Origin of the sequence: Nonomuraea sp. NPDC049649, from assembly GCF_040675175.1 — a bacterium.
In the GTDB taxonomy this organism is placed as follows: domain Bacteria; phylum Actinomycetota; class Actinomycetes; order Streptosporangiales; family Streptosporangiaceae; genus Nonomuraea.
Genome location: NZ_JBFAOH010000001.1, coordinates 620,972 through 675,732 on the forward strand (window position 1 = coordinate 620,972; position 54,761 = coordinate 675,732).

Below are 54,761 nucleotides of genomic sequence, written 5' to 3' on the forward strand. Positions count from 1 at the left end.
TGCGGCTGCCGAGCAGCCAGCGGGCGAGCACGGCCTTCTGCTGGTTGCCGCCCGACAGGGTCTTGACGGCGCGTTCGGGGTCGGGCGGGCGGATGTCGAGCGCCTTCACCAGCCGCTCGGCCTCGGCTCTTTCGCGCGTACGGTCCAGCCAGCCGAGTCTGGCGAAGGCGGGGAGGCTGCCGAGGGAGATGTTGGCCGTGACGCTCTGGTCGAGCAGCAGCGCCTGGGCCTTGCGCTCTTCGGGTGCCAGGCCCATGCCCCGGCGCACGTTGCCGACGACGCTCTTCCGTACCGGTTTGCCGGAGAGCACCACCTTGCCGGTGGACGGGCGGGCCCCGTACACGGCTTCGAGGATCTCCGAGCGGCCGGAGCCGACGAGGCCGGCCAGCCCGAGGATCTCGCCGGCCCGTACCGAGAACGACACGTCGCGGAACGCGCCCGGGGAGGTGAGCCCCTCGACCCGCAGCACCTCCTCGCCGGGCGGCTCGGTCGGCCGGGGCGGGAAGACGTACTCGACGTCCCGGCCGGTCATGAGCGAGACGATCTGGGAGGTGGGGGTGTCGCTCGCGGGCAGGCCGACCGCGACGGTGCGGCCGTCCTTCAGTACGGTGACGCGGTCGCCGATCTCGCGGATCTCCTCCAGCCGGTGGGAGATGTAGACCACGGCGACGCCCTGGGCGGTCACCTCGCGGATGATGCGGAAGAGGTTGGCGACCTCGTCGTGGGCGAGCGCGGCCGACGGCTCGTCCATGATGATCAGGCGGGCGTCGTGGGAGAGCGCCCGGGCCATCGAGACGACCTGCTTGGCGGCCGGGGACAGCCGGCCGACCTCGGTGGTGGGGCGGATCTCCGGGTGGCCGAGCCGTTCCAGCACCTGGCGGGCGGCCCGGTTGCCCGCGGCGCGGTTGACGAAGCCGAGCTTGGCGTGCTCGTGGCCGAGGTAGATGTTGTCGGTGACGCTGAGCCCGTCGACGAGGTCGAGCTCCTGGTAGATGGTGGCGAAGCCGAGCCGGATGGCGTCGTTCGGGCCGGATGGGCGGATCCGCTTCCCGTTGAACTCGACCGTGCCTTCGTCCGGCTGGTGGACGCCCGCCAGGACCTTGATGAGCGTGGACTTGCCGGCGCCGTTCTGGCCCAGCAGGCAGTGCACCTCGCCCGCTCGCACGTCGAGATCGACCCCGTCCAGCGCGCGTACCCCGGGGAACTGCTTGACGATCCCCCTCATGACGAGCATGGGGCTCCCTTTCAGGCGTTGACGATCTTGTTGATGTTGTCCGGGGACAGGTAGTGCTCGATCGCCAGGATTCCGGCGCCCACGGCGGCGGCGTCGACTCCCATGCGGGTCGGCACGATCGACAGGTGGTTGGTGGCCAGCGGCAGCGAGCGGCGGTAGATCGTCTCCCTGATGCCGGCGAGCAGGTGCTCGTGGACCCGGGAGAGCGCGCCTCCTATGACGATGGCCTCGGGGTTGAAGAAGTTGACCAGGCCGGCCAGCACCCCGCCGATGAGCCGTCCGGCCTCGCGGACCAGCCGCAGCGCCTGGGTGTTGCCGGCCTGGACGAGGGCGACGACGTCGGCGCCGGTCTCCGCGGGGATGCCCAGCTCGGTGAGCCGCCGCGCCACTGCCGCGCCGCCGGCCACGGCCTCCAGGCAGGCGCTGTTGCCGCAGCGGCAGCCGGACTCCTCGTAGCCGCTGACGCGGATGTGGCCGATGTCGCCGGCCGAGCCCTGGGCTCCCCTGTGGAGCTTGCCGTTGGCCACGATGCCGCAGCCGATGCCGGTGCCGACCTTGACGAACAGCAGGTGGCGGGCGTCGGGGAAGACGTCGCGGTGCTCGCCGAGCGCCATGACGTTGACGTCGTTGTCGACGAGGACGTCGACGCCGGGAAAGTAGTCGGGGATCGGGTAGTCGTTCCAGCCGGGCATGATCGGCGGGTTGTTGGGCCGGCCGGTGGCGAACTCGACCGGTCCCGGCACGCCCATGCCGATCACGCGCAGCGCCGCCCTGGGCCGTCCCGCCGCGGCGAGCAGCCGGTCGATCCGCTCGTCGACGTGGGCCAGGATCCGCTCCGGCCCTTCGGCGATGAGCAGCGGGTCCTCGCACTGGGCGAGCACCACGCCGGTCATGTCCATGAGCGCGATACGGCAGTGGGTGGCCCCCAGGTCGACGCCGGCGAACGCGTGCTCCTCGGTGTGCAGACGGAGCTGGCGGGGCGGCCGGCCGCCGGTCGACTCGCCGCTCTCGGTCTCCTCGACCAGCCCGCGCTCGATCAGCGCGTCGACGCGCTGGGAGATCGTGGAGCGGGCCAGCCCGGTGAGCCGGGCGAGATCGGAACGGGTCGTGGCCGAGCCTGCGCTAATGAGCGTCAGGACGTCGCCCGGCGAGCCCGGGGCGGGGGTCATGCCGAGACAATAAGATCACGCAAGTCGTAATTCAAGAGTGTGAGCGACATAACTCCCGACACTTACGCCGATCATCGAACAAAGTCGAATTTGTCAGGACACAGAGAAGGCCGGACGGGGGCTCCCCATCCGGCCTTGACCTGCGCGTTCGTGGTCAGAGCATGCGCTGCATGGACTCCGTGGCCGTCTGGACGTACGGCTGCTCGGCCATGATCTGGTCCCAGTTCTCCGCGATGGCCTCGGGGGTGAGGTCGTCGTCCTTCCAGCCGGGGCCCTCGGCGACGAACACCCTCGCCACCCGGCCGGCACCCACGCTGAACACCTCCCCGCTCACCTCGCACGACTCGTGGACCAGGTAGGCCACCAGGGCGCTGATCCGCTCGGGAGTGAACTTGGCCTCGAACTCGGCGGGCAGCAGCGACTCGGTCATCCGGGTCCACGCTATGGGGGCGATGGCGTTGGCCTTGATGCCGTTGCGCGCCCCCTCGATGCCGACGGTCTTGGTCAGGCCGACCAGTCCCATCTTGGCGGTGGAGTAGTTGGCCTGGCCGAAGTTGCCGAACAGCCCGGCCGGGCTGGAGGTGTTGACGACGCGGCCGTAGCCGGCCTCCTTCATGTGCGGGTAGGCGGCCTGGGTGACCAGGAAGGAGCCGCGCACGTGCACGGCGATCACGTTGTCGAAGTCCTCGACCGACATCTTGCCCAGGGACTTGTCCCGCAGGATGCCCGCGTTGTTGATCACGATGTCGACCTTGCCGAAGGCCTCGACCGCGGCGGCGACGATCGCGCGGGCGCCCTCGGGGGTGGCGACGTTGTCGGTGCTGGCTATCGCCTGCCCGCCGTTCTTGTTGATCAGCTCCGCCACGTCGGCGGCGGGACCGGCCGAGGCGCCGGTGCCGTCGAGCGCGCCGCCGAGGTCGTTGACGACCACCTTGGCGCCCCGCTCGGCCAGCAGCAGCGCGTGTGAGCGGCCGAGGCCGTGACCGGCCCCCGTGACGATCGCGACCCTGTCATCGAACCGCAGCATCGAACCTCCAGCGCAGGAGAATAAAATTCTGTCAGCTGCACGATAACTCAGGGTCCGCGATCAGTCCCGGGTCCAGAGCTCCGGCTCTCCCGGCACCCGGCGGGCCCGGCCGCGCGACTCCAGCCACACCAGGTGGGCCAGCGTCTCGTTGCAGGCCGCGCGGCGCATGAACGGCTCGATCGACTCCCAGGGCCGCGACCAGGTCAGCTTGGTTGTCACGTCCCAGCAGGTGACCCCGTCGCCGACGATGACCCGCTCGATCTCCTCCAGCCGCTCCCGGTGGTGCGCCATCACGTAGTCGACCCGCCCGGCCAGCTCCAGGAACCGGTACTCGTGCGCGGGCAGCACCTCGTCCACGTCGAAGGCGCGCACGGCGTCCAGCGCGTCCAGGTAGTCGGCCAGCGGGTTCGGCGACGACTGCGGGTGCACGGCCACGGCGGAGGTGATCCGGGGCAGCACGTGGTCACCGGTGAACAGCACCTTCCTGGACGGTTCGGCGAAGCACAGGTGGCCGGGCGAGTGCCCGGGGGTCCAGACGGCGCGCAGGTCCCAGCCGGGCAGGTCGAGCCGGTCGCCGTCCTCGACGAGCCGGTCGGGCGGGGCCATCGTGACGAAGTCGCGGATCATCATGGAGGCGCCCGCCAGCTCGTCCACCACGGAGCCGGGCACGCCGCAGCGCAGGAGCTGGGCGCGCTCCTTGGCGACGAGCCCGTCGATGTACGGGTCGTCGTAGCGCTCGCGCAGCAGCCCGGCGTCGGCGGGGTGCAGGCCGATCCACGCGCCCGACGCCTCCCGGACCCGCCCGGCGAGCCCGTAGTGGTCGGGGTGGATGTGGGTGACGAGCACGGCCTTGACGTCGCCGATCGTGTAACCGGCCACGCCGAGCCCGGCCGAGAGCGCCTCGAACGCCTCGTCGGTGTCCCACCCGGCATCGATGATCGCCACGCCGTCGGCCAGTTCCAGCGCGTAGACGAGCACGTACCGCAGCGGGTTGATAGGAATGGGCACCGGAATCGACCAGAGACCCGGCCGGACCCGCTCGACCTCGGGGATGCCCCCGCCGGTCCACGCCGCACGCTGTCTCTCACTGGAGGGAGTCACCACGAACTTCGCCATGTCCCCGATTCTGCCCGCACCTCCCGAATCATGTTCTACTGGGGTCATGGACGCGGTACGAGATGGACGCTGGATCAGGCAGCCGAACGCCTTCACCGAGCCGCTGGGCCCGCCGGAGCCGGGCCGCTACCGGCTCTACGCCTCCTACGCCTGCCCGTGGGCGCAGCGGGTGCTGATCGTCCGCGAGCTCCTCGGCATCCAGGACCTGCTGGAGGCCATGATCGTCGACCCGATCCGCGACGAGCGGGGCTGGCGGGTGCCCGGCGGCGCGTTCCTGTCGGAGCTGTACCTGGCCACCGACCCCGATTTCCGGGGCCGCTACACCGTGCCGTGCGTCTGGGACGTCAAGGAAGAGCGCATCGTCACCAACGACTTCCCGCGGATCACCCTCGACCTGGAGACGCGCTGGGGCGGCGCCCTCGACCTCTACCCCGAGGAGCTGCGCGGCGAGATCGACGCCCTGAACGACCGCCTCTACCACGGCCTCAACAACGCGGTCTACGAGGCGGGCTTCGCCCGGAGCCAGGAGGCGTACGAGGAGGCGGTGCGGAAGGTCTTCGCCACGCTGGACTTCCTGGAGGAGCGGCTGTCGGGGCGGGAGTTCCTGTTCGACCGGCTGACCGAGAGCGACGTGCGCGCGTACACCACGCTGGTCCGCTTCGACACGGTGTACCACATCCACTTCAAGTGCTCGCTCCGGCGGCTGACGGACTATCCGGCGCTCTGGTCGTACACCAGGAGGTTGTACGCGATCCCGGCCTTCCGCGAGACCACGGACTTCGACCACATCAAGCGCCACTACTACCTGACCCAGACGAACCTCAACCCGAGCCGGCTCGTACCGCTGGGTCCGGAGCTCGACTGGAGCCTGTGACCGGCATCCGGACGAACAGCAGCGCCGAGGCCAGCACCACGACGGCGCTCAGCCCCCAGGCGGCGGCCACCCCGGCCTGCGCCGCCAGCGCGCCGAGCGTCAGGTTGGCCAGGATGCCGCCCGACTGCAGGGAGAGTGAGGACACGGAGGCGACGGTCGTGCGTTCGGCGGCGGTGACGGCGTTGTGGGTCATCTCCAGGCAGAGCAGCCCGGTCACCGAGACCCCGGCGAACAGCGTGACGTAGACCGCGCCCGCCGTCGCGAGCCCCGCCGCGCCGCCCAGCCCCGCGGTGGCGGCCAGCGTCCCGACCGAGACCGCGGCCAGCACGACACCGGCGATCGCCCCGCGGGCCGAGCTCCCGGCCAGCCGCGCCGCGCGGGGCGCGAGCGCGCTGCCCGCCGCGCTCCCGGCGAACCCCAGCGCGGCCACCACCGCGTACGCGGCGCTGCCCTGCTCGGCCGTCCCCGCGAGCCCGGCCAGGCGTCCCGGGGTGAGCAGCTCGATCGACACCAGCAGTACGCCCGAGCAGGCGGCGGCGAGCATCAGGCGGCGCAGCACGGGCCCGCCGGCCGTCAGCCGTATCCCGGAGACGACCGTGGCGGGCACGTCGCGCAGCACCCCGCCGGGCGACACGCGGGCGCGGGGCGGCTCGGGCAGCGCGAGCAGCACGACCACCAGCAGGACCGCCGCCGCCACCGCCCCCGCCAGGCTCGGCGCGGCCAGCGGGAAGACAGCCCCCGGCGGCACGACCAGCGGCAGGACGCCCCCGGCCAGCACGCCGAGGCAGAGCGCCGCGGACTCCACGGCGGCGCCCCGGGACAGCCCCGGCTTGAGATCGGCGCCGCGCCCTTCGATGCGGTGCAGCGTGTCGACGTACCAGGAGGTGGCCGGCCCGCTGGACAGCGCCCGGGCCACGCCCTTGAGCGCGTAACCCGCCAGGAACATCCAGAACGTGGCCGACACGGCGGTCAGCACGAGCGCCACGGTCAGGATCGCGGCGGAGACGGCCGCCATGACGCGCCGCCCCAGCACGTCGGACAGGCCGCCGGTGGGCAGCTCCAGAGTGAGGGTGACGACCGAGAAGACCGTGAGCACCAGGCCGGCCTGGGCCAGGCCGAGACCTCTCTCGGTCATCAGGAGCACCATCGAGGGCATCGCCAGGCCGATGGGCAGCCAGGTCAGGAAGCAGACGAGGGTGTAGCGGCGTAACGCGGAACGGCTGGTCACGACTCCTCCTCCTGGGCCGCGCGGGGGACCGCGCCCAGCCAGACGTGCACCTTCCGGGCGGCGGGGTCGCCGGCGTGGCGGGCGGCGAGGTCGCGCAGCAGCTCCCCCGCCTTCTCCTTGAACTCGCGGAGCGCGGCGGGCGGCAGCGTCAGGAGGTGGTCGCTCATCCCGGCGGCCTCCGCCCACTCCTCGGGCCAGGCGGCCTGGTCGTACTCCGCCATCACCCGGCCGACCATCTCCGCCTGCCGCAGGTGGATGATCCGCAGCGCCTCGCGGCCCTGCTCGCTGCCCGACAGCGCGGCGGCGTCCCAGGAGGTGTAGCGGTGGCGGGCCCGCCAGCGGCGCTCGCGGCCGTCGCGCCGCTCGTCGTCCTCCTCGATGAAGCCGTACTTGAACAGCTCGCGCAGGTGGTAGCTGGTCGAGCCCGAGCTCTCGCCGACCTTGCGGGCCAGCTCGCTGGCGGTGGCCGGGCCGTCGCCGCGGAGCAGGCCGAGCAGGCGCACCCGCAGCGGATGGGCGACGGCCTTGAGCACCCGGGGATCGCTGATCTTGTACTGCTCTTCCATACGTCGAGGGTAAATCGCAAAGGCTTTTTTGCAAAGAGAATTCTGCGGTCCGCCGGGATCGATAGACTGCCCGCATGCTGGACGACATCTGGGTGGACAACGAGGTCCACACGCTCCGTCCCGACTTCGCGCTGCTGGCGATCACCGCCAGGGGCCTGCGCAACGGGCCCACCGACGACCGCACGCGGGCCTGGCTCACCGAGGCGGCCGAGGCCGCCCGACCGGTCCAGACCGAGAAGATCGACGCCTGGAAGGACGCCTACCGCGCCTTCGGCGCCAAGCCGCAGCGCACCCGGCCCTCCGTCGACGCGCTCTCCCGCCGGCTCCCCCTGCCCGAGATCAACCTGGTCGTCGACGCCTACAACTCCGTCAGCGTCAAGCACGCGCTGCCCATCGGCGGCGAGGACCTCGACCGCTATCAGGGCCCGCCGCGCCTGGTACGGGCGAGCGGCGACGAGGCGTCGGAGGAGGCGCTCGGGCAGCCCGCGCCCGGCGAGGTGATCTGGCGCGACGACGCCGGCGTGACCTGCCGCAGATGGAACTGGCGCCAGGTGGTCCGCACCCGGCTCACCGAGGAGACCACCAACGCGATCTTCCTGCTGGAGCGGCTGGAGCCGATGACGATGGAAGAACTCAAGGAGGCCGGAGAGGAGCTGGCGGACCTGCTGACCCGGCTCTCCCCGGAGGTCCGGATCGACACCCGGCTCCTACCAGCGAGGAAGTAAACCCCCGGCCCCAAAGTTGATACCAAACGGTAATATAGTCGGCACCGCCTGGACTGGACGGGGGAGTCATGACCTCTAAGAACATGCTGAGAGGATCGGCCGTGGCGCCACAGCCTCGGTTGCGCGCTCTCCCGGTCCGGGCGAGTAGCCTTGGACAGGTTCTCCATCATCAACGCCGATCTGCGGAAGAGGGCGATTTCCGCCGTGTCGTCTGAGTCGTCGCGGACAAACCCGCTGGCAAGCTTTGGTCAGAACGAATGGCTTGTCGACGAGCTGTACCAGAAGTACCTCCAGGATCCCGAGTCCGTAGACAAGGCCTGGTGGAACTTCTTCGCTGACTACAACCCTGACTACGGATCCGGGCGAGCCCCGGCCAGGGAGGCGGCGAACGGCACAGCTACCGCGCCCGCCTCCGCACCAGCACCGACCACCAAGCCGCCGAAGGCGGCGCCACCAGCCGAGAAGCCGAAGCAGGCCAAGCAACCCGGCCCCGCGGTGCCCAAGGGCGCCGAGGAGGTCAGGCTGCGCGGTGCGGCGGCGCGCACGGCGCTCAACATGGAATCCTCGCTGTCCCTGCCCACCGCGACCAGTGTGCGGGCCATCCCGGCCAAGCTCATGGTCGACAACCGCATCGTGATAAACAATCACCTGAAGCGGGGCCGCGGCGGCAAGGTCTCCTTCACCCACCTGATCGGCTACGCCGTGGTCAAGGCCCTGGCGGCCCTGCCGGAGATGAACTACTCCTACGCCGAGGTCGACGGCAAGCCGACCCTGGTGAAGCCCGAACACGTCAACCTCGGCCTCGCCATCGACGTGCAGAAGAGCAACGGCGAACGCCAGCTGCTCGTGCCGTCGATCAAGGCCGCGGAGACGATGGACTTCCGGCAGTTCTGGTCGGCGTACGAGGAGATCGTCCGCAAGGCGCGGGCCGGCAAGCTCGGCGTCGACGACTTCACCGGCACCACGATCTCGCTGACCAACCCCGGCACGATCGGCACCGTCCACTCCGTTCCGCGCCTGATGCCCGGCCAGGGCACGATCATCGGCGTGGGCGCGATGGAGTACCCGGCCGAATACCAGGGCGCCTCCCCGGAGACGCTCTCCCGGCTGGCCGTCTCCAAGGTCATGACCCTGACCAGCACCTACGACCACCGGATCATCCAGGGCGCGCAGTCGGGCGACTTCCTGCGCCGGATCCACCAGCTGCTGCTGGGCGCCGACGGCTTCTACGACGAGATCTTCGAGGCCCTGCGCATCCCGTACGAGCCGGTCCGCTGGGTGCAGGACGTGTCGGCCTCGCACGACGACGACGTGTCCAAGTCCGCCCGGGTGCTGGAGCTGATCCACGCCTACCGGGTGCGCGGCCACCTGATGGCCGAGACCGACCCGCTCGAATACAAGCAGCGCAAGCACCCCGACCTCGACATCCAGTCCCATGGCCTTACCCTGTGGGACCTGGAGCGCGAGTTCGCCACCGGCGGTTTCGGCGGCCGCCCGCTGATGAAGCTCCGCGAGATCCTGGGCGTGCTGCGCGACTCGTACTGCCGCACCGTCGGCATCGAGTACATGCACATCCAGAACCCCGAGGAGCGGGCCTGGATCCAGGAGCGGGTGGAGAAGCCGCACATCTCCCCCGCCCGCGACGAGCAGCTCAACATCCTGAGCCGGCTCAACACCGCCGAGGCGTTCGAGACCTTCCTGCAGACCAAGTACGTCGGCCAGAAGCGGTTCTCGCTGGAGGGCGGCGAGTCCCTGATCCCGCTGCTCGACTCGGTGATCAGCGACGCCGCCGACGAGGAGCTCGACGAGGTCGTCATCGGCATGGCCCACCGCGGCCGGCTCAACGTGCTGGCCAACATCGTGGGCAAGTCGTACGCGCAGATCTTCGGCGAGTTCGAGGGCAACATCGACCCGCGCACCGCCCACGGCTCCGGCGACGTGAAGTACCACCTGGGCGCCACCGGCGAGTTCACCGCGCCGAGCGGCAAGACCATCACCACCTCCGTGGTGGCCAACCCCTCCCACCTGGAGGCGGTCAACCCGGTCCTGGAAGGCGTCGTCCGGGCCAAGCAGGACCTGCTGGAGCGCGGCGAGGAGGGCTTCACCGTCCTGCCGGTGCTCGTCCACGGCGACGCGGCCTTCGCCGGCCAGGGCGTCGTGGCCGAGACGCTCAACCTGTCGCAGCTGCGCGGCTACCGCACCGGCGGCACCGTGCACATCGTGGTCAACAACCAGGTCGGCTTCACCACCTCGCCCGCCTCGTCGCGGTCCTCGGTCTACGCGACCGACGTGGCGCGGATGATCCAGGCGCCGATCTTCCACGTCAACGGCGACGACCCCGAGGCCGTGGTGCGCGTGGGCAAGCTCGCCTACGAGTACCGCCAGGCGTTCCGCAAGGACGTCGTGATCGACCTCATCTGCTACCGCCGCCGCGGCCACAACGAGGGCGACAACCCGGCCTTCACCCAGCCGCTGATGTACGACCTCATCGACGCCAAGCGCTCGACCCGGAAGCTCTACACCGAGGCGCTGATCGGCCGGGGCGACATAACGGTCGAGGAGGCCGAGTCGGCGCTCCGCGACTACCAGGCCAAGCTGGAGCAGGCCTTCACCGAGACCCGCGAGGCGGCCAAGCGGCCGCTGGAGGCGGGGTCGATGCGGGTGCCGCCCACCGAGGTGGTCAAGTGGTCGCACGCCGACACGCCGACCGCGATCACCGACGAGACGCTCAAGCGCATCGTCGACACCCAGCTCAACCTGCCGGAGGGCTTCACGGTCCACCCCCGGCTGGCGCCGGTGCTGCAGCGCCGCGGCCAGATGGTCGAGCAGGACTCGATCGACTGGAGCATGGGCGAGACGCTGGCGTTCGGCGCGCTGCTCATCGACGGCCACCCGGTCCGCCTGGTCGGCCAGGACTCGCGGCGCGGCACGTTCACCCAGCGCCACGCGGTGCTGGTCGACCGCGTCACGGGCGCCGAGCACACCCCGCTGAAGGCGTTCAACCAGGGCACGACCAAGTTCTACGTCTACGACTCGCTGCTGAGCGAGTTCGCGGCGCTGGGCTTCGAGTACGGCTACAGCCTGGAGCGCAAGGACGCGCTGGTGGCGTGGGAGGCGCAGTTCGGCGACTTCGTCAACGGCGCCCAGACGATCATCGACGAGTTCATCTCGTCCGGTGAGCAGAAGTGGGGCCAGCGCTCGGGCGTGGTGCTGCTGCTGCCGCACGGCTACGAGGGCCAGGGTCCCGACCACTCCTCGGCCCGCATCGAGCGCTTCCTGCAGATCTGCGCGCTCGACAACATGACGGTGGCGCAGCCGACCACCCCGGCCAACTACTTCCACCTGCTGCGCTGGCAGGTGAAGTCGGGCCGGCACAAGCCGCTGGTCGTCTTCACGCCGAAGTGGCTGCTGCGCCACAAGCGGGCCACGTCGAAGGCGTCCGACTTCACCTCGGGCACCTTCCAGCCGGTCCTCGGCGACACGCTGGTCGACCCGGCGAAGGTCACCAAGGTGGCCATGTGCTCCGGCAAGGTCTACTACGACCTGCTGGCCAAGCGCGAGGCCGAGGGCCGCGACGACGTCGCCCTGGTCCGCCTGGAGCGGCTCTACCCGTACCCGAAGGAGGAGGTCGACGCCGAGCTGGCCCGCTACAGCTCCGACGCCGAGCTGCTCTGGGTGCAGGACGAGCCGGTCAACATGGGCCCGTGGCCGTACCTGTCGCTCAAGCTGGCGGAGGACCCGCAGCTCTGGGGTGGCCGCCGTCCGCGGCGCGTCTCCCGTACTCCGAACAGCTCGCCCGCGGTCGGCTCGCACGCCGCCCACGACGCGGAGCAGGAGGAGCTGATGCGTCAGGTCTTCGGCTGACCTGATCGACGCTGAAACGCCATGTCAGCCCCCGCCGCCCGGCGGGGGCTGACGTGCTTTCGGGAGGGCGCGCGGGGCGGAATACACTGTCGCCGCGATGGGGCCGCCGGCCCTGTGGGACGCGGGGCGCCCGGGCGTCCCGCCTGGGAGATCGAGGAGACGGAGCGCGATGTACTTCACGGATCGGGGGATCGAGGAACTCGTCGACCGGCGGGGCGAGGAGGAGGTCACCCTGCTCTGGCTCGGCGAGCGGCTGCGCGAGTTCGTCGACCTCAACCCCGAGTTCGAGACTCCGGTCGACCGGCTGGCCACCTGGCTGGCCAGGCTCGACGACGACGAGGACGACTGATCCTGCTCTCCGCATAAACGCGATACATCTTGAGATTTGCCCGGACGCGACATATCGTGTCCGGATAAGAGGTGCGCGTCGCCAGAGAGGGCGGGACTATGCGGCAGTGGACGATCGAGAGCCCGGAGCAGCTCACGTTCGGGCAGGTTGACGCCCTCGACGTGCGCGTCGTCGCGGGCCGGCTTGCCGTGCTGGCGAGCGACGGGCCGCCCGCGCTCGACGTGGCCGAGTTCGACTCCGCCTCACCGCTGCTGGTCGCCTACGACGAGGACACCCGCCGGCTGAGCGTCACGTTCAAGGATCTGACCTGGGACGGCCTGTCCGGCTGGCTGCGCCGCGACCGCCGCAGGACCGTCGCGACGCTCACCGTCCCGCGCCGCTGCGCGGTCAACGCCGGGGTCGTGTCGGCCTCCGCCCTCGTCGCCGGGTTCGAAGGGGCGACGCAGGTCAAGAGCGTGTCCGGGGAGATCGTGCTCGACGGGGTGAGCGGCGAGATCAGCGCCACCACCGCGTCCGGCGACGTGGAGAGCCGGGGGATGTCGGGCGACCTGTCGTTCCACAGCGTCTCCGGCGACCTCACCGTCGCCGGCGGCACCCCGCGCAGGCTGCGCGCCAACACCGCCTCCGGCCGCGTCACCGCCGACCTCACGCTCCGGCCCACCGCCTACGTCACGCTCAACACGGTCTCCGGCGCCATCATGATCCGGCTGCCCAAGAACGCGGAGGCGGACATCACGCTCCGGTCGGCGTCCGGCCGGCTGGCCAGCGCCTTCGACGAGGTGTCCGACGCGAGCAACCCGGGCGGCCGGTCGATGTCGGGCCGGCTCGGCGGCGGCATGGCCTCCCTGTCGGCCACGACCGTCTCCGGCGACGTCACGCTGCTCAAGGGAGAGAAGGAATGAGCGCCGTCTTCGGCCACGGCCGGCTCCGGCTGTATCTGCTCAAGCTGCTGGAGGAGAGCCCGCGGCACGGGTACGAAGTGATCCGGCTGCTGCAGGACCGCTTCCTCGGCGTCTACTCGCCCTCCCCCGGCACCATCTACCCGCGGCTGGCCCGCCTGGAGACCGAGGGGCTGGTCACCCACGAGGTGGTCGGCGGCAAGAAGGTCTTCTCCATCACCGACAAGGGCCGCGCCGAGCTGAACGCCCGCCTCGACGAGCTGGAGGAGCTGGAGCAGGAGATCTCGGCCTCGGTGCGCGACATCGCCCGCGAGGTCAAGGAGGACGTCCGCGACACGGTCAAGTCACTGCGCGAGGAGCTGGCGCGGATGGCCAAGGACGTGCGCTCCGGCGTACGCGACGACGCCCGCCGGACGCAGGAGCGGCAGCAGCGCGAGTTCACCCGGCTCGCGGAGGAGCAGAAGCGCCAGTGGAGCGAGCACGCCCAGCGCTGGCAGGGCGAGGGCGAGCGGCTGGCCGGCGAGTGGCGGCGCATCTGGTCGGAGGTGTGGCGCACGGTCGGCGGCGCGCCGGAGAGCCGGGCCGCCCTCGACAGTGAGCTGGGCGAGGCGCTGGCCGACTTCGTGGCCCAGGTGCGCGAGGAGGCGTCGGAGTCCCGCATCACCCGCGAGAAGCTCGACGACCTGCGGCGCACGCTCGACGAGACGGCCGCCCAGGTCCGCGAGACCCTCCGGTCGTAAGGAACACCCCTCCCCCGGCGCGGAGAGGGGTGCCCGAACCCGTCAGACGGTGGGCGTGAGCACCCCTCCCCTGGCGCGGGGACGTCAGACGGTGAAGACGATCTTCCCGAAGAGGTCGCCCTCGTGCATGGCCGCGAACCCGTCCCTGGCCTCGGCCAGCGGCATGGTCCGGTCGATGACCGGCCGGAGCCCGGTCTGCTCAAGGAAGACGGCCAGCCGCTGAAGCTGGTCGCGGGTGCCCATCGTGGACCCGATCACCGACAGCTGCAGGAAGAAGACCCGGTTCAGGTCGGCGGGCGGCACGGCGCCGCTGGTGGCGCCGCTGACCACGATCCGGCCGCCCGGCTTGAGCGACTTGAGCGAGTGGTCCCAGGTGGCCTGGCCGACCGTCTCCATGACGGCGTCCACCCGCTCGGGCAGCCGCGCGCCCGGCTCGAAGACCTGGTCCGCGCCGAGCTCCCGGGCCCGCTCACGCTTGGCCTCCGAGCGGCTGGTCGCCCAGACGCGGAACCCGGCGGCCCTGCCGAGCGCGATGAGCGCCGTGGCGACGCCCCCGCCGGCCCCCTGCACGAGTACGGTCGAGCCCGGCTCCAGCCCGGCCTTGTCGAACAGCATCCGGTACGCGGTCAGCCACGCCGTCGGCAGGCAGGCGGCCTCCTCGAAGGAGAGCGCGGCCGGCTTGGGCACGAGGTTGCGGCGCGGCACGGCCACCCGCTCGGCGAACGTGCCGTCGTACTGCTCCGAGAGCAGCGACCGCTTCGGGTCGAGCGTCTCGTCGGCGCCGCCGCCGATCACGGAGTGCACGATGACCTCGTTGCCGTCCTCGTCGACGCCGGCCGCGTCGCAGCCGAGCACGATCGGCAGCCGGTCCTGCCGGATGCCGACGCCCTTGAGCGTCCACAGGTCGTGGTGGTTGAGCGCGGCGGCCCGCACCGAGACGGTCGTCCAGCCGTCCGGCACCTTCGGCTCCGGACGCTCGCCCAGGGTAAGCCCGGCGAGAGGATTGTCGGGGTCGGTCTGTGTGGCGGTAACGGCGAACATGGCCGCACCTTACTTGACGCTGATGCGGATGCCGTCGAGCGCCCTGCCGATGAACTCCTGGTCACCCGCCGCGATGACACGCACCCCGTCGCGGCACCTCTCCCCGACCGGCCGCCCGCGCATCCGGACGCTCCCGGGCAGCCCGCGAGCCTGCTCGCAGCCGGGAGTGGGGATGAGCATCACCGTCTCGCGCGCGCCGGCGCCGAACCAGAGTTGCGGCCCCACCGGCTCGCCCCGCTCCGAGTCGCCGGGGCGGGCCAGGTGCACCCGCTCGCTGCCGGACAGCACCAGGAAGCCGTCGTCGGTCACCCGGCCGCGTAACCCCTCGGCGACCGCCACGCGCTGGTCGAACGTCAGCCCGGGCGGGCGATCGTACATCGCCATCCGCCAGCGGCCGAACGCGAACAGCAGCACCTGCCCGTACTGACCGGCGCCCGCCTGGCGCGGCCAGAGCGTCACGTTGGCGGCGTACGACCTGATCGGCTCCCCGCCCTTGGTGATCTCCATCTCGCCGCTGCTGGGCGCGGTGAGATGACGGAACAGCCCGTCCACCCAGAGCCCCTGGTACGGCCGGACGCCGAGCCGGTCGAGACGGAGGTCGGCCGGGTAGCGCACGGTGGCCCGCATACCGTCGGGGAACACCACCCGCATCCGCGCAACCTCGCCCTTGCCGTCCGTCTCCGGGTGGAGCACGTGGGGGCGGCCTTCGGTACGGGTGAGGGACCGGGTGGGGGCGTCGGCCTCGCGGACCGGCTCCTGCCGGGGCGCGGGCTGCTCGGGCTCCCGGCCGGCGATCAGGCCGGCGACGGACACGCCCAGGAGCACGAGCACGACAAGCAGCCCGATCGGGCGGCGGCCCTGCCCGCCCACCTCGACGACATCGAACCGGTCGGCCACGACGGACCTCGCTTCGCGGAACTTGCCCTTCAGTTCAGTTGAGCGGCGACCGCCAGCGCAACCCCTCGAACTTGGCGAAATCCCGGTCGCAGGTCACGAATTCGCATCCGTGCTCGATGGCGAGCGCCGCGAGATACGCGTCGGGGATGAGCTTTCCCTTGGCGTCGGTCGCGGTGCACAGCCGGGTGAAGATCTCCCAGTGACGGGGCCCGGCGTGGACGGTCACCGCGTGGGGCTGGCCCTGGACGCTCTCGGCGAACTGCCGGGCCGTGTCGAAGGGCGTCGAGCCCGGGATGCGGGGGTTGGTGACGATGCGGATGAAGCCGTTGATGACGAAGTCGCTCACCGCGTAGGCCTCTTCGCCGTAGAGGAGCTCCTTGAGGGCGGTCAGGCACTGCTCGTGGTGCTCCATGTCGCGCCGTTGGGCGTTGACCAGGATGTTGACATCAAGCATCCTCATGCTGCCGCACCCCCAGCGCACGCTCGATGTCCTCCAGCTCCAGGATCTCCTGGATCTGGTGCCAGGTCAGCTTCGGGCCGGCTTCGGCGCCGGAGACCGGCAGGTGGATCGGGGGGCGCTCCGCGGCTTCGGCGGAGCGGTTGAGTAGTTGGCGCAAGGCGTCCTCCATCACTGAGTTGAGACTGCGTCCGTGTCTGGCCGCGTACGCCTTCGCCTCGTTGAGGAGCGTCTCGTCGATGCGCACCGTGGTCCTCCGCATGACTCCAGCGTCCGCCAGTGACATTTAAATGTCAATAGCGAAGCGTAGTCGAGCCGTCACAATCTTTGCATCACTTTTGCCACCTCACCAACTCGCCACATTGACCTTTCCGCCCGACACGGCGACTTTCGGCATGCGAAATGATCATGCGTCCGCGCGCAAGAGAAGAACTACTTCCATGCGCACGGAGTAGTCATCCCCCGGACTGGCAACTTCCTCGTATTCGTGTCGCGAATCCGGGCTCTAGCTGGGACGACGCCGTACAATGAAGATCGTTTGCGGCTCACTTGACATGGTTCTTATGCGACGCAAGTCACTCTTGCTCAGATAACGAATCTCCATCCGAGCTGCAATAGCCCCAGTTGATCTGGAAAAATCGCCCGTTACAACCAGAAAGGCACTTTCATGATCCCCCGGGCCAGGCACCTGCTAGCCGCCGCAGTCAGCGGCGCGCTGCTGATGCTGCCCGCGTTCTCGGGGAGCGCGAGTGCCAGCACGGCGAGCCAGGTCTACCTCGTCCCGCTCGCCAGGACCAAGGCCGACGTGCAGCGGGTGGCCGACTACTGGAAGCCCGAGAGGCTCAGGAAGGCCGACAGCTACACCCCCGCCGCCCCCACCTCGACCGGGGCGCCGAAGTCCGGGGGCAGCGGCTCGGTGAACGTCTCCGCCCAGCGGATCACCGCCCTGCGCAAGAAGGCCGGCCCGGTCCGCGCCGTCACGCCGAAGAAGGGCCAGGCCAGCACGGTCGGCAAGGTCTTCTTCCGGCTCGGGGGCAAGGAGTACTGGTGCTCGGCCGCCTCGGTCGCCGCCGCGAACCGGAGCGTGGTCGCCACCGCCGCGCACTGCGCGTACGACGCGCGCCAGGCCAAGGAAGCCGACTCCTGGATCTTCGTGCCCGACCCGGGCGCCGACGGGGCCACGCCGCACGGCATCTACGTGGGCTCCTCGATCAGCATGCACCAGGACTGGGCCGGCAAGAACGACTACGACTACGACTACGCGTTCGTCACCGTCCACCGCGGCTTCACCTGGGTCAAGCAGGGCAACTCCTACGTCGCCAAGGACGTCGGCCGGCTGCAGGACAACGTCGGCGGGCTCGGCCTGGAGCTGGGCAAGAAGCCGCCGGTCACGCCGGTCCACGCGTTCGGCTACCCCGCGGGCCCGCAGCCCAACGGCACCCAGCCGTTCAACGGCCAGACGATGCGGAGCTGTGTGGGCGCCACCCGCAAGGCTGTCGCCCCCAGCCTCGACCTCGACAACGGCGTGCAGCTGAGCCCGTGCAACTTCACCAAGGGCGCCAGCGGCGGGCCGTGGATCGTCGGGCTGCGCAACAACCTGGGCAACCTCATCGGCGTCAACAGCCTGACCTGGAACAGGGACGCCAAGGGCGAGTTCGACGCGGTGTCCTCGCCGTACTTCGGAGCGGTCGCCGGCGACGTCTACCGTCACGCCGCCGCGCAGAAGACTCCCGCGAACGTCATCTGATCAAGGTCCGTCCGCCGCCTTCCGGGGCCGAACGGGCCCTGATTCGTGCCCGCCTGCGACCTCGTACCGTCACAGATCCAGCCGCTTCCGTGACGAATCTGAACATTCCCTGGCAAGGGGTGGCAACTTAGACGGGAGATCGGTTCCATTTGGTTCCTGTGATCTGAGTCACATTTACCTGACTACCTAGCGTGATGTGCTCACGACAGCACTTTCGCCCCATTGATCACAACCCCTTCATGCCCTGGGAAGATGTGCCGCTTTGATCACTACCGGTCACTTTCCCTGACAGGTCACAAAATGGTAACGACCAAAGGGGGCCATAACGGACCCCTCGAATCGGCTTCCACCTGCGGAGATCACCGCGCTATGTTCCTTGCTATCCCTTTACTGACGCATGGGACGCAAGTTGCGGCCCACGACAGACCAAGGAGCAGTTCCCTTGAAGCGCATCCTCATCCCCGCTGGTGGTGCCGTTCTGGCCACCGGCATGCTGGCCGCCGGCCTGGCCGGTACGGCCCAGGCCAACAAGGTCACCTCCAGCGAGCACATGGCGAAGAACGCCGCTGCGGCGAAGGCCATCGCCGAGTTCTGGGCCGAGAACAACGGCGCTGCTCTGAAGGCTGCCAAGGAGTCGAACGTCTGGGACAAGACGGACGTCACCAAGCTCCAGAGCAAGGGCGGCTACAGCGCGGACACCAAGCCGGGCTCGACCGCCCCGATCGGCCAGGAGAAGAAGGCCGCGGCCAAGTCGCAGAACGTCAACATGCCGAAGACCATCGGCAAGGTGTTCTTCGTCAACAAGAAGGGCGAGAAGAAGTGGTGCTCGGCTACTTCGATCCAGTCGAAGTACCGTAACCTCGTCGCCACCGCCGGCCACTGCGTCTACGACGTCAAGGCCAACGCCGACGTGATGGACAAGTGGGTCTTCGTCCCGGGCTACTACCAGGGCAAGGCTCCCTACGGCATCTACGTCGGCAAGCAGGCCTTCACCCACTACGACTTCGACGTCTACGAGGACTTCGACCGCGACTACGCGTTCGTCACCGTCTACAACGGCGTCAAGCTCGGTGGGGGCACCGCCAAGAAGGTCTCCAAGGCCGAGTTCGAGAAGTACCAGGGCCTCAAGGAGGCCAAGGACGTCGAGATCAGCCGCGAGGAGTTCCGCGCCTGCCGTCTCGACCCGACCTCGACCGAGGCCTGCTGGGTGAAGCCCGGCTCCCGCTCCCAGAAGGTGGGCCCGGACTACCCCGGTGCGGTCGTGGAGAAGGAAGAGGTCAGCGAGCAGCAGTACAAGCGCGCTCGCACCGGCAAGCGGAACGGCGCGAAGTTCGGTGAGCCCGTCACCGACATCGTGACCAAGCGGGAGTACGACCGCTACCGCGGCCCCGGCAAGAAGTGGCAGGACCGCCGCGGCAACTACCTCATCACCCGCTACTACGTGCAGAAGTGGGTCAAGCCCGGCTCCGACACGAAGTTCTACAAGACCGTCTTCACGATCATCGAGGGTGCCGCCAAGGACGCGGGCCGGCTCGGTGACAACGTCGGCGGCCAGGGCTTCGCGTGGAACCAGCCGACCGGCAAGTACGTGCGGGTGTTCGGCTACCCGGCCGCTCCTCACCCCGACGGCCACAAGAACTACACCGGCATCACGCCGAAGTGGTGCTACGGCAAGACCACGAAGAAGCTGGTCGGTGACAAGGCCAAGAAGATCGAGGAGCACGTCGCACTCAAGTGCGCCATGACCGAGGGCGCCGACGGTGGCCCGTGGCTGTTCAACTACAAGAACAGCAAGCGTCTCGGCTACGTGAACGGTGTCACCAGCACCTTCAACGACCAGGACGGCAACAAGCGGGTCGACTACATCTCCTCGCCGTACTTCGACGGCGAGACCAACACGGTGTACAAGGCCGCCGCCAACGTGTGGTCCGGCAAGATCATCTGAGTTGGGACGCCCTGACGGTCGCTCGTTGAGAGATCGTCGACAGTAGGACCCGAGGGGGCCCGGCACGCCATGCCGGGCCCTTCGGCGTTCCTGGACCGGAAAGTGAAACCGCTTGGACGCATGGGAGTCGCGGACGGTGCCACGAACCCTGTGTGATGTGTGTCACACCTGCGAGAGGGGCTTCCGAGCCACAGCCCACTTACCTCGCAAGTCACACTAACAACATCCTTATGCTGATCTGCAAGAACTCCCCGCCGGCAGCCCTCCGGGCACTCCTGCGCTGAAGCCTTCTAAACATCACAGATCGATCACGCCCGACTTGTCGGGCGTTTTCCTTCCAAAGCGGCTTCCGCTTACCAAGATCGACACTGTATGTTCCTGGCTATCCCTTTACTGACGCATGGGACGCAAGAGGCGTTCCACGACAGCGCAAGGAGTTACCTTGAAGCGCATCCTCCTTCCGGCCGGTGGCGCCATTCTGGCCACTGGTCTCCTGGCGGCCGGCCTGGCCGGTACTGCTCAGGCCACCAACAAGAAGGTCGCCGACGACGCCCTGGCCGCCAGCCAGGCGAAGGCGTCGGAAGTCATCGACTTCTGGACCAAGTCCAACAACGCCGCTCTGAAGCAGGCCGTGGCCCACCACTGGGACAGCAAGAGCGTCTCGAAGGTGGTGTCGAAGGGCGGTTATGCGCCTGACGGCAAGCCGGGCTCCGTCCTGCCGATCGGCGAGGAGAAGAAGACCGAGTCCAAGACTCACAACGTCAACCTGCCGAAGACCATCGGCAAGGTTTTCTTCGTGACCAAGAAGGGCGAGCTGGCCTGGTGCTCCGGCACCTCCATCCAGGCTAACTACAAGAACCTGGTCGCCACCGCTGGTCACTGCGTCTACGACGTTGCCGGCAACGGCGACGTCATGGACAAGTGGGTCTTCGTCCCGGGCTACTACGAGGGCAAGGCGCCGTACGGCATCTACGTCGGCAAGCAGGCCTTCACGCACTACGACTTCGACGTCTACGAGGACTTCGACCGCGACTACGCCTTCGTTACCGTTTACAACGGCATCGGCGGCACCGCGAACAAGCCCGTCGCGCTGAACAGCTGGGCCGAGTACAAGGCCTACGAGGGCGAGAAGTTCATCAAGCCCGTCGAGGTCTCGAAGGACGAGTACACCAAGGGCCGTCTCGACCCGAAGAACGCCGACCGCTACTACGTCGACCGTGGCACGAGGGACCAGAAGGTTGGTCCTGACTACCCGGGCGCCGAGGTCGGCAAGAAGGAAGTCTCCAAGAAGGAGTACTACCGGGCGGGCGAGGGCCGGGGCGCCGGCAAGAAGTATGGCGAGCCTGAGGTTTCCCACGTCACCGAGCGCGAGGCCAAGCGTTACCGTGGCCCGGGCGAGGTGGCGAAGGACCGTCGCGGCAACTGGACCATCACGCGCTACTACGTGCAGGAGTGGTTCAAGCCCGGCACCGCCGGCAAGTACCTGCGGGCTGACTTCTACAAGGTCGTCCACGAGGTCAAGGACGTCGGTCGCCTCGGCGACGTCGTCGGTGGCCAGGGCTTCGCGTGGAACCAGCCGACCGGCAAGTACGTCCGTACCTTCGGCTACCCCTTCGCCAAGCACCCCGACGGCAGCAAGCCCTACACGGGCAAGACGCCGAAGTGGTGCTACGGCAAGACCGGCCCCGCCAAGACCAAGGCCGCGAAGTACAAGGTCGAGGAGCACACGTCGCTGAAGTGCGCCGTCACCGGCGGCTACAACGGTGGCCCGTGGCTCTTCAAGTACAGCAACGCCAAGCGTCTCGGCTACGTCAACGGTGTGACCAGCCTGCTGCACGACACCGACGGCAACGACCGCTGGGACCACATCTCCAGCCCGTACTTCGACGGTGAGACCGCTCAGGTCTACAACGCCGCGAAGAACGTCTGGTCGGGCCAGATCACCCCGATGCCCAAGTAAGTCGGGTTGATCCCCTCGGGATCGGGGGTCCAAACCCCGGTTCCTCCTGCTTGACCCGAAGGGCCTGGCACTCGCTGCCAGGCCCTTCGGCCATTTCTATGACATTTCTGACAAGTTCTCTTCAAAGAGGTAACTGGAGGGACAGAAGTGTCGATAGGGTCCTAACACCCCTGTAGTTACACGTGTGGAGCAATCCCGTGAAGCGCCTCCTCATCCCCCTCGCGGCTGCATGCCTGAGCGCCACCGCACTGGCTTTTCCGGCCCAAGCAGCCCCCCACTGGGTCAAAGACCCGCTGACTCCCCAGGCGAAGGACGCCTACGGCGCCGCCGCCTTCTGGCTCGACGCCAACGGCGCCGCGCTCAAGAAGGCCAGCCACTACCACTGGGACGCCAAGAAGGTCGACAAGATCGTCCGTAAGGGCGGCAGCAAGCCCGACGACGGCAAGCCGGGCGCCACCGCACCGACGAAGACCGGCTCCGGCGGCAAGACCAAGAACGTGAACCTGCCGCGGACCATCGGCAAGGTCTTCTTCATCGACAAGGCCGGCAACCACAAGTGGTGCTCCGGAACCTCGATCCAGTCGCGTCACCGCAACCTCGTCGTCACCGCCGGCCACTGCGTCTACGAGCAGGGCGACGACGTCTTCGCCAAGTGGGTCTTCGTCCCCGGCTACTACCAGGGCAAGGCACCCTACGGCATCTACGTCGGCGCCTACGCCTTCACCCACTACGACCTCGACACCTACGACGACTTCGACGGCGACTACGCCTTCGTGGCCGTCCACAACGGCTTCAAGCTGGCCGGTGAGAAGGAGGTCACCCAGAAGGAGTACAACGCCTGGGCGGGTGACAAGTGGATCAAGCCGCGCGAGCTCACGCGCGAGGAGTTCCGCAAGTGCCAGCTCAACCTCGGCCACTGCTGGTCGGAGGGCAAGGACACCAAGTCCCAGCTGGTCGGCCCGGACCACCCTGACGCCGTCCTGGAGAAGGACGAGGTCAGCCCCGACGCGTACAAGAAGGCCAGGACCGGCCGCGGGCAGGGCCACAAGTACGGCGAGCCGGTGACCGAGTCCGTCACCGCCAAGGAGTACAACGCCTACAAGGGCCCGGGCACCAAGGCCAAGGACAAGGCCGGCAACCTCACCATCACCCGCTACTACGTGCAGAAGTGGGTCAAGCCCGGCGACGCCCGCAAGTACTTCGAGGGCCGGTTCGTCATCGGCGTGGCCAAGGACACCGGCCGCCTCGGTGACGCCGTCGGCGGCCAGGGCTTCGCCTGGAACCAGCCGATGAACCAGCAGACGATGGTCTTCGGCTACCCGGCCGCCCCGCACCCGGACGGCGACAAGCCGTTCTCCGGCGTGACGCCCAAGTACTGCGCCGGCAAGACGGGCACCAAGACCATCCAGGCGAACATGTTCAAGGTGGAGACCCACCAGGTCCTCAAGTGCTCGATGACCCCGGGCGCCGACGGCGGCCCGTGGCTCATCAAGTGGAACAACGCCAAGCGCACCGGCTACGTCAACGGCGTGACCAGCGTGTTCTACGACAACGACGGCAACGACCGGGTCGACCACGTCAGCTCGGCCTACTTCGACGGCGAGACCGCCGACGTCTACAACAAGGCGAACTACGCCCAGACGAAGGCGATCGTCGGCCCGAACGGCGAACTCCTGCAGTAGCCAGACGGTAGAAGAGCCCGCCGGTCCGCCCGGCGGGCTCTTTTCCGTTCTCAGACCGCCGCGAGCTCCCGCGTGCGCTCCTTCAGCGCCCGCACCGGGACCTCGTTCTTGTACGGTTCGAGCCGCCTGTTCAGGTCGGCCACGTAGCTGCGGGAGCGGGCCGACTGCAGCTCGCTCGCCAGTGTCATCGCCCCGAGCGCGACCGAGCAGCCCTCCTCCAGCTCGCCGCTCTGCAGCAGCCCGGCGGCCAGCAGCGACAGGTTGAACATGCGCCCGCGGACGAAGCGGCCGTCCATGTCGAGCGACCTTCTGGCCAGCCGCACGGTCCGTTCGCCCTCTCCCAGGTCACGGAAGCAGTGGGCGAACTTGGCCGACAGGTAGGCCTCGTCGAAGTAGCCCAGCCAGCGCGGTTCGGCGGCCGGCTTGCGGCCGTCGAAGGCGCGCTCGGCCTCGTGCAGCGCGCCGCCGCAGGAGCGGGAGTCGCCCAGCCCGGCGTGCGCGTGGGCCTCCAGCACCTGGGCGGAGGCCAGCAGGGTGGCGACCCCGGCGCGCCGGGCCGAGAGCTGCGCGGCCCTGGCCAGGTCGAGCGCGTGGGCGTGCTGACCCATGTAGACGGCCTGGTGTGCCATGCCGGCCAGGATCTCGCCGCCCAGGGCGTGGTCGCCGGCGCCCCTGGCCAGGCGGAGCGCCTGGATGAGGTAGCGCTGGGCGAGGCCGTGCTGCTCCAGGTCGTAGGCCATCCAGCCGGCCAGCCTGGTGAGCTCGGCGGCGGCCGCGGCCAGCTGGCGGCCGGTCTTGTCACCGTACGAGCCGTTCTTGAGCAGCGGCGTCACCGCCGTGTCCAGATATTTCACGACAGACGAGCGGACGCGCCCGCTGCCGAACCGGTTGTCGAGCTCCCCAAAAGACCGGGTGACCTCATGGATCGCGGCGATGTCCGCCTTGCCCACCCGGCGGGCACCCGCCGCACTGGGCGCCCGCCCTTCGGCCGGGGCGGTGAGCCACCGCACCGCACCCACGGAGCCCGCCCCGATCGCGAACGTCGAATCGATCAGAAACCTTCGTCTCTCCACATCGGCCCGCCACAGCGCCGTCACGGTCGCGACCCCCTCCTGCCACGTGTGCGTGAACTCCTGCCCGAGATCAAGGGGTGTAACGGCGGCGGGCATGCCCAGGTCGTCAGTCGTGACGGGCCTGCCCAGCCGCATGGCGAAAATCTCGGTCAAGAGCCCGGGCACCGGGTCCCGCGGCCGCTGGCCACCGATCCATCGCAGGACGGAGCTGTGGTCGTACTTGAGGCCGGGGGTGCCACGCGCGGCTCCCAGATCGTTGAGGCGCCTGGCCAGACCCTTATGGGAAAAGCCCGCCTCGATGATGAGCTGCCGCAGCAGTCGGTTGGGCTCGCGTTCCATCGCTCTCCTCTAGGCAGGAGCCGGCGCCCGCATCCTTACAGAGGGCTCTTGTTATAGCACGCTGAGTAAAGGAAGTTTGGCGATTCCTTCACCCTGGCGTGAGCCCGGATGGCTCCTGCCCGGAGAGACGGCGGTCAGACGCGGGCGACCCCGTCGGCCTTGGCCTGCGCGGCGACGGCCGCGATGACGGCGGGGGCGACCCGCTTGTCGAAGGCGCTCGGGATCACGTAGTCGGCCCGGAGGTCGTCGCCCACCACGTCGGCGAGCGCGTTGGCGGCGGCCACCTTCATGTTCTCGGTGATCGCGGTGGCCCGCACGTCCAGGGCGCCGCGGAAGACGCCGGGGAAGGCCAGCACGTTGTTGATCTGGTTGGGGAAGTCGGACCGGCCGGTGGCCACGACCGCGGCGTGCCTGGCGGCGACCTCGGGGGCGACCTCGGGCGTCGGGTTGGACAGCGCGAACACGATGGCGTCGTCGGCCATGGAGGCGATGGCCTCCTCGCTGACGGTCGATCCGGACAGGCCGACGAAGACGTCCGCGCCCGCCAGCGCCTCCTCGGTGGATCCGCTCAGCTTGGCGCGGTTGGTGTCGGCGGCCAGGGACTCCTTGATCGGGTTGAGCCCCTCGCGACCGGCGTAGATCACGCCCTTGGAGTCGGCGACGGCGAGGTCGCCGATGCCCGCCTCCAGCAGCATGCGGCTGACCGCGACGCCGGACGCGCCGGCCCCGGCCACCACGGCCCTCAGGTCGCCCAGCGAGCGGCCGGTGAGGCGGGCGGCGTTGCGCAGCGCGGCCGTCACCACGATCGCGGTGCCGTGCTGGTCGTCGTGGAAGACGGGGATGTCGAGCCTCTCGCGCAGCCGCTCCTCGACCTCGAAGCAGCGTGGGGCGCTGATGTCCTCCAGGTTGATGCCGCCGAACGAGGGCGCGAGCCGCACCACGGTCTCCACCAGCTCGTCGACGTCGGTGCAGGCCAGGCAGATGGGCACCGCGTCGACGCCGCCGAACTCCTTGAACAGCAGCGCCTTGCCCTCCATCACGGGCATGGCGGCCGACGGCCCGATGTCGCCGAGGCCGAGCACGGCGGTGCCGTCGCTGACCACGGCGACGACGTTGGACACCCAGGTGTAGGTGTCGGCCAGCGCGGGCGTCTCGGCGATGGCGGTGCAGACGCGGGCCACGCCGGGCGTGTAGGCGAGCGCCAGGTCGTCGGCGTCGCGGACCGGAACGGTGGAGCGGACTTCCAGCTTGCCTCCGCGGTGGAGGGCGAACGCCGGATCGGACTCGTGAGCGGATGTGAAGGACACAGCGACCCCAGTAGTGGTTGAGACGGAAAAGACCATGGGCAGACTGTTGAGGATCCGGCCCGGTTTCGCCAGGATCCCCTCGTGGGTGCCTTGGAGGGGTTACGGGGGTCACCCGTCGCTCCATACTGACACATGCTGAGACGCGGTCCGGTATCACCCCCGACGCCGATACGTTGACGCATCGTTAAACATCCGATGGCAGATTGCGTCTAAATTCGCTCTAAACTGCACAAAACCCAACCTTTCGATGGATACCTCTTCGAGGAGGCCTCCCCATGGCCCTCTGGCCCTTGAAGCGCCGCGGCGTGGCCGCCAGTGCGCTCGCGTTGACCGCCGCTCTGACCCTGGCCGCGTGCGGCAGCGACTCGGGAGGTTCCGGCACGACCTCCGCCACCGCCTCGGCCGCTGACGACAGCGGCGCGAAGCTGGTGAAGCCGGGCAAGCTGACGACCTGCACCAACGTCCCCTACGAGCCGTTCCAGTTCAACGACGACAGCGGCAAGGTCGTGGGCTTCGACGTCGACATCGTCGACCTCGTCGCCGAGAAGCTGGGTGTCGAGCAGGAGATCGTCGACATCGACTTCGCCGTGATCAAGAGCGGCGCCGCCATGGCCACCAACAAGTGCGACCTGGCCGCCGCGGGCATGACCATCACGGAGGAGCGCCAGAAGAACATCACCTTCTCCGACCCGTACTTCGACGCCACCCAGGCCCTGCTGGCCAAGAAGGGCACCGGCGCCAAGTCCCTGGACGACGTCAAGTCGATGGGCCTCAAGCTGGGTGCCCAGGCCAGCACCACCGGCCTCGACTACGTCAAGTCGCAGGGCTTCGACCCGACCGAGTACGCCGACTCGCCCAAGGAGCTGCTCGCTCTCCAGGCCGGCCAGGCCGACGTGATCGTCCAGGACCTGCCCGTGGTGCTCACCTGGCTGAAGAAACCGGAGATCGCGGAGAAGTTCGAGATGATCGCCAGCCTCGACACCGGCGAGCAGTACGGGCTCGGCATGAAGAAGGACGCCGACCCGGTGCTGGTCAAGACCGTCAACGAGGTCCTGGCCGCGGCCAAGGAGGACGGCCGGTACGAAGAGATCTTCATGAAGTGGTTCGGCAAGAAGCCCGGCGAGCTGGGCTGATCCATGGCGGATCAGCCGAGGACGGCTGAGCCGGCCCCGCGCCGGCTCAGCCCCCGCAAACGGCAGCGCGTCTTCCGCGGCGTCCAGTACGTCATCCTGGTCGCCGCGGCGATCGCCCTGGCCCTGTACGCCGACTGGCCCAGCCTGGCCGACAACTTCGCGCGGCTGGACATCGCGGAGCAGATGCTGCCCGAGCTGTTCACGGTCGCGCTGCTGAACACGATCATCTACGCGGTCGGCGGGTTCGCGTTCTCCTTCGTGTTCGGCCTGATCGTGGCGCTGATGCGGCTGTCCACCGTGGGCCCCTACCGGTGGCTGGCGACGCTCTACATCGAGATCTTCCGGGGCGTACCCGCCCTGCTGGTCTTCCTGATGATCGTCTTCCTGCCGCTGGCGCTGCCCGGCTTCGTGGTGCCGTTCGGCACCTACGGCCAGGCCATCCTCGGCCTCGGCCTGGTCGGCACCGCCTACCAGGCCGAGATCTTCCGGGCGGGGTTGCAGGCGGTGCCTCGCGGCCAGACCGAGGCCGCCCGGTCGCTGGGCATGTCGGCGAGCCGGGCCCAGTTCACCGTGGTGGTCCCGCAGGCGATCCGGATCGTCATCCCGCCGACCACCAACCAGTTCGTGGCCCTGCTCAAGGACTCCTCGCTGGTGCTCTTCCTGGGTGTGTCGGGCCAGTACGTGGACCTGACCAAGTTCGGCAACGACATGGCGTCCACGCACGCCAACGCCACTCCCATCCTGGTGGCCGGCCTGACCTACCTGATCGTCACGGTGCCGCTGGGCTACCTGGCGGGACGGCTGGAGAAGCGCAAGGGGGCGGGCCGATGACGCACGCGATCGAGATCAAGGGCCTGCACAAGCACTTCGGCCAGAACAAGGTCCTGCGCGGCATCGACATGACCGTCGACACCGGCCAGGTCGTCTGCGTGATCGGGCCCTCGGGCTCCGGCAAGTCGACGCTGCTGCGCTGCGTCAACCTGCTGGAGGAGCCCACCCGGGGCAAGGTCTACGTCGACGGCGTCGAGGTGACCGACCCGGACGTCGACATCGACGCGGTACGGCGCCGCATCGGCATGGTCTTCCAGCAGTTCAACCTCTTCCCGCACATGACGGCGCTGCAGAACGTCATGATCGCCCAGCAGCGGGTGCTCAAGCGCGGCAAGCGGGAGGCCGAGAAGATCGCCAGGGAGAACCTGGAGAAGGTCGGCGTCGGCGAGAAGTGCGACTCCTTCCCCACCCAGCTCTCCGGCGGGCAGCAGCAGCGGGTGGCCATCGCCAGGGCGCTGGCCATGGACCCCGGCCTCATGCTGTTCGACGAGCCCACCTCCGCGCTCGACCCGGAGCTGGTGGGCGACGTGCTCGCGGTCATGCGCAAGCTGGCCGAGGAGGGCATGACCATGCTGGTGGTCACCCACGAGATGGGCTTCGCCCGCCAGGTGGCCGACCGGGTGGTGTTCATGGACGGCGGCGTCATCGTCGAGGACGGCCCGCCCTCCCAGGTGATCGGCGACCCGCGGCAGGAGCGGACCCGGACCTTCCTGGAGCGCGTCCTGCATCCCGAGGAGTGACGGCCGGGCGCCCGCACGGCGGGCGCCCGGTGATTTTCGTGTAATACTCCCGCATGGACTTGACCTCTTACGCCGAGTGGGCGGTCCGCCTCGTCAACGACCCCGACCCCCCGCCGGAGCTGCGGCAGCTCCGCGCCGAGCTGGCCGCCGTCTTCGACGCCGCGTCCAGCGAAGAGCGGCTGGTGGCCCTGCTCAACGAACTCCTCGCGCGCTATCCCGTACGACCTCAGCTCACCGACCACGACGGCCGGGGCTGGCACCTGCACCTGGCCGGCCACAGCGGCCCCGCGGCCGTGATGGGGCTCGCCTCGGTGGTGGCCGAGCTGGGCGCCGACCGGTTCGGCCGGTGCCGGGACCCGCGCTGCGCCCGCGCCTTCCTCGACACCTCCTCCAACCGTTCCCGCCGCTACTGCTCGGCCCGCTGCGCCAGCAGGGCCAACGTCGCGGCCTACCGCGCCCGCCGCCGCGGCGGCCAGTAACGCAGGACGACGCGGCCCACGAGCTCGGGGACCGGGCCGAAGTCCCAGCTGTCGCGCCGGCCGCTCGCGCGCTGGTTGTCGCTCTCCAGCCACCAGCCGTCCTCGCCGTGCCAGGCGGCGCGCTTGACGATCAGCCGCTCGCGGTCGCCGGGCAGCCGGGCGACCACGATGTCGCCCGGTCTCACCCGGGCGCGGCGGCACACCAGCAGCCAGTCGCCCGGCAGCAGAGCGGGGCGCATCGAGTCGCCTTCGACACGCACTCTCACGGGCTCGCCACCCCTTTCTCCACAGCAGTTCGGAGACGAGTAAGGTCGGTACGAGGACCAAGCTGATTCGGCATCAAGGAAGGGACTTTCCGATGCTCGCACGACTGCTACGACCCAAGCATGTCGCTTCCGCCCACTGCGACCTGCCCTGCGGTGTCTACGACCCCGCCCAGGCTCGCGTCGAGGCTGAGTCGGTCAAGGCGATCATGGAAAAGTACGCGGCGAACGAGGACCCGGTCTTCCGCGCCCGCGCCATCAAGATCAAGGAGGAGCGCGCGGAACTGGTCAAGCACCACCTCTGGGTGCTCTGGACCGACTACTTCAAGCCGCCTCACCTGGAGCAGTACCCTCAGCTGCACCAGCTCTTCTGGGACGCCACGAAGCTCGCGGGCGCGGCCGGCGCCAAGGGCACCGTGGACGTCGCCAAGGGCGAGGAGCTGCTCGGCAAGATCGACGAGATCTCCAAGATCTTCTGGGAGACCAAGGCCGCCTAAACCGGCCTAAAGGCTCTGTGCGGCGACCTGCCGCACAGAGCCTTTTCCGTTGATGGCGAGTCTGAATCCGCCAAGCACGTCCTTCTGGCGGTAAGTTGCAGTCAGCGTCGTATACGCGAGGAGGATCGTGACCGAGGACACCGAGACGTGCGCGATGGGCGAGGCGGGCATTCGTGACGTGGTGAGCATAAGACTCCCCGCGGACAGCGCCTACCTGTCCGTGCTGCGTACGGCCACGGCCGGGCTGGCCGCCCGGCTGGATTTCACGCTCGACGAGATCGAGGATCTGCGGATCGCGGTCGACGAGGCGTGCGCCATGCTGCTGGGCGAGGCGGTGCCGGGCACCGACCTGACCGCCGAGTTCGAGCTGACCGGGCAGGAGATGCAGGTCCGCGTCCAGGTGGCGACGGTCGGGAGTTCCGCGCCGAAGCGCGACGACTTCGCCTGGATGGTGCTGACGGCCCTCGCCGACGACGTCGACGCGGTGACCGACGTGGCGGACCGTATGGCGATCATCCTGCGCAAGCGCCGAGGCGCGGCGAGGCCGGCGTGACGGAAAGGACTGGAGCCATGGCCGCCAGCGACCACGCCGTGCCCGACCGGGTCCGTGCTCGCATGCTGTTCGCCGAGCTGTCCGAGCTGGGCCCCGACGAGCCGCGCCGGCAACGCATCAGGGACGAGCTGGTCGAGCTTCACCTTCCCCTGGTCGAATACCTGGCCCGCCGTTTCCGTAACCGCGGGGAGTGGCTCGACGACCTCACCCAGGTCGCGACCATCGGGCTGATCAAGTCCATCGACCGCTTCGACCTCAACCGGGGCGTCGAGTTCTCCACGTACGCGACGCCGACCATCGTCGGCGAGATCAAGCGTCACTTCCGCGACAAGGGCTGGGCGGTCCGGGTGCCGCGCCGGCTGCAGGAGCTGAAGCTCTCGCTCACCAAGGCCATCAGCGAGCTGTCCCAGCGTGAGGGGCGTGCCCCCACGGTGGCGGAGCTGGCCTCCTACCTGAAGATGACCGAGGAGGAGGTGCTGGAGGGCCTCGAGTCGGCCAACGCCTACTCGACGGTCTCCCTCGACGCGCCCGACTCGGGCGACGACGACGCCCCGGCGGTGTCCGACTCGCTCGGCATCGTGGACGAGTCGCTCGAAGGCGTCGAGTACCGCGAGTCGCTCAAGCCGCTGCTCGAACGGCTGCCGCCGCGCGAGAAGCGGATCCTGCTGCTGCGGTTCTTCGGCAACATGACGCAGTCGCAGATCGCCACCGAGCTCGGCATCTCGCAGATGCACGTGTCGCGGCTGCTCGCCCGTACCCTCGCGCAGCTGCGCGAGGGCCTGACGGCCGACGACTAGGCGTCGTCGCCGTAGAGCGCGTGGGTGGTGGGCGGCGCCAGCAGCGCGCCCAGCCCGGCGAGGGCGATCACGATCAGCGGGATCCCGAGCGCGGGCTGGTCCGACTGGATGAGCGTGACCGCGACCGGGAGCAGGAAGATCTGGGTCACCACGCCGGGCGCCCTCGCCCAGCGTTCGCCGGCCAGCAGCCCGCCCCACGCCACCCAGAGCAGCCCGGCGCCGACCAGCACACCGAACGCGGCCTCGGCCACCGCGGCGGTCAGGTCGTCCGCCTCGCCGAGCACCGCCTCCACGGCGACGAAGATCCCCAGCCCCAGCGCGATCAGCCCCTCCAGGGCGACGATCACTGCGGCCATCATCAGACTCCACGGACGCTTCCCCACACCCGAACCTTATCCGGCCCGCCTGCCCCGACGGTCCGCCCTAAATAGGACGTTCGCGACAAGTCAGGCATCGATCAGCGGCTACGCTGGCCTCATGCGCGCGATGCTCCTGGTCAACCCCAAGGCCACCACCACCAACGCCCGCACCCGCGACGTGCTGATCCGCGCGCTCGGCGCGGCCGTGGAGCTGTCCGTCGAGGAGACGGCCTACCGGGGCCACGCGGCCACGCTCGCCGCCACCGCCCGGGCCAAGGGCTTCGACGTGGTGGCCGTGCTGGGCGGCGACGGCACCATCAACGAGACCGTGAACGGCCTGCTGAACCCGGTCAACGGCGGCCAGGAGCACCCCGGCGGCGACCCGAGCCGGCACCGCCCCGCGCTCGTCGTCATCCCCGGCGGCAGCGCCAACGTGTTCGCCCGCTCCCTGGGCCTGCCGAACAACCCCGTGGAGGCCACCGGAGCGGTGCTGGAGGCGCTGCGGGAGGGCCGCAGGCGCACCGTGGGGCTGGGCCAGGCGCTGTGGGAGGACGAGAGCCGCTACTTCACGTTCTGCGCGGGCCTGGGGTTCGACGCCGAAGTCGTCAGGGCGGTGGAGGGCCTGCGCGGCACCGGCCGCAAGGCCACGCCCCGGCGGTACGTGCACACCGCGCTGAGCCACTACGTGGCCACCGACAAACGCCACCCGGCGCTCACGCTGACTGGCCCCGGCATCCCCGAGGTCAGAGGGCTGTTCATGGCGATCGTCTCCAACACCTCGCCCTGGACCTACGTCGGCGGCCGGCCGGTCACGCCCACGCCCTGGGCGGGCTTCGAGACCGGGCTCGACCTGCTCGGCCTGCGGCGGATGGGCGTGTTCACACTGCTGCCGGTGATCCGCCACATCCTGACGGAACGTGACGCCCTCCCGTCGGGCCGGCACCTCACACAGCTCCACGACGAGGCCGAGTTCACCCTCACCGCGAGCCGCCCGGTGGCGTTCCAACTCGACGGAGACTACTTGGGCGAACGTGAGGCCGTGACGTTCCGCTCGACACCGAACGCGTTACAAGTTCTGGTCTAGATAGTTACGGACAGTAACGGTGTGACGCATACGACAGCCATTACGGCCAAAAGTGTGACCTCGCCCTCTTGCGTGTACTCTCCGTGGCTGAAAAGCTCATAGTGACGTCGGAACGTAGGACCTTTAACCAGAACCCCCTGGTCCTCCGGCGGTCACCGCGGGCAAACCCCGGCTCCCGACAGGACGCCGGGGCCTTGTTCGCACGCCTTAGTGAAACTCTTCACAAAGTAGTAGCCGCACCGGAGCCGACCGCAGGCTCCATCTACTAAGGAGTGGACGCATGGACTGGCGCCACCGAGCTGCCTGCCGTGACGTGGACCCCGAGCTCTTCTTCCCCATCGGGAACACCGGACCGGCACTCATGCAGATCGAGGAAGCCAAGGAGGTCTGCCGTTCCTGCTCGGTCATGGAAGCATGCCTCAAGTGGGCCCTGGAGTCCGGGCAGGACGCCGGTGTCTGGGGTGGCCTCAGCGAGGACGAGCGTCGCGCGCTCAAGCGCCGCACCGCCCGCGCCCGTGCCCGAGCCGCCGCCGCCTGACCGTCCCCGACTCGGAAGGCAGGAAAGCGCCTGAAGACCACGACGAGCCGACCAGCCTGGCACGACGAGGTGTCAGCCAGGACCACGCCGCGTCCCTGATCGAAGGGGCGCGGCGTCCAGGCTTGTAGGGGGTCATCCGGCGGGAAGCGGGATGGAGAGCGCGGCCTCGGTGCCGCCGCCGTCACGCGGGCTGATCGCGAGCTTGCCCGACAGCTCCCCCTCCACGAGGGTGCGGACGATCTGCAACCCGAGACTGGTGGAGCTGTCGAGGTCGAACCCCTCGGGCAGGCCCCGGCCGTCGTCCCAGACGACCACGTCCAGCCGCCCTGGCTCCGACTCCACCACCACCTGCAGCCGCTTCGGCCGGCCGTGCTGGAGAGCGTTCTGCAGCAGCTCGGTCAGGGCCATCGCGAGCGGGGTGGCGATGAGCGAGGGCAGCACGCCGAAGGCTCCCAGCCGGCGCGGCGTCACGTCCGCCTCCGGCGCCGACACCTCCCCCGCCATCGCGATCACACGGTCGGCGATCTCGTCGAAGTCGACGAACTCCTCCGGCGCATGGGAAAGGGTCTCGTGCACGATCGCTATGGAGCCCACGCGCCGCACCGCCTCCTCCAGGGCCTCCCGGCCCTCGGGCACCTGCAGCCGCCGGGCCTGCAGCCTGAGCAGGGCGGCCACGGTCTGCAGATTGTTCTTGACGCGATGATGGATCTCGCGGATGGTGGCGTCCTTGGTCATCAGCTCGCGCTCGCGCCGGCGCAGCTCGGTCACGTCGCGGATGAGCACCAGCGCGCCGATGCGGCCGCCGCCGACGATCAGCGGGATCGCGCGGAGCTGCACGATCGTGCCGCCCGACTCGACCTCGGTCTCCTTGGCGGCCCGCCCGCTCGCCACGATCATCAGGTCTTCGTTGATCGGCTCGTCGGAGTAACAGAGCGTGGCGGTGACCCGGCCCAGCTCGGCGCCGACCAGGTCGGCGTGGAGGCCGAGCCGCCGGTAGGCCGAGAGCGCGTTGGGGGACGCGTACGTGACCCGGCCCGCCCGGTCGAGCCGGAGCAGGCCGTCGCCGACGCGCGGCGAGCGCACCAGGATGGGCTCGTCGCCGGAGAACGGGAAGCGGCCCTCCGCCACCATCTGCGCGAGGTCGGAGGCGCTCTGCAGGTAGGTCAGCTCCAGCCGGGACGGGGTGCGAGCCGACGACAGGTTGGTGGAGCGCTGGATGACCGCCAGGAAGCGCGCCTGGCCGCCGGGGACGGCCCGCCGCACCGGTATGGTCTCCTCGCGCACCGGGACGCCCGTCGACCAGTCGGGGTCGCCCTCGCGGCAGATGCGCCGCTCGTCCCAGGCGGTGTCGATCAGCGGGCGCTCACCCTTGGCCACGACGCTGCCGACGACGTCGTCGTGGTAGACGGTGGGGCCGGTGGTCGGGCGCATCTGCGCGATCGCGATCCAGCCCTCCTCGCCCAGCAGCGGCGCCCACAGGATGAGGTCGGCGAACGACAGGTCAGCCAGCAGCTGCCAGTCGGAGACCAGCGAGTGGAGCCAGTCGAGGTCCGCCTCGTCGAGCGCGGTGTGACGGGCGACGAGGTCGCTGAGAGTCGGCACGGTTGCATCATGCGCGGTTTCTCGCTCAACAGCCAAACCGGCGCTCTGGGGAGGACACGGGCGGATATGAACCCGGTTGCCACCCCGCCCCCGGCTGTGGATATCCTTCACCATCAGCCTGAGCTGCCTGTACGGGCGCGCGGCAGGGCAGGTGAGCGGGTCTGCGCGGAGCAGGGAGCCGGGACACCGGCACGTTGCCCTCGCACGCGGTTGACCGTGAGGGCAGATCTGGGTTCCCATGATCCAGCGGTGATCAGACACGCCCTCACCGCCGTGGCAGAAGTGAAGGTGAGAGCGTGACAGACGGCGTTTCGGACGACAGCCCTCGCGTACCGAAGTACTACGACGTGAAGCGGGCCCTGCTCGAGCTCACCAAGACGCTCCAGCCGGGCACCGCACTGCCGCCCGAGCGGACGCTCGCGGTGCGTTTCGAGACCTCCCGCACCACGGTCAGGCAGGCCCTGACCGAGCTGGTGGTGGAGGGACGGCTGCTGCGCATCCAGGGCAAGGGCACGTTCGTCGCGCAGCCCAAGGTGGCCCAGGTGCTCCAGCTCACCTCGTACATCGGAGACCTGCGCACGGCCGGGCTGGAGCCCGACACGAAGATCCTGGAGATGGGCTACATCACCGCCGACGAGGCGCTGGCGCGGCGGCTGGCGATCAACCCGGGCGGCCGGGTGCTCCGCATCCACCGCCTGCGGCTCGCCAACGGCGAGCCGGTCTCGATCGACACCACCCACCTGTCCGCGCGGCGCTTCCCGCGCCTGCGCCGCGAGCTGGAGGCCCATCCCTCGCTGTACGAGACGCTGCACAACGCCTACAGCGTGCGGCCGACCGACGCCGAGGAGATCATCGAGACGGTGCTGGCGACCCCGTACGACGCGAAGCTGCTCGGCGTGGACGTCGGCCTGCCCATGCTGCTGCTCACCCGCCACGCCTTCGACGCCGACGGCAACCCTGTGGAGTGGGCGCAGTCCCTCTACCGCGGCGACCGCTACAAGTTCGTCACCCGCCTCCGCCGCCCCTGACCTGCTCAGGACGGTGGCAGCACGGTCACCTGCCTGCGCCGTCCCTGACCTGGTCAGAGAGGTGGCGGCGCGGTCACCGTGAGTACGCTTGGGGAGATGAGCGTGCTCGTGGTGACCGGGACCGACACCGGAGCCGGCAAGACGGTGGTGGGCGCCGCCCTGGCCGCGCTGGCGCGGTCCCGCGGGGCGAGCGTGGCCGTGGTCAAGCCCGCCCAGTGCGGAGTGGCCCCGGGCGAGCGCGGCGACATGGACGAGGTCATCCGGCTGTCGGGGGTGCAGACCACGTTCGAGCTGGCCAGGTTCGAGCAGCCGCTGTCACCGGCCGCGGCCGCGCGGGCGGCCGGGGTGGCGCCGGTGTCGCTGCCGCGGGCCGCGCTGCGGATCCGGGAGCTGGCCGAGAGCACCCGCCTGGTGATCGTGGAGGGCTCGGGCGGGCTGCTGGTGCGCTACGACGAGGACGGCGCGACGATCGCCGACCTGGCGCGGCTGCTCGGCGCGCAGGTGCTCGTGGTGACCAAGGCCGGGTACGCGGCGGTCAACCACACGGCGCTGACCCTGGAGGCGCTCGCGCACCGGGGGCTGGACCTGGCCGGGGTGGTGATCGGCAGGTGGCCGGACGAGCCGGGCCTGACCGCGCGGAGCAACGTGGCCGATCTGGAGATGCTGGCGGCCCGGCCGCTCGCGGGCGCGATCCCGGAGGGCGCGGAGCGGCTCGACCCGGACGCCTTCGAGGCCGTGGCGCGGCGCGGGCTGGCGGTGACGCTGGGGGGCGCCTTCGATCCGGCGGCGTTCCGGGCCTCGTTCCGCGTCTAGACTTGCCGGGTCGGCAAAGACGTTTGCGGGAGTGGTCATGGCGGAACCGATCGAGGAGGTGCTGGCCCAGGTCGGCCCCCGGCTGAAGCGGCTGCGCGCCGAGCACGGCCTGACCCTGACCGGGCTGGCCGAGACGACCGGCATCTCCACCAGCACCCTGTCGCGCCTGGAGTCGGGCCAGCGGCGGCCCACCCTGGAGCTGCTGCTGCCCATCGCCCAGGCCTACCAGGTGCCGCTGCAGGAGCTGGTGGGCGCGCCCGAGGTGGGCGACCCGCGCATCCGGCCCACGCCCCGGCAGCTGAACGGCATGACCGTGCTGCCGCTGACCCGCCAGCCGGGCCCGCTGCAGGCCTACAAAATGATCATCCCGTCCCGGGGCGACACGCCCGACCCGCAGACCCACGAGGGCTACGAATGGCTCTACGTGCTGTCCGGGCGGCTGCGCCTGGTCCTGGCCGGGCGCGACCTGACGCTGAAGGCCGGGGAGGCGGCCGAGTTCGACACCCGGCTGCCGCACTGGTTCGGCTCCGCCGACGAGCAGCAGCCCGTCGAGATCCTCAGCCTCTTCGGCAGGCAGGGCGAGCGCATGCACATCCGCGCCCGGCCGCGCTCCCGCGAGCATTGACCACTGTTTACCTAAGTGACTCATTGGTAAGTTCCCGGGCATGGAGTCTGCGAAGCACGCCGGTGACGCCGCCGTCGCCGTGTCCAAGGCCTATGGCGTCGAGACCATGTTCACCCTCTCGGGGGCGCACGTCTTCCCCCTCTACGACGGCGCCCAGCACGAGGGCATGCGCATCCTCGACGTACGCCACGAACAGAGCGCGGTGTTCGCCGCGGAGGCCACCGCCCGCCTGACGAGGAAGCCCGGCCTGGCGGTGCTGACGGCGGGCCCCGGCATCACCAACGGCGTCAGCGGCGTCGCCACGGCCCACTTCAACGGCTCGCCGGTGGTCGTCATGGGCGGGCGGGCCCCCCACTCCCGCTGGGGCAGCGGCGCCCTCCAGGAGATGGACCACCCGCCGCTGCTGTCCCCGATCACCAAGCTGGCGTTCACCTCCTCCGGCCCCGACTCGGTCGGCCAGGACGTCGAGATGGCGTTCCGCACGGCCGTGGCGCCGCACCGGGGGCCGGTCTTCCTCGACTTCTACATGGACCACCTGTTCTCGCCGTCGCCCGTACACGAGCCGCGGACGCAGACGCCCTCCCCGCTGGAGCCCGACCCCGACGACCTGCGCGCCATCGCCCGCCTGCTCGCCGAGGCCGAGCGCCCGGTCCTGGTGTACGGGTCCGACGTGTGGATGGACCGGGCCGAGGAGGCCGCCCGCGACTTCGCCGAGGCGTGGCGGCTGCCGGTCATCCCCAACGGCCAGGGCCGCGGCATCCTCCCGGCCGGTCACGAACTGCTCGTCACCCGCGCCCGCGGGCAGGCGTTCGCCAAGGCCGACCTGGTCATCGTGATCGGCACCCCGCTCGACTTCCGGCTCGGCTACGGCTGGTTCGGCGGCAAGGACGGCGCGCCGCTGGCCCGGGTGGTGCACATCGCCGACGCGCCGTCCCACCTGACCACCCACATGCCGCCCGCCGCCTCCGCCGCCGGCGACCTGTCGGTGGTGCTGTGGAGCCTGGGCGACGCCTGCGGCGAGGCGGGCGTCAAGCCGTCCCGGTACGCCGGCTGGCTGTCCACGCTCTCCGAGGCCGCCTCGGCCGCCATCGCGGGCGACGCCGAGCTGCTGGCCTCCGACGCCGACCCGATCCACCCCATGCGCGTCTACGGCGAGCTGGCCAAGGTGCTCGCCGACGACGCGGTGGTCATCGGCGACGGCGGCGACTTCGTCTCCTACGCCGGCAAGTACGTCGAGCCCAAGCAGCCGGGCAACTGGCTCGACCCCGGCCCGTACGGCTGCCTCGGCACCGGGCTCGGCTACGCCATCGCCGCCCGCCTGGCCCGCCCGTCGTCGCAGGTGGTGCTGCTGCTCGGCGACGGCGCCGCCGGCTTCTCGCTGATGGACGTGGACACGCTGGTGCGCCACCGCCTGCCGGTCGTCATGATCTGCGGCAACAACGGCATCTGGGGGCTGGAGAAGCACCCGATGCAGCTGCTCTACGGCTACGACGTGGCCGCCGACCTCCAGCCGGAGTGCCGCTACGACCAGGTGGTGACGGCGCTGGGCGGCGGCGGCGAGCTGGTCACCCACCCGTCGGAGATCGGGCCGGCGCTGCGCCGCGCGTTCGACTCGGGCATCCCGTATCTGGTCAACATCGCCACCGACCCGGAGATCGCCTACCCGCGCAACACCACGGGGATCTGAGCGGCTACTGCTTGGGCCTGTTGGGGTCGGGCGTGATCGTGGCGCTCGGGGTGGGCTGGCCGCAGGACTCGATCTCGATCAGGACGACCTTGACCACCCGGCCCACCGTGAGCTCCACGCCGCCGTCCGGCCAGCTCTGCGCGACCTTCAGGCACTCTTCCTTCACCTTGCCGTGGGTCTGGTCGTCGGCGTCGACCTTGAACCCGACCTGATGCAGCATGGCCTTCGCCTGCGGGTAGGGCAGGTCGACCACGTAAGGCACCGGCTTCTTGGGAGACGGCGTCGGAGTGGGAGTCGGCGACTTGGACGGCGACGGGCTGGAGGTGGCCGTAGGGGTGGCCGTGGGAGTAGGAGACACCGTCGGCTTCGTCGCCTCGCGTGTCGTCGGCCTCTCCACCGGGCGGACCCGATTCTCGGACGTGGACTTCTCGGACGGCCGCTCGACAGGCGTCGACGGCTGGCTCTTGGTCGGCGGCGGCTCCTCAGTGGGCGCCTCCGTCGGGGTCGGATCCATCGCGAGGGTCTCGCTGGGCACCGGGGTCTCCCCGCTCATGTTGCTCAGCGCGACCGCGCCCGCGCCCGCGCCGACCACCAGCGCGGCGGCCAGGGCGGCCACCAGACCGCCTCTGCGGGGCGTCTTGGGGGCTCGGCGGCCCTGCCGCGGCCCGGCCTCCGTGGTGGCCTCCGCGGCCTGCACAGCGCCGGTCTGATAGCCGCCCGCCTGATAGGCGCCGGTCTGGTAGGCCGCCACGGGCGGGGCCATGGTCGCACCGGTCGTCGGCATGACCGGCTGGACCGGCTGGACGGCAGGCGGCGGCGGGGCGCCCGCGGCGATCATGCGCGCGGTCTCGCCCATCGTCCGGGCGTTCGGGAAGCGCCGCGCCGGGTCCTTGGACAGCGCCTGCTCCACCAGCGCGCGCACCGGCCCCGGAATGTCGGGGGGCAGCGGCGGAGGCGCCTCCCGGATGTGCTTGAGCGCGATCGTGACGGGGCTGTCGCCGTCGAACGGCCGCTGGCCCGCCAGGCACTCGTAGGCGACCACGCCGAGCGCGTAGATGTCGACGGCGGGCGTCACCGGGGCGCCCTCGGCCTGCTCGGGCGCGCAGTAGGCGGCGGTGCCGAGCACCATGCCGGCGTCGGTGAGCCGGTTGCCCACGTCGGACCTGGCGATGCCGAAGTCGGTGATGACGAGCGTGCCGTCGCGCTGCACGAGCAGGTTGCCCGGCTTGACGTCGCGGTGGACGATGCCCTGGTCGTGGACGGCCTGCAGAGCGAGCGCGGCCTGCGCGATGAGCTCCATGGCCGGCTGCGGGGCGATGCGGCCCAGCCGGGAGAGCAGCCGGTCGAGCGGCTCCCCGTCGACGAACTTCATCACCAGGTAGACGGTGTCGCCGCTGACGCCGTAGTCGTAGACGTCGACGACCCCGGGATGGTTGATCGTCGCCATCGCCCGGGCCTCGGCCTGGAAGCGGGCCAGGAAGCCGGGATCCTGCATGCGGCCGGGGAGCAGCACCTTGACGGCGACGGTCCGCGCGAGGACCGTGTCCTCGCCGCGCCAGACCTCGCCCATGCCGCCTGCGCCGATGCGGGTATCCAGACGATACCGCCCGGCCAGCGTCGTCCCTTGGGCCACCATGACTTCCCCCGCTACCCCTCTGCCTCGCGAACCTCGCCCACCCCAGGGTCCTCCAACAAAGCGAACTTGTGTCGCGGTGAGGTAACACAGAGGTCACGGAACTTCGAGAGTGTACGGCTCACTCATCTCACCTGCCACACAAAAGCCACAAGCCGTACAAACCCTATCCTGTGCGCCCAGGGTGGCGCTTGTCCCGGTTTTCCACCAGATCACCATGCCCGGACGTCACTACTAGGCTGGGACGCATGACGCTCGCTCCAGGTCTCCGCGCACAGTTGACGATCATGGTAGAGGTGGAGGACACCGCGCCGAAGATCGGCAGCGGCGACGTGCCGGTGCTGGCCACGCCGCGCCTGCTCGCGCTCGCCGAGCAGGCGACCGTACGGGCCGTCCTCGACCGGCTGGAGCCGGGACAGACCTCCGTCGGCACCCGGGTCGAGCTCGAACACCTGGCCGCCAGCCCGATCGGCACGCACGTCGAGATCGCCGTCGAGCTGACCGAGGTCGACGGCAGGCGGCTGGTCTTCGGTTTCACCGCCCGCGACCGGGACGCGGTCGTCGGCCGCGGCACGATCGAGCGGGTGGTGGTCGACCGCGACAGGTTCATGGCGCGCGTCACTCGATGACGGCGATCAGGTCGCCTTCCTGGATCACGTCGCCCTCGGCCACCTTCAGCGTGGTCACCACGCCGTCGTCCTCGGCGAGCACCGGGATCTCCATCTTCATCGACTCCAGGATGACCAGCGTGTCGCCGTCGGAGACGGTGTCGCCCTCCTGGACGACCACCTTCCACACGTTCGCCACCATCTCGGCACGGACCTCAGCCACCGCCACTCCCCTCTACGAAATGATCCAACAATGTCATGCGGGCTTGCCGCCGCGCATCCGCGCCACCAGGCCGGTGTCGTAGCCACCGCTGACGAACTCATCGTGCTCCAGCAGCTCCGCGCAGAACGCCAGGTTGCTCTTGGGGCCCTCGACCGTGAAGCCGGCCACCGCCTTGCGCGCCCGCTCCAGCGCTTCCGTACGGGTCGGGGCGTGCACGCACAGCTTGGCCATCAGCGGGTCGTAGAACGGGGTCACCACGTCGCCGGCGGCGTAGCCGGAGTCGACCCGCACCCCGTCGCCCGCGGGCTCCTCCCAGGCGGTGATCGCGCCGGGCCCGGGGAAGAAGCGCTTGGGGTCCTCGGCGTAGACGCGGAACTCGATCGCGTGACCCGAGGTCGCGGGCGCCACCTCGGGGCTCTCCCCCGCGGCGACCCGCAGCTGCAGCTCCACCAGGTCGAGCCCGGTGACCAGCTCGGTGACCGGGTGCTCCACCTGCAGCCGGGTGTTCATCTCCAGAAAGACGAAGTCCTGCGCGTCGGCGTCGACCAGGCACTCGACCGTGCCGGCGCCGAGATAGCCGACCGCCTCACCGGCGCGCACGGCCGCCGCGAGCATCCGCTCGCGCAGATCGGGGGTGAGGCCGGGGGACGGCGACTCCTCCACCACCTTCTGGTGGCGGCGCTGCACCGAGCAGTCGCGCTCGCCCAGCGCCACGACCTCGCCGCCGGGCAGGCCGAGGATCTGCACCTCGACGTGGCGGGCCCGCTCGATGTAGCGCTCCAGCAGGATGGCCGGGCCCGCCAGGGCGTCGCCCGAGAACCGCGCGGCCGCCCGGGACGCCTGCTCGAACGCCTTCGCCAGCTCCCGCTCGTCACGGGCGACGCTCATGCCGATCCCGCCGCCGCCTCCGGCGGTCTTGACCATCACCGGGTAGCCGATGCGCCCGGCGGCCTCCAGCGCCGCCTCGAGGTCGGTGACGGGCTCGCGGGTGCCCGCCGCGACCGGCACCCCGGCCGCCTCCATCAGGTTACGCGCGTTGATCTTGTCGCCCATCCGCTCGATCGCCTCGGGCGACGGCCCCACCCAGACGAGCCCGGCGTCGATCACGGCCCGCGCGAACGCGGCGTTCTCCGCCAGGAACCCGTAACCCGGGTGGATCGCCCGCGCCCCGGTCGCCCGGGCCGCCTCCAGCACCTTGGCCGGGTCGAGATAGCTCTGCGCGGGCGGCGCCGGGCCGATCAGGACCGCCTCGTCGGCCTCACGCACGAACGGCAGCCCCGCGTCCGCCTCCGAGTGGACCGCGACGGCCCGCAGCCCCAGCCTCTTGACCGTACGGACGATCCGGCGGGCGATCTCTCCCCGGTTGGCGACCAACACAGGCCCCAGCGACTCAATCAGCACGCAGCAACCCTACGGCTCAGGCCACCGCCGACCCTTTCCCCCGACACCACCGATCCGGACAACCGGATCTGTAGGTTTCCTACAATTGCGGGCGCCGGCGGGCCCGCGCGCCGCCCGTCCCGCTGCGTGACCCCTACAGCCGCAGCAGGGGGCGGTCCGCCACCCGGGCCAGCGCCTCCACCGCGTCGGCGTCGTAGGCGACGCCCGCGCCCAGCCGCAGCCGCTCCAGCGCGGCGCCCGCCCGGTCGCGGTCGGTCGACCCGCCCAGCAGGTCGTCGTAGGCGTTGGCGACCTTGATGATGCGGCTGGCCAGCGGCGGATCCTCGCTCACCGGGTCGCACTGCCGGCTCACCAGGTCGGCGACCCGGTCGAGCACGCCCGTCTGCCTGATCACCTCGGCGCCCAGCTCGGCGATGCGCCGGGCCTGGTCGGGCTCGGCCAGCACGGTGGCGCCGCCGGGGATGGGGTCGCGCAGCGAGAGCTGGCCGATGTCGTGCATCAGCGCGGCGTACTCCAGCTCCAGCAGCTCCGGCTCGGCCATGCCCAGCTCCCTGCCGACGGCGACGGCCAGGCGGCTCACCCGGCGCGAGTGGCCCGGCTCGACGTAGCCGCCGACCTCGGTGACCCTGGACAGGGCGCGCACGGTCTGCAGGTAGGTGGCGCGGATCCCCGCGTACTTGCGGAAGGCGACCTGGGTGACCAGCAGCGGGGCCGCGAAGACGAGCAGCGCCACCAGGTCCATGCTGTGCGTGGCGAGCGCCAGCAGCACCCCCGAGGAGGCCACCGCGGCGCTCAGCGGGAAGGCCACGTTGAGCTCGTCGCGGACCGCCACCCGGAACGCGGTGCGCACCTGCTCGGCTCTGAGCATGGCCGCTATCAGCACGTCGGCCAGCAGCATCACGCCGATCAGCGCCACCATCACGCCGAGCGCCGGCCACCAGGTGCCGTGTTCCTCGCGGGTGAGCTGGTAGAGCGGGTCGGCGAGCGGCCGGTAGGCGAAGGCCAGCAGCGCGCCGGTGAGCAGCCGGCGGGCCATCGCGTCGAGCCGGGGCGGCCGGCCGACCGCCAGGTGGGGCAGCGCGCCCGCGACCATGCCGGCCGCGATCACGGCGACCACCTGGAGCGCGGAGTGGCGCAGCTGCTGCTGGCTGATGTCGAGCAGGAGCGTGTAGCCGAGCGCGGCGGCGGCCCCGATGGGCGCCACCTCCCGGTTGCCCGGCATGGTGAGCCTGGCCAGCTCCCCGGCCGCGATCAGCGCGCCGAACCCGAGGGCGATCTCCGGCCGGTCGAGCCCGGCGGCCGAGACGTGCGCCAGGCCCGCGACGGCGACCGCGCCCGCCGCGGCGATCAGCAGCAGCTGGCCCGTGCGGAACCGCCGCAGCCCACGGGTCACTGCCCGCTCACCACTTCGATGGGAGCGGTGGGGTCGTCGTGGTCCTTGGCGGCGGTCTCGGCGGCGTCGGGCGGCGGCGGGTCGACGCGGCGCGGCGGCTGCCACGGCTCGCGCTCCAGCGCCCGCACGAACGCGGCCACCATGACCGGGTCGAACTGGGTGCCGGCCCCCTTGTGCAACTCCTCCACGGCCACGCTGACCGGCCGGGCGCCGCGGTAGGAGCGGTCGGAGGTCATCGAGTCGAACGCGTCGGCCACCGCGATGATCCGGGCGAACTCCGGGATCTCGTCGCCGGCCAGCCCCATCGGGTAGCCCTTGCCGTCCTGGCGCTCGTGGTGGTGCATGATCCCGGCGAACGCCTCGTCGAGGAAGTCGATGCCCTGCACGATCTCCAGCCCGCGCATCGGGTGGAGCTGGATCGCGGCAATCTCGTCCTCGGTGAGCGGCCCGTCCTTCTGCAGCACCTTGGTCGGCACGCCGAGCTTGCCCACGTCGTGGAGCATGCCCGCGTAGCGGATGGCCCGGGTCCGCTCCACCCCCATGCCGATCTCCTCGGCGATCATCCCGGACGCGAGCGAGACCCGGGTGCAGTGGCCCCGGGTGTAGTAGTCCTTGGTCTCCACCGCCTGGCACAGGGCCGCGATGGTCGCGTCGTACGAGCGCTGCTGCGCGTGGTACTGGCCGAACGCCCAGCGGGCCACGAAGAGCGGCACCAGCACCAGCACCGCCGAGATCGACTGGATGGTCGCCCACAGGCCCGCCACGAGAAGCCCGAAGGTGGCGTAGCCGAAGTACGACAGCAGGAACTGGGTCAGCCCGCGCAGCGGCAGGTCGACCGGCCTGCCGCGGTTGGCCAGCCGGACCATGGTGAGCGTGAGCAGGATGTTGAGGGGCACGAACACCGCGGTCGCGGCCACGTACGGCCCGATGAGGTCGTCGAACTCGTTGACCTCGGGCACGCCGATCGCGCCGCCCAGCCAGACGTAGACGAACCCGGCGGCGTAGCCGCAGATGGCGAACTGCGCGCCGTTGAAGACCCGTTTGACGAACGGCAGCCCGGGGCGGACGCTCAGCACGGCGGTCAGCCCCACCAGCGCCGCGCCCTCGGGCCCGATCAGCACGACGGCGGCCAGCGCGGCCGAGAAGCTGACCGAGACCGCGAAGTGCTCCACGGTGAGCAGCGTCGGCATCGACTCGCACACCAGGAACAGGAGCATGAGCACGAGCAGGACGTCGAGATTGCCCGCCACGGCGGGACCCCCCGGCTCGGCGGCGCCCCACCCGATGAGCCCGGCCACCGCGCCGATCAGGGCGACCAGGTAGACCCTCGCGGGCCACGGCAGTTCACGCATTGCGGCCCCCAACGCGCGTTCAGGTCCAGGAAACCCCGGGCGGCGCGGCGCCGCCCGCCAGGACCGCGACCACGGGAGTGATGAGCACGGCGGCCGTGAACAGCCTGGCGATCAGTCGTTTCAACATGCGCTCGCCTCCACGTCGATTGGTGGGACTCACGCTACAGAAGCCTGCGCCCGCAAACCGCCCGAGTCGTGAATCGCAAGCAAAGCGTAATCGAACAACTACCTGCGGCGATTTCTGGCCCACTCCACCGTCAGCTTGATGCCGGTGGACAAGTCGACGCGAGGCTCCCAGCCCAGGCCCTCGTAGGCGGGCACCGGGTCGACGGCCATCGCGGGCAGGTCGCCGGGGCGCGGCGGCGCGAAGCCCGGCTTGTCGGGCGCGCCGACCGCGTCGGCGATCAGCGAGTGGAGCCTGCGGTCGGTGGTCTGGATGCCGGTGCCGAGGTTGAACCGGCGGCCGTCGCCTTCGGACCCGCACGCCCGGACGAAGCCCTCGACGACGTCCTCGACGTAGACGTAGTCGCGGGTCTGCGTGCCGTCGCCGTAGACGATCGTCGGAGTGCCGGAGAGCAGCGCGTCGGTGAAGATCGACACCACGCCCGCCTCGCCCTCGGGCGACTGGCGCGGGCCGTAGACGTTGGACAGCACGAGCGAGGTGTACTCCATCCCGTACAGCCCGCGGAAGGCGTGCAGGTAGGTCTCGCCGCTGAGCTTGGAGGCGGCGTACGGGGAGCGCGGGTCGGTCGGGGCGTCGCCCGGCACGGGGATGGTCTGCGGCCTGCCGTAGACGGCGACGGACGAGGCGAAGACCACCTTGCGCGCGCCGCCCTCCCGGGCGGCGTTCAGCACGGCTGCGGTGCCGACGACGTTGGTGTGGGCGTCGAGCACCGGGTCGGCGACGCTCTTGCGCACGCTGATCTGCGCGGCGAGATGGCAGACGACCTCGGGGCGCAGCTCGGCGGCGAGGGCGGTCAGGGCGGGGTCGCGGATGTCGAGCTCGTGCAGCCGGAGCCGGCCCGTCCCGGTGGCCTCCTCCAGGTTGTCGCGGCTCCCCGACGACAGGTCGTCGACGACGGCGACCTCGTGCCCCTCTGCGAGCAGGCGGTCGACGAGATTGGACCCGATGAACCCGGCACCCCCGGTGACAAGCACGCGCATGGGGAGATCCTAGTCGGCCAGCTCGGCTCTCACTCGTGCGATGCGCGCCAGAACCTTGTCACGCAGATCGCCGGGGACCGGATCGCAGCCGCACTTCTTGGCGACGAGCTGCTTGATGGCCTGGTCGAGGTCGTACTCCTCCAGGCAAGGACCGCACTCGTCGAGATGCACGCGGATGGCGGCGACGTCGTCGGCGGTCAGCTCGCCGTCGAGGTACTCGTAGACCCTGTCGAGCACCTCGCGACAGTCGGTCTCATGCGGCTTGCCACAGCTCATTTCGATCCCTCCGTCGGGACCAGGCCCCGCTCACGAGCATAATCCTCCAGCAGACCGCGCAACTGCCTTCGCCCACGGTGGAGCCGCGACATCACGGTGCCGATCGGAGTGCCCATGATCTCGGCGATCTCCTTGTACGGGAAACCCTCGACGTCGGCGAGGTAGACGGCGATCCTGAAATCCTCGGGCAGCGCCGCAAGGGCGTCCTTGACGTCGCTGTCGGGAAGCCGATCGAGCGCCTCCACCTCGGCGGACTTCAGCCCGCTGGAGGTGTGCGACTCGGCCCGCGCGAGCTGCCAGTCCTCGATCTCCTCGGCGTGGGACTGCTTGGGCTCGCGCTGCTTCTTGCGGTAACTGTTGATGAAGGTGTTGGTGAGAATCCGGTAGAGCCACGCCTTGAGGTTGGTGCCCTGCTGGAACTGGTGGAAGGAGGCGAACGCCTTGGCGAAGGTCTCCTGCAGCAGGTCCTCGGCGTCGGCCGGGTTTCGAGTCATGCGGAGCGCGGCCGAATAGAGCTGTTCGAGGTAGGGCATGACGTCACGCTCGAACCGCTCACCCCGCTGCTCCAGAGTCTCCGCTCCTGTCGCGGGCACCGGACCCACCCCCCTATGATCACCGGTGACCTGCTCTGGCGGGACACCGTACTCAGGGGAGGATACCCGCTCGCCGGCGACCTCCTGGTCGGCGGGGACGACGCTGAGCAATGTGAGCATGCTCCTCGCAACACGCCCGTGTGCTCGTCTGTTCCCCCAAGATAGAAGGTGACGAACAACCCGGTGCGGGGAAAACCATACGCACCGGCTGGTAGCCATTTTCCGGAACCCAGGAGTCGCGCGTGCTGCCCATTCCGGCCGAGGAACTCAACGGCTCAGGAACGCTGGGGCCGTACTGGACCTTTTACCACGCCGTAGTCGCCGAACAGCTCAGCAGATGGCTCCCCGCCGATCCCTCCGTCGTCCTCGACCTGTCCGGCGGCCGCGGCCGGTGGTCCAGCCAGGCCGCCCGGGCGGGCCACCGGGTGATCGAGGTGCTCGACTTCCGCCGGACCTCCGAGGCCGTCCGGCTGCGGGAGGCGGGGCTGGTCCGCCACGTGCGCGCCGACGACCTGTCCTTCCTGCCGGACGAGAGCGTCGACGCGGTGGTCGCCGAGGAACGGGCGCTGTCGATCGAGCTGATGGCCGAGTCGGCGATGAGCGACGTGGCCCGCGTGCTCAAGCCCGGCGGGCGCGCCCTGGTGTGCGTCGACTCGCTGGTGCTGGGCATGGCGATCCTGGCCGAGCAGGGCCAGTGGCAGCACCTGCGGCAGACCGGCGAGGTCATGCTGGTGCCGTGGCCCGACGGCAGCATCACGCGCTGCTTCAGCAGCACGCAGCTGCGCGAGCTGCTGACGGGCGCCGGGCTGGAGGTCGAGTGGGTGCGCCCGCGCACGGTGCTGTCGCCCTCGACGGTCGACCACGTGCTCGGCTCCGACACCCGGACCCTGTCCTACCTCGTCCGCACCGAGCTGGAGGCGCATCCGGACGACGACGACACGGTCGGCATCCACCTGGTGGCCAGCGCCCGCAAGCGGTGAGCTAACGCCTGCGCTCGCGCTTGGACTGGCACTGCACGCAGCGGGACGCCTCGGGGCGGGCCTCGAGCCTGCCTTCCGGCACTTTCCCGCCGCAGTCGACGCACTGCCCGTAGGTGCCTTCGTCCAGCCTTTTAAGCGCGGCGAGCACGGCGCTGCGCTGCGTGGTGGCCAGGTTGAGCATCGCCCTGGCACTGTCGGAGTCGGTCAGGTCGGACCCCGCGTCGGCGGCCGAGTACTCCCCGACCGAGACCGGGCCGCCCTTCAGCACCCCGATCGACCGATCGAGTTCGGCGAGCATCTCTTCCAGTCGCTCACGAGCGGTCGCGACGTCCACGGATCCGCACCTCCGGGAAAGTGAGGGCAACCCGCGGCGGGAGCTCCCCGAATCCCGCGCGGTGCGATTTTGGGGCATTTGGCAAGCCGTGACACTGATGCCAGGCTTTCCTCACCGGATGCCCACTTCCCGCACTCCTTACACCTTTTCAGGAGCGGGCCCCCTCCCCTCCGCGACCAGCGGCTCGCTGAGGGTGGCGTGCCGCCTCAGAAGAGGGCGCCCTCCCCCTCCTCCGCCAGCGGTTCGATGAGGCCCGGGCCGTTGTTCCTGACGTTGTTGACGTCGGTGCTGACCGGATAGGCGGTCAGCCTGCCCGGCTGGGCCGGGACCAGCAGCCGCTGCGCCTGCCCGGTGTCGGTGACCTGCGGGTCGAGCCACTCTTCCCACCGGTCCCGCTCGATCATCATCGGCATCCGGTCGTGGATGTGGCCCAGCTCGTCCTCCGCGTCGGTGGTGATCACCGTGCAGGTGACCAGCCACTTCAGCGGGTCGTCGTCGGCCCGGCCCGGGTCCTTCCAGAACTCGTACAGGCCCGCCATCGCCAGCACCCCGCCGTCGGCCGGGTGGATGAAGTACGGCTGTTTCTTCTTCTTGTCGCCCTCGACCGGCATCCACTCGAAGTAGCCGTCGGCGGGCAGCAGGCAGCGCCGCTTGGCGAACGCGCGCCGGTAGGACGGCTTCTCCGCCAGCGTCTCGGCCCTCGCGTTGATCATCCGCGAACCGATGGACGGGTCCTTGGCCCAGGGCGGCACCAGCCCCCACTTGACCACCCGGAGCTGCCGCACCGCCCGCTGAGCCTCCGCGGGCACGCGGCTCAGGACGGCGTAGACGTTCTTGGTCGGCGCCACGTTGTAGTCGGCGCCGAGCTCCTTGTCAGGGTCGGCGTCCTGCTCCACCTGGAACTCCTCCAGGAGCTGGTGCTTGCTCCGCGCCGACGCGTATCTCCCGCACATGCCTCCACACTGCCACGTACGACATTCGCTCGCATGTACGAGTTCCCGGGTCAGCGCGCCGGGCCAGTAGGCTTTTACCATGTCTGACGTCCACTGGCCCGCTCCGCACGCCGACACGCCCGTCACGGCGACCGTCTCGCTGCCCGGCTCGAAGTCGGTCACCAACCGGGCGCTGGTGCTCGCCGCGCTCGCCGACGGTCCCGGCGTCGTACGGCGCGCGCTGCGCGGCCGCGACGCCGACCTGATGGCGGCCGCGCTGCGCGCCCTCGGCGCCACGCTCACCGAGTCCGCCGCCACGGCCTCCTCCGTCGACTACGCGGTCACGCCGGGGCCGATCCGCGGCGGCGCGCACATCGACGCCGGGCTGGCCGGCACGGTCATGCGCTTCGTGCCCCCGGTGGCCGCGCTCGCCGACGGCCCGGTGACGTTCGACGGCGACCCGCACGCCCGCAAGCGGCCGATGGGCCCGATCCTCGACGCGCTGCGCGCGCTCGGCGCGCGGGTCGACGGCGACGCGCTGCCCTTCACCATCCAGGGGCCGCTCACCGGCGGCGAGGTGACGGTCGACGCCTCGGCCTCGTCGCAGTTCGTGTCGGGGCTGCTGCTGGCCGCCGCCCGGTTCGAGAAGGGGGTCGCGGTCCGCCACGCCGGCCCGCCGGTGCCCTCGCAGCCGCACATCCGGATGACCGTCCACATGCTCCGCAGCGCGGGCGTCGAGGTTGACGACAGCCGGCCCGACCTGTGGGTCGTCGAGCCGGGCCCGATCGCCGCCCGCGAGTGGGTGGTGGAGCCCGACCTGTCGAACGCGGCCCCGTTCCTGGCCGCCGCCCTCGTCACCGGCGGCACCGTCACGGTCCCCGGCTGGCCGCTGGAGACCACCCAGGCGGGCGACGAGCTGCGCGGCCTGCTCGCCCGGATGGGCGCCGACGTGCGCCTGGAGTCCTCCTCCGGGGAGGTCGCCGACCTCGTGGTGAGCGGTACGGGCGAGATCACGGGGATCGACGCCGACCTGCGCGACGTGGGCGAGCTGACCCCGACCATCGCCGCGCTGGCCGCGCTGGCCGGTTCGCCGAGCCGCATCCGCGGGGTCGCCCACCTGCGCGGCCACGAGACCAACCGGCTCGCCGCCCTGGTCACCGAGATCAACCGGCTCGGCGGCGACGCCGAGGAGACCGCCGACGGGCTGGTCATCCGCCCGCGCCCGCTGCGCGGCGGCCTCTTCCACAGCTACGACGACCACCGCATGGCCACCGCGGGCGCGGTCATCGGCCTCGCGGTCCCCGGCGTGCAGGTGGAGAACATCGCGACGACGGGTAAGACGTTGCCGGAGTTCCCCGGCATGTGGGCCGCCATGCTGGGCGACCGGTGATCAGCGTGCGTGGATGCGCCGTCCGTCGCCGGGTAGGCGGGCCCTCCGGACAAGACAGCGAGGTCATGGGAGTGGATCGCTGAGAAGACGGGAGTACGACGAAGACGACGTACGGGTCAGGCCGGGCAGGGGCTCCAGGCCGCGGACCCGGATCCGCCCTGCCCACGAGGACGCGGTGCAGGGCTTCGTGGTGGCGGTCGACCGGGGCCGCTACACCGCGCTGGTGGAGGGCAGGCGCAAGAAGCAGCGCCGCCTGGTGGTCGCCATGAAGGCACGCGAGCTGGGCCGCAAGGGCATCGTGGTGGGCGACCGGGTGGCGCTCGTGGGCGACGTCTCCGGCCGGCCCGACACCCTCGCCAGGGTGGTGCGGGTGGAGCCGCGCACGTCCATGCTGCGGCGCTCGGCCGACGACACCGACGACACCGACGGCATCGAGCGTCCCGTGGTGGCCAACGCCGACCAGCTCGTCATCGTGACGGCGCTGGCAGATCCGCCGCCCCGGCCGCGGATGATCGACCGGATGCTGGTGGCGGCGTACGACGCGGGGATAGACGCGCTGCTCTGCCTGACCAAGTCCGACCTGGCGCCGCCCGACGAGCTGGTGGACCTGTACGCGCCGCTGGGGGTGCCGCACGTCGTCGTCCACCGGGGCGGCTCCCTGGACGAGCTGCACAGCCATCTCAAGGGGCGCGTCAGCGTGCTGGTCGGCCACTCAGGGGTGGGCAAGTCGACGCTGGTCAACGCGCTCGTCCCCGACGCGAACCGGGCCGTCGCCAACGTCAACGCGGTCACCGGACGGGGTCGCCACACCTCGACCTCGGCCGTCGCGCTGGAGCTGCCGGAGGGCGGGTGGATCATCGACACACCTGGGGTGCGCAGCTTCGGGCTGGCCCACGTCTCGGCGGAGACGGTGCTGGCGGGCTTCCCCGACCTGGTGGAGGGGTCGGTCGAGTGTCCCAAGGGCTGCACGCACCTGACGGACGGCTGCGCCCTGGACGCCTGGGTGGCCGCCGGTCACGCCGACCCGGCCCGCCTGGAGTCGCTCCGCCGCCTGCTGGCCAGCCGTGAAGGCGCCCTCGACGACGCCCCGTGAGCAGGCGTCCTGAGCCGGAGTCAACCCCCCAAGCCGGAGTGAACCCCTTAGGAACCGTCTACATGCCGTGTGGTGAAGGTCGGAGATGCCGGGGTTGAGGAACAGACCGGTCAGCGGGAGGGGCGCAGGGTCCAGGAGACCGTGAGGGCGGCCACGACTGTGCCTTCCTCGTTCCGTACCTCGACCTCGACATCGAACTCCGGCCGCTCCCCCGCGTCGAGCCGCCCCACCACGTCCTCGCGGGAGGCGAGCAGCCGCGCCGACGCCGTGATCTCGCCCTTGGCGAGCTTGAGATAGCGGACGGCGGCGGCGGTGGCCAGGGGGACGGCCCGGTCGAGCTGGTCGCCGAAGGCCGTGAGCATGGCCGCCCCGGACGCCGACTCGGCCAGGGTGAACAGGGCGCCCGCGTGCGGACCGCCCACATGGTTGTGCAGGTCGGCCCGGTCCGGCAGGCGGCAGACGGCGTGCCCGTCCGCGGCGGAGTCGAAGGTGATGCCGAGGGTGCGGGCGAAAGGCACCGTCTGAAGCAGCAGATCGCCGACGTCGAGAGACATACCAGCATGCTACTAGCGAGTAACCGGAAGCGGACTTACCAGAAATTCCCGTACGGGTGACTGCTGTTACGCACGGGGAGCACGGTAACGTGACACAACGTGCAGGGATACCACGATGACCTCCGTCTCGCCCACGTCATGGCGGACACCGCCGACGACCTGACGATGCGGCGGTTCAAGGCCGTCGACCTCAAGGTCGAGACCAAGCCGGACCTCACCCCGGTCAGCGACGCCGACCGGGCCGTCGAGGAGGCGATCCGCGGCACGCTGCGCCGTGCCAGGCCGCGCGACGCGGTGGTAGGTGAAGAGTTCGGCAACACCGGCTGGGGCGACAGGTCGTGGATCATCGACCCCATCGACGGCACCAAGAACTTCGTGCGCGGCGTCCCCGTCTGGGCGACGCTGATCGCGCTCATGGAGCACGGCAAGGTCGTGGTCGGCCTGGTGTCGGCTCCGGCCCTGGGCCGGCGCTGGTGGGCGGCGACCGGCGGCGGCGCCTGGACCGGCAAGAGCCTCACGAAGGCGAGCGCCATGCGCGTGTCGTCCGTCGCGAGCCTGGAGGACGCGTCCTTCTCCTACTCCAGCTTCGGCGGCTGGGAGGAGCGGGGCATGCTGGGCGGCTTCCTGGACCTGGGCCGCGCCTGCTGGCGTACTCGCGCGTACGGGGACTTCTGGTCGCACATGATGGTCGCCGAAGGGTCGGTGGACCTGTCCGCCGAGCCGGAGCTGTCGCCGTGGGACATGGCGGCGCTCACTGTCATCGTGGAGGAGGCCGGCGGGCGCTGGACCGACATCTCGGGCGCGCCCGGCCTGGAGGGCGGCAGCCTGGTGTGCACGAACGGCCTCCTGCACGACGAGGTCATCAGGCGGCTGAACTCCTAGAGCGCCAGCACCCGGGCCACGGCGTCCATCAGGCCGCCGTGGTACGCGCCGCCGAACAGCACCACGTGCACGAGCAGCGGGTGGAGCTGGTGCAGCGGGACCCGCTCGCGCCAGCCGTCCGCGAGCGGCCACTCCTCCTGGTACGCGCCCAGGATCCGATCCAGGTACGGGGCGCCGAACAGGGCGAGCATGGCCAGGTCGGTCTCCCGGTGGCCGCCGTGGGCCGCGGGGTCGATGAGCACGACCCGGCCGCCGGACCAGAGCAGGTTGCCGCTCCACAGGTCGCCGTGGATGCGCGCGGGCGGCTCCGGCTCCCCGGCGACCTCGGCGAAGCGCGCCACCGCCCGGTCGATGAGCGCCAGGTCGCGGGAGGGCAGCCGGGCCTGCCGGGCGAACGGCAGCACCCGCCGCTTCGCGTAGAACTCCGGCCAGTCTTCCGCGGGCGCGTTGTCCATCGGCAGCTCGGCGATGAAGCCCGGCCAGGGCGCGCCGAAGGCGTCGGCTCCGGCGCGGTGCATGCGGGCGAGAGCGCGGCCGAAACGCTCGGCCGCGGCGGCGGACGGCGGCTCCTCGTCCACCCACGACAGGACCAGCCGGTCCTCGCCCGCCTCGATCACCTCGGGCACGTCGATCACCTCGCCCAGCCACCGCAGCCCGGCCGCCTCCGAGGCGAACAGCGGCGAGA

General features: G+C 70.3%; 55 protein-coding genes (2 of these 55 running past the window's edge). 28 read left to right on the top strand and 27 right to left on the bottom strand.

The genetic code is table 11. The annotated features are described in order from the left end of the window. The 4 genes from AB0J42_RS02940 to AB0J42_RS02955 form a co-directional block, all read right to left on the bottom strand. Positions 1 to 1,234, bottom strand: partial view of a sugar ABC transporter ATP-binding protein gene (locus tag AB0J42_RS02940; protein ID WP_364287979.1) — the 5' portion only. The gene continues 251 nt to the left of window position 1, outside the view; only the first 1,234 of its 1,485 coding nucleotides appear in the window; its start codon is at positions 1,232 to 1,234; its stop codon lies off the left edge, out of view. Positions 1,235 to 1,245: 11 nt separating this feature from the next. Beyond that, a complete protein-coding gene (locus AB0J42_RS02945; RefSeq protein ID WP_364287982.1) occupies positions 1,246 to 2,403 on the bottom strand; it encodes an ROK family transcriptional regulator in 1,158 nt (385 codons plus the stop codon). 154 nt (positions 2,404 to 2,557) lie between these two features. Further along, on the bottom strand, positions 2,558 to 3,430 hold the full coding sequence (locus AB0J42_RS02950) for an SDR family oxidoreductase (protein ID WP_364287985.1): 873 nt from the start codon (positions 3,428 to 3,430) through the stop codon (positions 2,558 to 2,560). 60 nt (positions 3,431 to 3,490) lie between these two features. Beyond that, entirely contained in the window at positions 3,491 to 4,546 is a 1,056-nt protein-coding gene (locus tag AB0J42_RS02955) for an MBL fold metallo-hydrolase (protein ID WP_364287988.1), read from the bottom strand. A gap of 46 nt (positions 4,547 to 4,592) precedes the next feature. Between AB0J42_RS02955 and AB0J42_RS02960 the strand changes: the two genes are divergently transcribed. Then, on the top strand, positions 4,593 to 5,420 hold the full coding sequence (locus AB0J42_RS02960) for a glutathione S-transferase C-terminal domain-containing protein (RefSeq protein WP_364287991.1): 828 nt from the start codon (positions 4,593 to 4,595) through the stop codon (positions 5,418 to 5,420). On the opposite strand, the gene AB0J42_RS02965 is transcribed toward AB0J42_RS02960, so the two are convergent. Together AB0J42_RS02965 and AB0J42_RS02970 are read right to left on the bottom strand one after the other, a co-directional pair. Continuing rightward, positions 5,368 to 6,648 (bottom strand): MFS transporter, encoded by a 1,281-nt coding sequence (locus AB0J42_RS02965; RefSeq protein WP_364287994.1) that lies wholly within the window; start codon positions 6,646 to 6,648, stop codon positions 5,368 to 5,370. The genes AB0J42_RS02960 and AB0J42_RS02965 overlap by 53 nt on opposite strands. Continuing rightward, the gene (locus AB0J42_RS02970; protein WP_364287997.1) at positions 6,645 to 7,214 is read right to left on the bottom strand and encodes a helix-turn-helix domain-containing protein; all 570 of its coding nucleotides are present in this window, start codon (positions 7,212 to 7,214) and stop codon (positions 6,645 to 6,647) included. The genes AB0J42_RS02965 and AB0J42_RS02970 overlap by 4 nt, the downstream gene beginning before the upstream one ends. Before the next feature lie 74 nt (positions 7,215 to 7,288). On the opposite strand from AB0J42_RS02970, the gene AB0J42_RS02975 reads away from it, so the two are divergent. From AB0J42_RS02975 to AB0J42_RS02995, 5 genes are all read left to right on the top strand, one after another. Beyond that, the gene (locus AB0J42_RS02975) at positions 7,289 to 7,939 is read left to right on the top strand and encodes a phenylalanine--tRNA ligase beta subunit-related protein (protein ID WP_364288000.1); all 651 of its coding nucleotides are present in this window, start codon (positions 7,289 to 7,291) and stop codon (positions 7,937 to 7,939) included. Between the two features lie 204 nt (positions 7,940 to 8,143). Continuing rightward, a complete protein-coding gene (locus AB0J42_RS02980; protein WP_364288003.1) occupies positions 8,144 to 11,803 on the top strand; it encodes a multifunctional oxoglutarate decarboxylase/oxoglutarate dehydrogenase thiamine pyrophosphate-binding subunit/dihydrolipoyllysine-residue succinyltransferase subunit in 3,660 nt (1,219 codons plus the stop codon). A 169-nt stretch (positions 11,804 to 11,972) separates the two neighbouring features. Then, on the top strand, positions 11,973 to 12,152 hold the full coding sequence (locus AB0J42_RS02985) for a DUF6104 family protein (protein WP_364288006.1): 180 nt from the start codon (positions 11,973 to 11,975) through the stop codon (positions 12,150 to 12,152). 98 nt (positions 12,153 to 12,250) lie between these two features. Then, the gene (locus tag AB0J42_RS02990; protein ID WP_364288009.1) at positions 12,251 to 13,054 is read left to right on the top strand and encodes a DUF4097 family beta strand repeat-containing protein; all 804 of its coding nucleotides are present in this window, start codon (positions 12,251 to 12,253) and stop codon (positions 13,052 to 13,054) included. Continuing rightward, complete coding sequence (locus AB0J42_RS02995) at positions 13,051 to 13,791, top strand: PadR family transcriptional regulator (RefSeq protein WP_364288012.1); 741 nt, start codon at positions 13,051 to 13,053, stop codon at positions 13,789 to 13,791. Before AB0J42_RS02990 ends, AB0J42_RS02995 begins: the two co-directional genes overlap by 4 nt. An 84-nt stretch (positions 13,792 to 13,875) precedes the next feature. Here AB0J42_RS02995 and AB0J42_RS03000 read toward each other — a convergent pair whose 3' ends face one another. Genes AB0J42_RS03000 through AB0J42_RS03015 form a run of 4 tightly spaced genes read right to left on the bottom strand, consistent with a single transcriptional unit; the run spans position 13,876 to position 16,448 of the window. Then, positions 13,876 to 14,832, bottom strand: coding sequence for a zinc-binding dehydrogenase (locus AB0J42_RS03000; RefSeq protein ID WP_364288015.1), 957 nt, complete (start codon positions 14,830 to 14,832; stop codon positions 13,876 to 13,878). A 9-nt stretch (positions 14,833 to 14,841) separates the two neighbouring features. Continuing rightward, the gene (locus tag AB0J42_RS03005) at positions 14,842 to 15,729 is read right to left on the bottom strand and encodes a hypothetical protein (protein WP_364288018.1); all 888 of its coding nucleotides are present in this window, start codon (positions 15,727 to 15,729) and stop codon (positions 14,842 to 14,844) included. Positions 15,730 to 15,763: 34 nt separating this feature from the next. Beyond that, complete coding sequence (locus tag AB0J42_RS03010; protein ID WP_364288021.1) at positions 15,764 to 16,189, bottom strand: type II toxin-antitoxin system VapC family toxin; 426 nt, start codon at positions 16,187 to 16,189, stop codon at positions 15,764 to 15,766. Next, positions 16,176 to 16,448: a hypothetical protein gene (locus AB0J42_RS03015; RefSeq protein WP_364288024.1), complete on the bottom strand. Its 273-nt coding sequence runs from the start codon at positions 16,446 to 16,448 to the stop codon at positions 16,176 to 16,178. Before AB0J42_RS03015 ends, AB0J42_RS03010 begins: the two co-directional genes overlap by 14 nt. 405 nt (positions 16,449 to 16,853) lie before the next feature. Between AB0J42_RS03015 and AB0J42_RS03020 the strand changes: the two genes are divergently transcribed. From AB0J42_RS03020 to AB0J42_RS03035, 4 genes are all read left to right on the top strand, one after another. After that, entirely contained in the window at positions 16,854 to 17,933 is a 1,080-nt protein-coding gene (locus tag AB0J42_RS03020) for a trypsin-like serine protease (RefSeq protein WP_364288027.1), read from the top strand. Between the two features lie 442 nt (positions 17,934 to 18,375). Beyond that, positions 18,376 to 19,878, top strand: coding sequence for a hypothetical protein (locus AB0J42_RS03025; RefSeq protein WP_364288030.1), 1,503 nt, complete (start codon positions 18,376 to 18,378; stop codon positions 19,876 to 19,878). Positions 19,879 to 20,320: 442 nt separating this feature from the next. Continuing rightward, positions 20,321 to 21,838 carry a hypothetical protein gene (locus AB0J42_RS03030; RefSeq protein WP_364288033.1) on the top strand — a complete coding sequence of 506 codons (1,518 nt, stop codon included), beginning with the start codon at positions 20,321 to 20,323 and terminating at the stop codon, positions 21,836 to 21,838. A 197-nt stretch (positions 21,839 to 22,035) separates the two neighbouring features. Beyond that, a complete protein-coding gene (locus AB0J42_RS03035) occupies positions 22,036 to 23,520 on the top strand; it encodes a hypothetical protein (protein WP_364288036.1) in 1,485 nt (494 codons plus the stop codon). Between the two features lie 50 nt (positions 23,521 to 23,570). Here AB0J42_RS03035 and AB0J42_RS03040 read toward each other — a convergent pair whose 3' ends face one another. Continuing rightward, positions 23,571 to 24,932, bottom strand: a complete 1,362-nt coding sequence (locus AB0J42_RS03040; RefSeq protein WP_364288039.1) for a hypothetical protein — start codon at positions 24,930 to 24,932, stop codon at positions 23,571 to 23,573. A 134-nt stretch (positions 24,933 to 25,066) separates the two neighbouring features. Next, positions 25,067 to 26,275, bottom strand: coding sequence for an NADP-dependent malic enzyme (locus AB0J42_RS03045; RefSeq protein ID WP_364288042.1), 1,209 nt, complete (start codon positions 26,273 to 26,275; stop codon positions 25,067 to 25,069). A 239-nt stretch (positions 26,276 to 26,514) separates the two neighbouring features. Here AB0J42_RS03045 and AB0J42_RS03050 point away from each other — a divergent pair, with 239 nt between their 5' ends. Genes AB0J42_RS03050 through AB0J42_RS03065 form a run of 4 tightly spaced genes read left to right on the top strand, consistent with a single transcriptional unit; the run spans position 26,515 to position 29,422 of the window. Further along, positions 26,515 to 27,372: a transporter substrate-binding domain-containing protein gene (locus tag AB0J42_RS03050; protein WP_364288045.1), complete on the top strand. Its 858-nt coding sequence runs from the start codon at positions 26,515 to 26,517 to the stop codon at positions 27,370 to 27,372. Positions 27,373 to 27,375: 3 nt separating this feature from the next. Then, complete coding sequence (locus tag AB0J42_RS03055; protein WP_364288048.1) at positions 27,376 to 28,203, top strand: amino acid ABC transporter permease; 828 nt, start codon at positions 27,376 to 27,378, stop codon at positions 28,201 to 28,203. Continuing rightward, positions 28,200 to 28,943 carry an amino acid ABC transporter ATP-binding protein gene (locus AB0J42_RS03060; RefSeq protein WP_364288051.1) on the top strand — a complete coding sequence of 248 codons (744 nt, stop codon included), beginning with the start codon at positions 28,200 to 28,202 and terminating at the stop codon, positions 28,941 to 28,943. Before AB0J42_RS03055 ends, AB0J42_RS03060 begins: the two co-directional genes overlap by 4 nt. Before the next feature lie 53 nt (positions 28,944 to 28,996). Continuing rightward, positions 28,997 to 29,422, top strand: a complete 426-nt coding sequence (locus AB0J42_RS03065; protein ID WP_364288054.1) for a CGNR zinc finger domain-containing protein — start codon at positions 28,997 to 28,999, stop codon at positions 29,420 to 29,422. Here AB0J42_RS03065 and AB0J42_RS03070 read toward each other — a convergent pair. Then, positions 29,392 to 29,790, bottom strand: coding sequence for a S24 family peptidase (locus AB0J42_RS03070; protein ID WP_364288057.1), 399 nt, complete (start codon positions 29,788 to 29,790; stop codon positions 29,392 to 29,394). The genes AB0J42_RS03065 and AB0J42_RS03070 overlap by 31 nt on opposite strands. Between AB0J42_RS03070 and sodN the strand changes: the two genes are divergently transcribed. The 3 genes from sodN (at position 29,781) to AB0J42_RS03085 (ending at position 31,532) form a co-directional block, all read left to right on the top strand. Next, positions 29,781 to 30,182: a superoxide dismutase, Ni gene (sodN, locus tag AB0J42_RS03075; protein WP_364288060.1), complete on the top strand. Its 402-nt coding sequence runs from the start codon at positions 29,781 to 29,783 to the stop codon at positions 30,180 to 30,182. The two genes, AB0J42_RS03070 and sodN, sit on opposite strands and share 10 nt — an antisense overlap. A gap of 154 nt (positions 30,183 to 30,336) precedes the next feature. Then, positions 30,337 to 30,735 carry an anti-sigma factor gene (locus tag AB0J42_RS03080; protein ID WP_364288207.1) on the top strand — a complete coding sequence of 133 codons (399 nt, stop codon included), beginning with the start codon at positions 30,337 to 30,339 and terminating at the stop codon, positions 30,733 to 30,735. Positions 30,736 to 30,752: 17 nt separating this feature from the next. Continuing rightward, positions 30,753 to 31,532, top strand: coding sequence for an RNA polymerase sigma factor SigF (locus AB0J42_RS03085; RefSeq protein WP_364288063.1), 780 nt, complete (start codon positions 30,753 to 30,755; stop codon positions 31,530 to 31,532). On the opposite strand, the gene AB0J42_RS03090 is transcribed toward AB0J42_RS03085, so the two are convergent. Beyond that, positions 31,529 to 31,915: a hypothetical protein gene (locus tag AB0J42_RS03090; protein ID WP_364288066.1), complete on the bottom strand. Its 387-nt coding sequence runs from the start codon at positions 31,913 to 31,915 to the stop codon at positions 31,529 to 31,531. The two genes, AB0J42_RS03085 and AB0J42_RS03090, sit on opposite strands and share 4 nt — an antisense overlap. A gap of 94 nt (positions 31,916 to 32,009) precedes the next feature. On the opposite strand from AB0J42_RS03090, the gene AB0J42_RS03095 reads away from it, so the two are divergent. Both AB0J42_RS03095 and AB0J42_RS03100 read left to right on the top strand, forming a co-directional pair. Then, positions 32,010 to 32,975 carry a diacylglycerol kinase family protein gene (locus AB0J42_RS03095; RefSeq protein ID WP_364288069.1) on the top strand — a complete coding sequence of 322 codons (966 nt, stop codon included), beginning with the start codon at positions 32,010 to 32,012 and terminating at the stop codon, positions 32,973 to 32,975. A 280-nt stretch (positions 32,976 to 33,255) separates the two neighbouring features. Beyond that, complete coding sequence (locus AB0J42_RS03100; protein WP_364288072.1) at positions 33,256 to 33,513, top strand: WhiB family transcriptional regulator; 258 nt, start codon at positions 33,256 to 33,258, stop codon at positions 33,511 to 33,513. Between the two features lie 132 nt (positions 33,514 to 33,645). Here the strand turns inward: AB0J42_RS03100 and AB0J42_RS03105 are convergent, their stop codons facing one another. Further along, on the bottom strand, positions 33,646 to 35,115 hold the full coding sequence (locus tag AB0J42_RS03105; protein ID WP_364288075.1) for a histidine kinase N-terminal domain-containing protein: 1,470 nt from the start codon (positions 35,113 to 35,115) through the stop codon (positions 33,646 to 33,648). Between the two features lie 296 nt (positions 35,116 to 35,411). On the opposite strand from AB0J42_RS03105, the gene AB0J42_RS03110 reads away from it, so the two are divergent. From AB0J42_RS03110 to AB0J42_RS03125, 4 genes are all read left to right on the top strand, one after another. Beyond that, the gene (locus tag AB0J42_RS03110; RefSeq protein WP_364288078.1) at positions 35,412 to 36,143 is read left to right on the top strand and encodes a GntR family transcriptional regulator; all 732 of its coding nucleotides are present in this window, start codon (positions 35,412 to 35,414) and stop codon (positions 36,141 to 36,143) included. A 96-nt stretch (positions 36,144 to 36,239) separates the two neighbouring features. Continuing rightward, positions 36,240 to 36,956, top strand: a complete 717-nt coding sequence (gene bioD / locus AB0J42_RS03115; RefSeq protein ID WP_364288081.1) for a dethiobiotin synthase — start codon at positions 36,240 to 36,242, stop codon at positions 36,954 to 36,956. A 37-nt stretch (positions 36,957 to 36,993) separates the two neighbouring features. Beyond that, positions 36,994 to 37,581: an XRE family transcriptional regulator gene (locus AB0J42_RS03120; protein ID WP_364288084.1), complete on the top strand. Its 588-nt coding sequence runs from the start codon at positions 36,994 to 36,996 to the stop codon at positions 37,579 to 37,581. 40 nt (positions 37,582 to 37,621) lie between these two features. Further along, a complete protein-coding gene (locus AB0J42_RS03125) occupies positions 37,622 to 39,268 on the top strand; it encodes an acetolactate synthase (RefSeq protein WP_364288087.1) in 1,647 nt (548 codons plus the stop codon). Between the two features lie 4 nt (positions 39,269 to 39,272). On the opposite strand, the gene AB0J42_RS03130 is transcribed toward AB0J42_RS03125, so the two are convergent. Further along, on the bottom strand, positions 39,273 to 40,904 hold the full coding sequence (locus tag AB0J42_RS03130) for a serine/threonine protein kinase (protein ID WP_364288090.1): 1,632 nt from the start codon (positions 40,902 to 40,904) through the stop codon (positions 39,273 to 39,275). A 245-nt stretch (positions 40,905 to 41,149) separates the two neighbouring features. On the opposite strand from AB0J42_RS03130, the gene AB0J42_RS03135 reads away from it, so the two are divergent. Then, complete coding sequence (locus AB0J42_RS03135; RefSeq protein ID WP_364288093.1) at positions 41,150 to 41,530, top strand: thioesterase family protein; 381 nt, start codon at positions 41,150 to 41,152, stop codon at positions 41,528 to 41,530. Here AB0J42_RS03135 and AB0J42_RS03140 read toward each other — a convergent pair. The 7 genes from AB0J42_RS03140 to AB0J42_RS03170 form a co-directional block, all read right to left on the bottom strand. Continuing rightward, a complete protein-coding gene (locus tag AB0J42_RS03140; protein ID WP_364288096.1) occupies positions 41,520 to 41,732 on the bottom strand; it encodes a biotin/lipoyl-binding carrier protein in 213 nt (70 codons plus the stop codon). The genes AB0J42_RS03135 and AB0J42_RS03140 overlap by 11 nt on opposite strands. 33 nt (positions 41,733 to 41,765) lie before the next feature. Further along, a complete protein-coding gene (locus tag AB0J42_RS03145) occupies positions 41,766 to 43,133 on the bottom strand; it encodes a biotin carboxylase N-terminal domain-containing protein (RefSeq protein WP_364288099.1) in 1,368 nt (455 codons plus the stop codon). 133 nt (positions 43,134 to 43,266) lie between these two features. Further along, positions 43,267 to 44,526: an HD domain-containing phosphohydrolase gene (locus AB0J42_RS03150; RefSeq protein ID WP_364288102.1), complete on the bottom strand. Its 1,260-nt coding sequence runs from the start codon at positions 44,524 to 44,526 to the stop codon at positions 43,267 to 43,269. Further along, complete coding sequence (locus AB0J42_RS03155; protein WP_364288105.1) at positions 44,523 to 45,878, bottom strand: HD-GYP domain-containing protein; 1,356 nt, start codon at positions 45,876 to 45,878, stop codon at positions 44,523 to 44,525. The genes AB0J42_RS03150 and AB0J42_RS03155 overlap by 4 nt, the downstream gene beginning before the upstream one ends. Positions 45,879 to 46,103: 225 nt before the next feature. Further along, entirely contained in the window at positions 46,104 to 47,042 is a 939-nt protein-coding gene (locus tag AB0J42_RS03160; protein ID WP_364288108.1) for an NAD-dependent epimerase/dehydratase family protein, read from the bottom strand. Positions 47,043 to 47,051: 9 nt separating this feature from the next. Then, the gene (gene rsrA / locus AB0J42_RS03165) at positions 47,052 to 47,318 is read right to left on the bottom strand and encodes a mycothiol system anti-sigma-R factor (protein ID WP_364288111.1); all 267 of its coding nucleotides are present in this window, start codon (positions 47,316 to 47,318) and stop codon (positions 47,052 to 47,054) included. Then, complete coding sequence (locus tag AB0J42_RS03170) at positions 47,315 to 48,031, bottom strand: sigma-70 family RNA polymerase sigma factor (RefSeq protein WP_364288114.1); 717 nt, start codon at positions 48,029 to 48,031, stop codon at positions 47,315 to 47,317. Before AB0J42_RS03170 ends, rsrA begins: the two co-directional genes overlap by 4 nt. 122 nt (positions 48,032 to 48,153) lie before the next feature. On the opposite strand from AB0J42_RS03170, the gene AB0J42_RS03175 reads away from it, so the two are divergent. Continuing rightward, positions 48,154 to 48,891, top strand: coding sequence for a methyltransferase domain-containing protein (locus AB0J42_RS03175; RefSeq protein WP_364288117.1), 738 nt, complete (start codon positions 48,154 to 48,156; stop codon positions 48,889 to 48,891). Position 48,892: 1 nt separating this feature from the next. On the opposite strand, the gene AB0J42_RS03180 is transcribed toward AB0J42_RS03175, so the two are convergent. Both AB0J42_RS03180 and AB0J42_RS03185 read right to left on the bottom strand, forming a co-directional pair. Continuing rightward, a complete protein-coding gene (locus AB0J42_RS03180; RefSeq protein ID WP_364288120.1) occupies positions 48,893 to 49,225 on the bottom strand; it encodes a TraR/DksA C4-type zinc finger protein in 333 nt (110 codons plus the stop codon). A 206-nt stretch (positions 49,226 to 49,431) separates the two neighbouring features. Beyond that, the gene (locus AB0J42_RS03185) at positions 49,432 to 50,178 is read right to left on the bottom strand and encodes an SOS response-associated peptidase (protein WP_364288123.1); all 747 of its coding nucleotides are present in this window, start codon (positions 50,176 to 50,178) and stop codon (positions 49,432 to 49,434) included. A 79-nt stretch (positions 50,179 to 50,257) separates the two neighbouring features. Between AB0J42_RS03185 and aroA the strand changes: the two genes are divergently transcribed. Beyond that, the gene (gene aroA / locus AB0J42_RS03190; RefSeq protein WP_364288126.1) at positions 50,258 to 51,547 is read left to right on the top strand and encodes a 3-phosphoshikimate 1-carboxyvinyltransferase; all 1,290 of its coding nucleotides are present in this window, start codon (positions 50,258 to 50,260) and stop codon (positions 51,545 to 51,547) included. A gap of 79 nt (positions 51,548 to 51,626) precedes the next feature. Beyond that, entirely contained in the window at positions 51,627 to 52,640 is a 1,014-nt protein-coding gene (gene rsgA, locus AB0J42_RS03195; RefSeq protein WP_364288210.1) for a ribosome small subunit-dependent GTPase A, read from the top strand. Positions 52,641 to 52,750: 110 nt separating this feature from the next. On the opposite strand, the gene AB0J42_RS03200 is transcribed toward rsgA, so the two are convergent. Continuing rightward, a complete protein-coding gene (locus AB0J42_RS03200) occupies positions 52,751 to 53,194 on the bottom strand; it encodes a DUF4442 domain-containing protein (protein ID WP_364288129.1) in 444 nt (147 codons plus the stop codon). A gap of 99 nt (positions 53,195 to 53,293) precedes the next feature. On the opposite strand from AB0J42_RS03200, the gene hisN reads away from it, so the two are divergent. Continuing rightward, positions 53,294 to 54,076, top strand: coding sequence for a histidinol-phosphatase (hisN, locus tag AB0J42_RS03205; RefSeq protein ID WP_364288132.1), 783 nt, complete (start codon positions 53,294 to 53,296; stop codon positions 54,074 to 54,076). On the opposite strand, the gene AB0J42_RS03210 is transcribed toward hisN, so the two are convergent. Next, on the bottom strand, positions 54,073 to 54,761 hold the 3' portion of the coding sequence (locus AB0J42_RS03210; RefSeq protein WP_364288135.1) for a fructosamine kinase family protein. Its footprint extends 97 nt past the window's final position; the window shows 689 of its 786 coding nt (coding positions 98-786); the start codon falls outside the window, past its right edge; the stop codon is at positions 54,073 to 54,075. The two genes, hisN and AB0J42_RS03210, sit on opposite strands and share 4 nt — an antisense overlap.

What these genes read in the sequence shown, in the direction of transcription:
- AB0J42_RS02945 (WP_364287982.1), bottom strand. Translation starts at nt 2,403, where the DNA reads ATGACCCCCGCCCCGGGCTCGCCGGGCGACGTCCTGACGCTCATTAGC.
- AB0J42_RS02950 (WP_364287985.1), bottom strand. Translation starts at nt 3,430, where the DNA reads ATGCTGCGGTTCGATGACAGGGTCGCGATCGTCACGGGGGCCGGTCAC.
- AB0J42_RS02955 (WP_364287988.1), bottom strand. Translation starts at nt 4,546, where the DNA reads ATGGCGAAGTTCGTGGTGACTCCCTCCAGTGAGAGACAGCGTGCGGCG.
- AB0J42_RS02960 (WP_364287991.1), top strand. Translation starts at nt 4,593, where the DNA reads ATGGACGCGGTACGAGATGGACGCTGGATCAGGCAGCCGAACGCCTTC.
- AB0J42_RS02970 (WP_364287997.1), bottom strand. Translation starts at nt 7,214, where the DNA reads ATGGAAGAGCAGTACAAGATCAGCGATCCCCGGGTGCTCAAGGCCGTC.
- AB0J42_RS02975 (WP_364288000.1), top strand. Translation starts at nt 7,289, where the DNA reads ATGCTGGACGACATCTGGGTGGACAACGAGGTCCACACGCTCCGTCCC.
- AB0J42_RS02985 (WP_364288006.1), top strand. Translation starts at nt 11,973, where the DNA reads ATGTACTTCACGGATCGGGGGATCGAGGAACTCGTCGACCGGCGGGGC.
- AB0J42_RS02990 (WP_364288009.1), top strand. Translation starts at nt 12,251, where the DNA reads ATGCGGCAGTGGACGATCGAGAGCCCGGAGCAGCTCACGTTCGGGCAG.
- AB0J42_RS02995 (WP_364288012.1), top strand. Translation starts at nt 13,051, where the DNA reads ATGAGCGCCGTCTTCGGCCACGGCCGGCTCCGGCTGTATCTGCTCAAG.
- AB0J42_RS03000 (WP_364288015.1), bottom strand. Translation starts at nt 14,832, where the DNA reads ATGTTCGCCGTTACCGCCACACAGACCGACCCCGACAATCCTCTCGCC.
- AB0J42_RS03010 (WP_364288021.1), bottom strand. Translation starts at nt 16,189, where the DNA reads ATGAGGATGCTTGATGTCAACATCCTGGTCAACGCCCAACGGCGCGAC.
- AB0J42_RS03015 (WP_364288024.1), bottom strand. Translation starts at nt 16,448, where the DNA reads ATGCGGAGGACCACGGTGCGCATCGACGAGACGCTCCTCAACGAGGCG.
- AB0J42_RS03020 (WP_364288027.1), top strand. Translation starts at nt 16,854, where the DNA reads ATGATCCCCCGGGCCAGGCACCTGCTAGCCGCCGCAGTCAGCGGCGCG.
- AB0J42_RS03040 (WP_364288039.1), bottom strand. Translation starts at nt 24,932, where the DNA reads ATGGAACGCGAGCCCAACCGACTGCTGCGGCAGCTCATCATCGAGGCG.
- AB0J42_RS03045 (WP_364288042.1), bottom strand. Translation starts at nt 26,275, where the DNA reads ATGGTCTTTTCCGTCTCAACCACTACTGGGGTCGCTGTGTCCTTCACA.
- AB0J42_RS03050 (WP_364288045.1), top strand. Translation starts at nt 26,515, where the DNA reads ATGGCCCTCTGGCCCTTGAAGCGCCGCGGCGTGGCCGCCAGTGCGCTC.
- AB0J42_RS03055 (WP_364288048.1), top strand. Translation starts at nt 27,376, where the DNA reads ATGGCGGATCAGCCGAGGACGGCTGAGCCGGCCCCGCGCCGGCTCAGC.
- AB0J42_RS03060 (WP_364288051.1), top strand. Translation starts at nt 28,200, where the DNA reads ATGACGCACGCGATCGAGATCAAGGGCCTGCACAAGCACTTCGGCCAG.
- AB0J42_RS03065 (WP_364288054.1), top strand. Translation starts at nt 28,997, where the DNA reads ATGGACTTGACCTCTTACGCCGAGTGGGCGGTCCGCCTCGTCAACGAC.
- sodN (WP_364288060.1), top strand. Translation starts at nt 29,781, where the DNA reads ATGCTCGCACGACTGCTACGACCCAAGCATGTCGCTTCCGCCCACTGC.
- AB0J42_RS03080 (WP_364288207.1), top strand. Translation starts at nt 30,337, where the DNA reads ATGGGCGAGGCGGGCATTCGTGACGTGGTGAGCATAAGACTCCCCGCG.
- AB0J42_RS03085 (WP_364288063.1), top strand. Translation starts at nt 30,753, where the DNA reads ATGGCCGCCAGCGACCACGCCGTGCCCGACCGGGTCCGTGCTCGCATG.
- AB0J42_RS03095 (WP_364288069.1), top strand. Translation starts at nt 32,010, where the DNA reads ATGCGCGCGATGCTCCTGGTCAACCCCAAGGCCACCACCACCAACGCC.
- AB0J42_RS03100 (WP_364288072.1), top strand. Translation starts at nt 33,256, where the DNA reads ATGGACTGGCGCCACCGAGCTGCCTGCCGTGACGTGGACCCCGAGCTC.
- bioD (WP_364288081.1), top strand. Translation starts at nt 36,240, where the DNA reads ATGAGCGTGCTCGTGGTGACCGGGACCGACACCGGAGCCGGCAAGACG.
- AB0J42_RS03120 (WP_364288084.1), top strand. Translation starts at nt 36,994, where the DNA reads ATGGCGGAACCGATCGAGGAGGTGCTGGCCCAGGTCGGCCCCCGGCTG.
- AB0J42_RS03125 (WP_364288087.1), top strand. Translation starts at nt 37,622, where the DNA reads ATGGAGTCTGCGAAGCACGCCGGTGACGCCGCCGTCGCCGTGTCCAAG.
- AB0J42_RS03130 (WP_364288090.1), bottom strand. Translation starts at nt 40,904, where the DNA reads ATGGTGGCCCAAGGGACGACGCTGGCCGGGCGGTATCGTCTGGATACC.
- AB0J42_RS03135 (WP_364288093.1), top strand. Translation starts at nt 41,150, where the DNA reads ATGACGCTCGCTCCAGGTCTCCGCGCACAGTTGACGATCATGGTAGAG.
- AB0J42_RS03155 (WP_364288105.1), bottom strand. Translation starts at nt 45,878, where the DNA reads ATGCGTGAACTGCCGTGGCCCGCGAGGGTCTACCTGGTCGCCCTGATC.
- AB0J42_RS03160 (WP_364288108.1), bottom strand. Translation starts at nt 47,042, where the DNA reads ATGCGCGTGCTTGTCACCGGGGGTGCCGGGTTCATCGGGTCCAATCTC.
- rsrA (WP_364288111.1), bottom strand. Translation starts at nt 47,318, where the DNA reads ATGAGCTGTGGCAAGCCGCATGAGACCGACTGTCGCGAGGTGCTCGAC.
- AB0J42_RS03170 (WP_364288114.1), bottom strand. Translation starts at nt 48,031, where the DNA reads ATGCTCACATTGCTCAGCGTCGTCCCCGCCGACCAGGAGGTCGCCGGC.
- AB0J42_RS03185 (WP_364288123.1), bottom strand. Translation starts at nt 50,178, where the DNA reads ATGTGCGGGAGATACGCGTCGGCGCGGAGCAAGCACCAGCTCCTGGAG.
- aroA (WP_364288126.1), top strand. Translation starts at nt 50,258, where the DNA reads ATGTCTGACGTCCACTGGCCCGCTCCGCACGCCGACACGCCCGTCACG.
- AB0J42_RS03200 (WP_364288129.1), bottom strand. Translation starts at nt 53,194, where the DNA reads ATGTCTCTCGACGTCGGCGATCTGCTGCTTCAGACGGTGCCTTTCGCC.